Consider the following 57,671-nt stretch of genomic DNA (forward strand, 5'->3'; position numbering starts at 1 on the left):
CGGTCCTGGACGTGCTGCACCGGGTGATCTCGGTGACCGGGCTGGACGTGGAGGTCGCGGCCTCGCCCAAGCTGGTGGCGCAGCGCTCGGCCGAGACGCTGGCGGCGTTCCTGGGCCGGGCCGCGGACTTCCAGGACCTGGAGGGCGATCAGTCAGTAACCGCTTTCCGTGCCTATCTGAAGGCCGCCGAGCGGCACGAGCGGGGCATCGACGCCTCGCTGCCCTCGCAGGGCGACTCGGTGAAGCTGCTGACCATGCACAAGTCCAAGGGTCTGGAGTGGGACGCGGTGTTCGTGCCGCACCTGGCCGGCGCCGCGCAGAAGCCGCGCGAGTCGTGGATCGGGTCCGGCGCGGTGCTGCCCTATCCGCTGCGCGGCGACGCCGAACACCTGCCGGCCCTGGACGACGCCGGCAACACCGCCGCGTTCAAGTCCTTCAAGGAGCAGGCCAAGGAGTACGAGTCCTGGGAGGACCTGCGGCTGGAGTACGTGACGGTCACCCGGCCGCGCTACTACCTGACCGCCTCGGGGCACTGGTGGGGCCCGACCCAGAAGCGCCGGCGCGGGCCGGACACCTGGCTCACCGGCTTGTTCGAGCACTGCCAGGACGGCCACGGCGAGATCGTCGCCTGGGCCGCGGAGCCGGACCCGGACGCCGTGAACCCGAGTCTGGGCGCCGCGGAGGCGCACTGGCCGGTGCTGCCGGACGCCGAGGCCGCGGAGCGGCGGCGCGCCGGGGCCGAGATGGTGGTCGCGGCGCTGTACCGGCGGCAGGCCGCGGCGTTCGGCGAGCCGATCGGCACCGAGCCGGATTCTGAGGAACCTCAAGTCGTTGAACAGCCCGGCAGCGGTGCCGGCGAGGCGGCAGCCGTGCAAGGCGCCACCCTGGAAGCTGTCCCGTTCTTCGACGAGGACGGCGAGCCGATCACCGACCTCCTGCCCGCTCAGCGTGCTTCCGAGGAGTCGGCCGAGCCAGCCGAGTCGTCGGCCGTCGACGCCGAGACCGCCGCCACCGCCGAGGACCGCGCCGCCATAGCCTCCTGGGACCGCGACCTGGAAGCGCTGCTGGAGGAGCTCAAGCGCGGCGACTCCATCCAGCGCTACGCCCCGCTCCCTTCCTCGATGTCGGCCTCCCAGCTGCTGCGATACCGCAGCGACCCCTCGCGCTTCCGCCGCGAGCTGGCCCGACCGATGCCGCAGCCGCCGGCCCCCTCGGCCCGCCTGGGCACCAAGTTCCACGCCTGGATCGAGTCGCTGTTCGGGCAGCAGGCGCTGTTCGAGTACGAGGACCTGCCGGGCGCCGCCGACGAGGAGATCACCGACGAGGTGGATCTCAAGGAGCTGCAGGAGGCGTTCCTGCGCACCCCCTGGGCCGACTCGGTGCCGGCCGCCGTCGAACAGCCGTTCCAGGTGGTGCTGGCCGGCCGGGTGGTGCGCGGACGTATCGATGCCGTATATAAGACTACTGACGGATGGGAAGTCGTCGACTGGAAGACCTCCCGGTCGCAGGACGCGGACGAGACCCAGCTGGCGATCTACCGGCTGGCCTGGGCCGAGATGCAGGGCGTGCCGCTGTCCGCGGTCTCCGCGGCGTTCGTCTACGTGCGCGGCGGCCAGACCTTCCGGCCGACCGGACTGCCGGACCGCGAGGAGCTCGAGGAACTGTTCGGGGACGGCTGAGAAGCCGTTTTCCGCGCGGCCGGGCTGGTGCGCGAATGAACGCCGGGTGATCAGTGCTCGAACGGGGCGGCCCCGCGTTGTAAGCGCTTTCCCGATAGTCGTACCCTGCCTCCATGCCATCGCAGTCCAGGGGAAGACATCAGAGGCGGAACATAGCCGTGACGGCCGCGGCGCTCGTCATCGCCGCGACCGTGCCCGCCTGCTCCAGCAGCACGTCGTCGGGGGCGTCCGGGGGATCCGTCGGGTCCGGGGGCTCGAAGTCCTTCACGTACTGGTCCATGTGGAAGGAGAACGAGCCGCAGGCCGCGGTGATCAAGGAGGCGCTGGCCGCGTACAAGGCCGCCACCGGGGTCACGGTCACCGTCGAGTGGCACGGCCGCGGGGTGCTGGACGACGTCGCCGCCGCGCTCAAGGCCGGCAAGCCGGTGCCGGACCTGTCCGACGGCAGCATCAACACCATTCTCGGCGCCGCAGCGGAGGGCGTGGCCGTCACCGACCTGACCAGCCTGTACCAGCAGCCGGTTCCCGGCGAGAACCAGAACCTGACCGACGTAGTGCCGGACAAGTACACGCCGCTGCTCACCGACGCGAGCGGTGCGGAGGTGATGGTGCCCTACGAGGTCGCCTCCGAAGCCGTCTTCTTCGACAAGTCCCGCTATCCGCAGCTGTCCACGAACCCGCCGCTGAACTGGGACCAGTTCGTGGACCTGCTGGGGCAGATCAAGGCCAAGGGGCAGGCGCCGCTGGCCCTGGACGCCAGCGGGGGCAACGCCGCCTACTGGGTGGAGTGGATGTTCGAGCGCGAGCTCGGCCCCGGCCAGTTCAAGCGCACCGCCGAGCAGCACGACGCCGCCGCGGCCACCGACGACAGCCGCTGGGACGACGCCCGGCTGCTGGACGGCGCGCAGAAGCTGGAGGCGCTGGTGAAGGGCGGCTACTTCGCCCCCGGCTGGAACACCGAGGACACCGGGACCACCAGCACCCACGCCAAGGACCAGCAGAACGCCTGGGCCGCCGGCAAGGCGGCGCTGATCCTGGGCGGCACGTGGGTGCCCAGCGAGACCAAGCGCACGACGAACGTGGACAGCTTCGTGTTCCCGTCGATGCCGGACCAGGGCGGCCTGCCCTCGAACGACTCCGCGGGCGTGAACTTCTTCGGGTTCGCGGTGCCCAAGGCCGGCAAGAACGCGGACGCCGCGGAGAAGTTCGTCCTCTACTTCATGGCCAAGGCCCAGCTGTCGAAGATCTCCACGGAGGCCGGCAACATGACGCCGCGCACCGACATCCCCGCGCCCGCGGTGCTGGCCTCGGTGCAGACCGCGCTGACCAACCGCACGGTCTTCCCGGACCAGGACGCGCTGATGCGCGACGACTCCAAGTGGTACACGACGGTGTTCCAGCCGGAGTCGGTCGCCTTCATGACCGGGAAGCTGACCCCGCAGCAGTTCATCGGCAAGCTCAAGGCGGAGTCGGCGACTTTCTGGGCGCAGGCCGCGCCGGCCAAGTAACCGCCGCCCGAGCCGGGCCGCACCGCCCACATAGCGGTCGAGGGGTTGGGCGCTCGGCCGGACCGGGTTACCCTGATTCGGTGACATATCACACGACACTGGATCGGGCCGCCGAGGCGGCGGCGTCAGCGGCGGGCGTCTACGGCTCCTGGAGCGCCGAACGCCGGCGGGACCTGCTCCACGCGTGCGCGGACGCCCTTGAGGCGGCGCACGCGGAGCTTGTCGAGCTGGCCGGCACGGAGACCGGGCTGACCGCGGCCCGGCTGAACGGCGAGGTCGGCCGCACCACCGGCCAGCTGCGGCTGTACGGCGACCACGTCGCCGCCGGGCGCCACCTGTCCCGGCGCAGCTCGCCGGGCGCCGCGCTCGGCGGGGCGGACGTGTACACGGTCGACGTCCCGCTCGGGCCGGTCGCGGTCTTCGCCGCGTCCAACTTCCCGTTCGCCTTCGGCGTCCCCGGCGGCGACACCGCCTCGGCGCTGGCCGCCGGCTGCCCGGTGGTGGTGAAGGGGCACCCGGCGCAGCCGCGGCTGTCGCGGCGGATCGCGGAGATCCTGAGCGAGGCGGTCGCCGGAGCCGGCGCGCCGGAGGGCACCTTCGGCTTCCTGGACGCCGAGTCGACCGACGGCGACCCCAACAAGCTCTCCATCGAGCTGGTGCAGCACCCTGCGATCAAGGCGGTGGGCTTCACCGGATCCCTGGGCGGCGGCCGGGCCCTGATGGACGCCGCGGCCGCGCGTCCCGAGCCGATCCCGGTCTACGCCGAGATGGGGAGCGTGAACCCGGTGTTCGTGCTGCCCGGGGCGATCGCCGACGAGGCCGGCCGCAAGAAGTGGGCCGAGACCCTGGCCGGGGCGGTGACCGGCTCCGGCGGACAGCTGTGCACCAAGCCGGGCGTGGTGTTCGTGCCGGAGAACGCCGACGGCGAGGCGCTCGGCGCGCTGACCGGCGACCTCATCGCCGACAACGGCCCGATCCCGATGCTCACCGACGGGATGGCCGCGGCCCACCGGCGCTGGCAGGAGCAGATCACCGGCGTGGGTGCGGACGCGGAGCGGGCGGGGAAGCCGTTCGCGGCGCAGATCTCTGCGAAGGACTTCGCCGGCGACTACCGCGAGGAGCACTTCGGCCCGGCGACGGTGATCGTGCGCGCGGACCCGGCGGAGTACGCGGCGCTCGCCGACTCGCTGGAGGGCCAGCTGACGGCGACGATCATCGCCGACGACGACAGCGCCGCGGACCGCGAGGCGGCCCGCACACTGCTGCCCTCGCTGGTGGCCAGGGCGGGCCGTGTGGTCTGGAACAGCGTGCCGACCGGCGTGGCGGTGGTCGAGGCCATGCAGCACGGCGGTCCGTGGCCGGCCACCTCGGCGTCCTGGAGCACGTCGGTGGGGACCGAGGCGATCCGGCGGTTCATCCGTCCTGTGGCGCTGCAGGGCGTGCCGGCCGATCTGGTCGGGTAACGGAAGCGGAAGCGCCGGCGGGCGGTTGCGGGTGTAGGCACCGCGGCCGCCCGCCGGCCCCTACTTCGTGCAGATCGCCGGCATGATCGGGGACACCCGGCAGGAGTAAGGTCTCCGGCATGACTTCTGCTTCGGACAAGGCCGTCCGTCCGTACGTCGCCGAGCATGCCGACGAGTTCTTCGCCGAGCTCAACGAGTGGCTGCGCATCCCGTCCATCTCCTCGGATCCGGCCAGCGCGCCGGAGGTGCGGCGGTCGGCGGAGTGGCTGGCGGCGAAGCTGCGGGAGATCGGGTTCCCCACCGTCGAGATCTGGGAGACCGCCGGCGGCGAGGGGCTGCCGACGGTGTTCGCCGAGTGGCCGTCCGGGGACGAGGGCGCGCCGACCGTGGCCGTCTACGGCCACCACGACGTGCAGCCGGTGACGCCGGTGGAGCTGTGGGACACGCCGCCTTTTGAGCCGACGGTCAAGGGTGACCGGCTGTACGCGCGCGGTGCCGCCGACGACAAGGGCCAGCTGGCGTTCCACCTGCTGGGCCTGCGGGCGCACCTGGCCGTGACCGGGCGGACCGCGCCGGCCGTGAACCTGAAGATCATCGCCGAGGGCGAGGAGGAGTCCGGCTCGCCGAACTTCCGCCCTCTGCTGGAGGACAAGCGGGACCGGGTTAAGGCCGACGTCGTCGTGGTCTCCGACACCGGCATGTGGGACCGGGAGACGCCGTCCACCTGCACCGGTATGCGCGGCATGATCACCGGCCAGATCGACCTGCGCGGCCCGGCCAACGACGTGCACTCCGGCTCCTTCGGCGGCGCGATCCCGAACCCGCTGACCGAGTTGGTGCGGCTCATGGGCCGGGTGCACGACGACGACAAGCGCGTCGTCGTCCCCGGCTTCTACGACGGCATCGTCGAGCTCACCGAGACCGACCGCGAGATGTTCGCCAAGCTGCCCTTCGACGAGCAGGCCTGGCTGGGCAACGCCAAGTCCTCCGCGACCGCCGGCGAGGCCGGCTTCACCACGCTGGAGCGGGTGTGGGCGCGGCCGACGTTCGAGCTGAACGGCTTCTGGGGCGGGCACACCGGCCCCGGCCACAAGACCATCGTCCCGGCCGAGGCGCACGCCAAGATCTCGATGCGCCTGGTGGCCGGCCAGGCCCCGCTGGACGTGGCGAAGAAGTTCGAGGACTGGTTCCGCGCCAACATCCCGGCCGGCCTGACCGGCGCGCTCCACTGGGAGTCCGACGGCGTGAAGCCCTGCATGACCCCGCTGGACCACCCGGCGGTGCAGGCGATCACCCGCTCCATGGGCAAGGCGTTCGGCGAGCCCGACGAGCCGCGCGAGGTGCTGTTCACCCGCGAGGGCGGCTCCGGTCCCGAGGCCGACCTGCAGGAGGTCATCGAGGCGCCGGTGGTGTTCCTCGGTGTGTCGCTGCCCTCGGACGGCTGGCACTCGCCGAACGAGAGCATGACGATCCCGCTGCTGCTCAAGGGTGCCGAGGCGGCCGCGTACCTGTGGTCGGACCTGGCTGAGAAGCGCTGAGAAGCGCTGACAAGCACTCGAGCACACGAGCACTGAAGCCCTCAGGGCAGCCGGAACTATTCGGGGAGGTCCATCGATGACCGAGCAAGCGCGCTACTTCGAGGGCGAACTCGGCCGCATGCTGCTGGCGCGGTCGGTCGTCGACCGCGCCGCCGAGCGGCGCACCGACGAGGACTGGCTGGCGGCGGCGTGGGCCGACCCGGGTACCCGGGTGTTCGCGGTCGACGACAGCCGGGCCGAGGCGGTGCTGGACCCGGGCCCCGGGCTGGTGTTCCACCCCGGCGCGGTGTTCGACGCGCGGTACCCCGCCGCTCAGCGCTACTTCCTCGGCGTGGACGACGAGGACGTGGCGTACTTCGCGGTCAGCGTCGGTACACCCGGCCCGGACGGCAAGCCGACGGCCTCGACCGCCGGCTCCGCCTCCACCCCCGGCGCGGCGCTGACCTCGCCGCAGCCGCCGGCCGCCGAAGACGTGCCGGCGCTCGGCGAACTACGGCACGTGCGCGAGGTCGCCTCGACCCTGCCGGACCGCGACGGCGGCGTGCTGGCGCACGCGATCGGCCTGGACAACTGGCACCGCACGCACGGCTTCTGCGGGGTGTGCGGCCACGCGACCCGCGTGACCTATGCCGGCTCGGTCCGCAAGTGCGACCACTGCGGTACCGAGCACTATCCGCGGACCGACCCGGCCGTGATCATGGCCATCACCGACCCGGACGACCGGCTGCTGCTGGCCCGCAACGCGGCCTGGCCGCCGAACCGGGCGTCGGTGCTGGCCGGCTTCGTCGAGCCCGGCGAGACGCTGGAGGCGGCGGTGGCGCGCGAGTGCGCGGAGGAGGCCGGCCTGCGGATCACCTCCGTGCGCTACCTCGGCAGCCAGCCGTGGCCGCTGCCCCGCTCGCTGATGCTCGGCTTCACAGCGACCGTGGACGACCCGGCCCTGAAGCTGGACGGTGCCGAGCTCGACTGGGCGAAGTGGTACTCGCGGGCCGAGCTGAAGGAGGCCGTCAACTCCGGCGAACTCCTGATGCTGCCCTCGGAGATCTCGATCTCGCGTCGTCTGGTCAACCACTGGTACGGCGGCGACCCGGTGGCGCACTGACGCCCTTCCCTCATCGATCCAGCCGCGACTCAGGCTTCTTTTAGAGAACCATTGGTAGTGTCGTGGGCGTTGAAGGGAGGGGAGGCGACGCCATGCTGATACGCCCACGCCGGGGCCTGAGGATCAAGAGCCGAGCGGTTACGGCGCTCGTCGCGGTGACGGCCGTGGTGTCGCTGGCGGGTGCCTGCTCCAGCTCCGGCGTCATCGGACAGCAGTCCTCGGGCGGCGAGTTCGGCAAGGACTTCGTCGGCGCGGTGCTCAGCCCGAACACCCCCTCCGCGGCCGGCGGTGCCCATCAGGGCAAGGACGGCGGCCTGACGGGGCAGCAGTCGCTGCCCTCCTTCGACAACGCGCCCCTGCCCCAGCCGGTCGACGCGCGCAAGGTGCCGGGCCCGTACACCAACCACACCGGCGCGGTCACCGGCAAGCTGTTCTTCTACCGCCAGGGCGACGCCGACTCCGGCAACTACTACGTGTGCTCCGGCACCGTGATCAAGAGCCAGAACGCCAGCCTGGTGTGGACCGCGGGGCACTGCGTCCACGACGGCAAGGGCGGCACCTGGCACATGGACATGGTCTTCGTCCCCGCCTTCGACAACCCCGACGGCGACCCGAACGTGGACCCGAGCGACCTGTCGGCGTACGCGCCGCTCGGCACGTTCCCGGCGGTCCACGTCTGGACCTCGCCGGAGTGGGTCAAGACCGGCGACGAGCACGGCGGCGACCTGGCGCACGACTACGCGGTGATCGAGGTCGGCCGCAACTCCCGGGGCCAGACCCTGGACTCCGCGGTGCAGTCGACCGGGGCGAAGCCGGTGCCGATGTGGTTCAACGCTCCCACCGAGCAGGCCAAGACGCCGCAGATGTCGATCCGCGGCTACCCCGCCGCGCAGCCGTTCAACGGGATGTCGCAGTACGGCTGCACGGCCGACTCGGTCCAGCTGCTGAACGTCACCGAGCTCGGACCGGACGCGAAGGAGTACCGGGCCGGCTGCGACCTCACCGGCGGAGCCTCGGGCGGCGGATGGTTCGCGCGGGCCCCCGGGCAGTCCGCGGGGGACGTGTCACTGGTGACCAACACCTCGGTGGGCAGCGCGCACAACGCGCACGGCGGGAACTGGCTCGCGGGACCGTATCTGGACGCGAGCGCCAAGCAGCTCTACACCACCGCGAACGCCTCGCCGGCGCCCTGAGAGCGCGAGCTGCCTAGCGGCCCGCAGCCGAGGCCGTATGGCCTGTCGACGCAGTGGTGGAGGTCGCCGGACATACCGGCCCCGTGGCATGAGTTTTCGCGGTATGCCCGCCGGTGGTCACCGTGATGCCCACGACGAGGAGGGCGAGGAAGACGCCTGTTGTCTTGGTCATGGCACCAGGTGTAGTCGCACCGTGATCGTGGCGTAACCCAGAGTGTTCCGATGCCACCCGAACGTGGCCGGGCTTTCCACCCGCGTTCCACCCCGGAGTCAACCCCAGGGTTGAGGCCCGTGCCTGGTGGCAGGCGGTACCTTCGCTGACGAGCCCGAGAACGGGAAGCCGCTCGACCTAGGGGACCCCGATGGTTTTCGTCATACGCCGCCTGATCCGCCTGCTGAAGCAGCGCCGGCGCTAGCTTGCGCGTCGCAGGGCACGAAAAAAGCGGTGCCGCAGAGGGCGAGCCGGTTCCCGAGGAGCCCGCCGAAGCCGAAGAGCCTCCGGCCGGACAGCCGGAGGCCTGACGTCCTGTGTCAGCCGAAGCGCGGGCTCAGATGCCCGCGGCCTGCTTCACCTGCGCCAGCGAGGGGTTGGTCATCGCGACCTTCTCGCCGCCCGGCGCCACCACGACCACCGTCGGGACCGTCTGGTTCCCGCCGTTGACGCTCATCACGTAGTCGGCGGCGTCCGGCACCTGCTCGATGTCGACCTCCGCGAATCCGATGCCCTCGCGCTCGAGCTGGCTCTTCAGCCGGCGGCAGTAGCCGCACCAGGTCGTCGAGTACATCGTGATCTGGTCGTTCATCTTCCACTTCCTCATCGGCTGTCGGGACCATCCGGTCTGTGCAACCCGGGCGGGGCTGTGATTCTTCCGCATGCCCCGCGAAGGGTGTCGGCGGTTGATGCGAACATGGTCGGATGCCGCAGACTCATCCCGGCTCCGGCCCGGTCCCCGCCGCCGCGCTGCTGGACGCGCTCGACCCGGAGCAGCGGGCCGTCGCCGAGGCGCTGCACGGGCCGGTGTGCGTGCTGGCCGGGGCCGGGACCGGCAAGACGCGGGCCATCACCTACCGCATCGCGTACGGGGTGGGGACCGGCGAGTACATCCCGAGCCAGGTGCTGGCCGTCACCTTCACCCAGCGGGCGGCCGGGGAGATGCGGGGCCGGCTGCGGCAGCTCGGGGCCGGCGGGGTGCAGGCGCGGACCTTCCACGCCGCGGCGCTGCGGCAGCTCCAGTACTTCTGGCCCAAGGCCGTCGGCGGGCCGACCCCGCAGCTCATCGACTCCAAGATCCCGCTGGTCGCCGAGGCGGTGCGCCGCCTGCGGCTGAACGCCGAGCGCGCCGAGCTGCGCGACCTGGCCGGGGAGATCGAGTGGGCGAAGTCCACGCAGGTGGTGGCCGACGACTACGCGGGGGCCGCGGCCAAGGCGCTGCGCACGCCGCCGCGCGACGCCGCCGAGGTGGCGAAGGTCTACGCCGAGTACGAGAGCGCCAAGCGCGACCGCAACGCCATCGACTTCGAGGACGTGCTGCTGCTCACCATCGGCATCATGGAGGAGCGCCCGGACATCGCCGCGACGGTGCGCAACCAGTACCGCTTCTTCACCGTCGACGAGTACCAGGACGTCAACCCCCTGCAACAGCGTCTGCTGGACTGCTGGCTCGGCGAGCGGGCCGACGTGTGCGTGGTCGGTGACGCCAGCCAGACCATCTACTCCTTCACCGGCGCCGACCCCCGCTACCTGCTGGACTTCGCCGACCGCTTCGAGGACCCGACGATGGTCAAGCTGGTCCGCGACTACCGCTCCACGCCCCAGGTCGTGGCCCTGGCCAACGCCCTGCTGGACCGCGCCGAGGGCCGCGCGGCCAAGGCCCGGGTGCAGCTGATCGCGCAGCGCGCCGACGGTCCGCGCCCGAAGTTCGCCGAGCACCCGGACGCCGAGACCGAGGCCCGCGAGGTGGCGCGCGAGATCAAGAAGCTGGTGGACGCCGGGGTCCGGCTCTCCGAGGTCGCGGTCCTGTATCGCATCAACGCGCAGTCCGAGGAGTACGAGCAGGCCCTGAGCGACGCCGGCGTGCCCTACATACTGCGCGGCGTCGAGCGCTTCTTCGAGCGTCCCGAGGTCCGCGAGGCGATCCAGGTCTGGCTGCGCGGCGCCGCCAAGGCCCGTTCCGACCACGCCGCCGACACGCTGCCCGGCCTCGGCGCCGGCGGCCCCGGCGAGGACGGGGAGGGCGAGACCCTGGCCTCGGAGGTCCGCGCGATCTTCTCCAGCCACGGTTGGACCCCGCTGGCCCCCAAGGGAGCCGGCCGCCTGCGCGACCGCTGGGAGTCGCTGGCCGCGCTGGTCTCGCTGGCCGAGGAGTACGGCCGCACGCACCCGGACGCGGGCTTGGACCGCTTCAGCGCCGAGCTGCGCGAGCGCGCCGACGCCCAGCACGCCCCGACCGTCGAGGGCGTCACGCTGTCCACCTTCCACGCCGCCAAGGGCCTGGAGTGGGACGCGGTCTTCCTGGTCGGCATGACCGAGGGCATGATGCCGATCACCTACGCCGAGACCCCCGAGCAGATCGAGGAGGAGCGGCGCCTGCTCTACGTCGGGGTGACCCGTGCGCGCGAGCGGCTGTTCCTGTCGTGGTCCCTGGCGCGCTCCCCGGGCGGCCGGGCCTCCCGCTCCCCGTCGCGCTTCCTGGACGGCCTGCGCGGCGGCGTGGGCCGCGACACCCGCGAGGGCGCGGCGGGCGGCGTCATAAGAGGCGGCGGCTCCGGACGGCGCCGCCCCTCCGGCTCGTCGGCGGACAGCGAGGAGCGCCCGCGCCGGACAGTGGAACCGATCACCTGCCGGGTCTGCCACCGGTCCCTGATCGACGCGGCCGAGCGCAAGATCGGCCGCTGCGAGACCTGTCCCAGCACCCTGGACCCCGAGCTGTACGAGGAACTGCGCGAGTGGCGCGCGGGGCAGGCCAAGAAGCAGAAGCTGCCCGCTTACTGCGTCTTCACCGACGCCACCCTGACCGCGATCGGCGAGTCCCTGCCGGCCACGCCCGCCGCCCTGACGAAGATCGCCGGGGTCGGCAAGGCGAAGGCGGACCGCTACGGGGACGAGGTGCTGGGGCTTATCTCCGCGCACACGTCGGACTACAAGGCCGGTCAGATGTCGGGGCAGACCGACGCGAGCTGAGCCAGCAGCGCCGACTGCAGGTCCGCGGTCCCGGGCGTGATCCCGACGAACACCGGCTGGGCCGCCGCGGCCAGCTGGGTCGGGGTGGTCCGGAACCGGGGATCGACCGGTTGCAGCCCGATCGGCGTCGCCGCGTTCAGCGCGGCCGCGGCCACCGAGGCTCCGCCGCGCACCGCCAGGTAGTCGCCGAGCGCGGAGCAGTCGGTGATCCGGTCGGTCACGTTCACGTCCAAGCCCTCGGCGCCGATCTGCTCCGGTGCGGAAAGGTCGGTCTGCGCGCTCACTCCGGGGACGGTCGACGACTTCGGCAGGGGCACCGCCATCCGCGGCGCGTCGGAGTCGGCGTCGATGTGCAGCGAGTAGCTCACCACCGGGTTCTGCGGGCTCGGCGTGCCGGTCACCGCGGTGGCGCTGACCCGGGACGGCACGCTGGCCAGCACGTCGCCGCACAGCCGGTAGAAGCTGCTGGTGACGTAGGACTGGAACTGGAGGGCGTCGAGCGAGCCGAGGAACTCGGGGTTCGCGGCCGCCTCCTCGGCGCCGGACGCCGGCAGCGCCGGATGCCCCGGGTCGAAGGCCAGCGGCACGGTGGCCGGCGAGCCGGCCGCCTTGTCCTTGGCGGCGGGTGTGCGCACCGTCGCCGTCACCCCGGAGGGGTACTCCGGCAGGGCGGCGGCATCGCAGCTCACGCCGATCTTGGTGGTGAGGGCCTCGGTGTCGCCGGGGCCGAGGGTCATGGCCGGCGCCGGATCGAGCACGGCGACCCCGGGCACGGCGATCCGGAGCCCGGTGACCTCCAGGGGCTTCGCGCCGTCGTTGCGGAGGGCGACGGTGAAGTAGGCCGGCAGCGAGTCCTGGCCGGAGGTCCCGCCGAAGACCGAACCGCCGGAGCTTCCGGATCCGGATCCGGATCCGTTGAGGTTGCCGAAGCTCAGCGTGGCGCTGCCCCCGAGCACGTGCAGCAGCATCCGGTCCTGGGCGTGCGCCCGGGCGTGGCCGACGTCGCGGCTGTGCACGGCCACCCCGGTGGCCCCGGCTCCGGCCGCCAGGGCCAGGGCCAGCAGGCCGGCCAGGCTCCGGCGCCGCCGCCGCTCCGGGTCGATCTCGCGGCCGGCGGCCAGCGGGGTGCGGTCGCGGAGCCGGTGCAGGGCCGCCGCCAGGCGGTGCGGCGGTGCGGCGGCAGCCGGGCCGGGCTGCGGGTCGAGCAGTTCGTCCTCGGACTCGATCAGGTCGGTCATGAGCACGCCGCCTTCTCCTGCTCGACCACTTCGCCGGTCATCCGCAGCGAGCCGGTCAGCGCCTGCTCGATGAACACCGGCTGCGGGGTGTCGCCGCTCCCGTCGTCCACCTGCATCATGGTCTCCCCGAGCACCGGGGCGTCGGTCAGGATGCTGGTGCAGTCGTGGATGTTCACGGTCAGCTGTCCCGGCCGGCTCTGGCCCGGATCGAGGTGGATGACCGCGGGGGACCACTCGGTGCGCAGCTGGGGGTCGTCGATGTAGGTCGTGTCGCCGCGCGAGGTCAGGGTCACGCCGTGGTTGGACGTGTTCTTCACGGTGAAGCCCAGGACGAAGCTGCCCTTGGAGGAGGACAGCACGTTGTCGTAGGCGAACATGACGTCGCTGGGGAACCGGGCCGCGCCGGCGCCCGCGCTGAGGCGCTGCACGGTGCGGTCCGTCGTGTACTGGGTGCAGGGTCCGGCGTCGGCGGAGATGATGCCCGGGACGGCCGCGCCACCGGGGCTGCGGAACGCCGACTGCCCCGCCGCCAGTTGGTCGGAGGTGGCGACCCGGGTCGCCAGGACCAGGTCGTGCAGGTCGCCGTCGGAGTCGCGGGCCTGGACGTGCACGGCCGGGAAGGCCAGCGACGTCCCGCCGCCGGTGCCCGGGGCGTCGGCGAACATCCCGGTCTGCTGGCTCAGGATGACCAGCGGGCAGGACAGCCGGACGGTGAGCGCCACCTTGGCGGTGCCGCCGGCCGGGATCCGCGGCGAGCCGCCGGCCGGCTTCCAGGCGCTGCTGGTCATCAGGGTGCCGGCGTCGACCTGCACGGAGGCCAGGGTCACCGCGTCCGGGCTGTTGTTGGCGATCTCGACGACGTACTGGCCGACCGCGGTGGTGTTCGCGGCGTTGTAGGAGGAGGCCGCCGGGTCGCCGTCCACGACCGCGTCGACCGCGAGCGCGACCACGTCGGCGCGGTCGGCCGCTCCGGCGACGGTGTCGAACCAGGCGGTGCACGCGCCGCCGATCGCGCAGGCCAGGACGACCGCCGCGGCCACGGCCGCGATCTCGCGGCGCGAGCCGCGCAGCCGCCGGCCGCCGGAGCGGATGGCGGTCGCGCGCTCCCGGAGGGTGCGGGCCGGAGGTTTGGCCGGACGCTCGCCCGGCTCGTCCGCGCCGTCCTGGTCGTCGATCCACTCGAAGACCTCTTCGCCGTCCTCGACCGGGCCGAAGACGTCGTCGTCCGGTGGGTCGCCGGCGCCCTGGTTGGTGTCCATCCCGCCCCTGTATCCCTCGCGCTGTCCGCTGTGGTGCTCCCCGCGGCCACCCATCCTGGCCCATCCTCCCGCGAAGTTTTCCAGAAAGTTCGTGTGAAAGGGGTGACAGGCCGGTGCGGTTCTGACAGCATGGTCCGCGTCGAGGTTGGGGGCAACTATGTCGACCATGGTGGGGGCCATCGGAGCCGAATTCTCTGGCTCAAGGGCGAAACCGCAGGTCAAAAATAGTTTGCGGCCCATAACGGGGATCACCTAACCTTCCGATGCGGGCGAGGAATCGCCCGAAGCACCACTGTGTGCCTCAACTGAAGAATCCATCTGTAAGACGTGTGGTGCCGACTGCCAGCGGCTCCGTCCACACCAAGGCGAAGTGAAGGAGGCGAATTTCGATGAGGAACATGACCGGCATTGCTGCCGTCCGCGTGCAGGAGACGACCCCTGCGCAGGTTTTCCGTGCGTCCGAGGACTTCGCCGCCGCCTGCCGCCTGGTGTCCGGGCAGGAGTGCTTCGGCTCGGCGGCCGCCGTCTGGCAGGTGGAGTCGGTCTCCGGCGCCGGCCTGGCCGGCGCGGCCGCGACCCTGGGCCTGATCGCCCTCGGCGCGGGTCTGCTGGAGCGGCACGGCTATGTCCGTCAGCTGGGACAAGAGGCTCTGGTCCCCGCAACGGGTCTGGGTCTGGACCGGAACTTGGGTCTGGACCGGAACTCGGGCCTGGGTCTGGGCGACGGGCGACCGCAGAACGACGGCAGTGGCATCTCCGAGCGCGACTACGACAGCAGCAAGGGCGACAACGGCAGCAAGCCGATGACCCTGTGGGACTTCCGCACCTCCAGTCCACCTGGATGAAGAACTTCTTCAACCGGCAGGACTTGAGGCCGCGGAATCCCGATAAGGGATCCGCGGCCTTCGTGTTTCTCGACGCACGACAGTACGGCCCGCGACGGTGACCCCGTGGCGGGAGCGGTACCGCAAGACCCGGTCTGAAGAACTCAAGCCGGGAGAAGACAACTGACGAGGTGACTCACAGTGCAGAACATGTTCGACACGGTCGTCGAGCAGATCGACACCACCCTGCCGTGCCGCGCTTACGACCCGGAGGTGTTCTTCGCCGAGACCCCGGCCGACGTCGAGTTCGCCAAGGCGATCTGCGTCGAGTGCCCGGTGAAGGCCGCCTGCCTGGCCGGCGCCCTCGAGCGCCGCGAGCCGTGGGGTGTCTGGGGCGGTGAGCTCTTCGTCCAGGGGGCGATCGTGGCCCGCAAGCGGCCGCGCGGCCGTCCGCGCAAGGACGCCGCCCTGGTCGAGGCCCAGATCGCCGCCGAGGCCGCCGCCGCGGTCGAGGCCGCCAAGAAGGTTGCGATCCCGGCATGAGCGTCCACGGTCTCCCGCGCCAGCGCATGCTGCAGGGCCCCGGCCACCGCGCCGGCAAATCGCAGCAGGCACAGCAGGACACGCAGTTCAAGCAGTACCCGACACAGATTTCAGCGACCGCCGAGACCGGCGATCCCACAAGGAGTTTCCAGATGCTATTCCAGTACGAAGAAGCCGCACGCTACCGATCACAGGAGCTGCGCGACCAGGCCGAGCGGCAGCGCCTGCTGCGCGAGGCGAGCCGTCTGCGCAAGGAGAGCGGACGGCGTGCGCGCCGGACGTTCGCGGGGTTGTTCCTGAACTAGGAGCGTCCCGCCGCGGGGGGTGCCGGCGGCGATCGGCAGTGATCGACAGCGATCGGCAGTGAATCCAGGGCCGGTTCCGGAGTCTTCCGGGACCGGCCCTCACCGTTCCCCGAGGTGAGGGGCGGCCGCGGGTGAATCAATGCTCTTGAATCAAAACTCTGACTCTTGTAGCGTTCTCGCGAATCGGGGGACATCTGTACGGGGTTACACGGATGGCAGATCAGTTGAACGTGGACGTCGACGCGCTGGAGTTGTTCGCCGGCCAGCTCGACGTGACGCGGTCGCAGTTCGACGCGACGGCCAAGAGCATTTCGGCGCCCGGCGGTGGGCTGGGCGGTCCGCGCTTGGCGGCGGCCCTGGCGGACTTCAGCCAGCGGTGGGGGGTCCATCGCGAGGTCCTGGACTCCTATTTCAGCGCCTTGTCGCGGATGGTGGGCGATTCCGCGAAGACGCTGCGCCAGCAGGACGTGGCGCTCGCGCAGGCCCAGGAATCAGCGGTCCAGCACCGGCAAGCGAGCCTGTCGTAACCGAATCCGACGGTCCGCGACACCATGATCGGAGAACGTGCTGATGCGCGTTTCAGATGACGGCGGATCCTCGGCTCGGCCCACCAACTGGTGGATTCTCGGGCTTTCCGCTGATCCGACACCCGGCGATCCTTTCGCCGCCACGCTGTTGTCCAGCCAGATGTCCGGCGTCGCCGCGGATCGTCCAGCTCGTGCAGGCGTCGGCGAGGGCCTGCTCGTCGATCGGGTGGCCTGATGCCTCGGCATAGGCGGCCTCGGCTTCGGCCAGCAGTTCAGGCGGTTGTCCGGTCGAGCACCAGCAGGTCGGGAAGCCGATGCGGAGGTACGCCAGCTCGACCATGCCGTCGCCGAGGGATGCCTGCTCGAAGTCGATGAAGCGCACTCCGTCCGCCGTGTGCAGGTCGTTGGCCGGACAGGGGTCGCCGTGCAGCAGGTCCGCGCGGGCGGAGCGGGTCGCGAGACGGGTCAGGAGGGCTTCGAGTTCGGCGCCGGTCTGGTCCGTGGCCGGTACGCCGAGCCATGCGGCCAGCCTCAGGAACGCCTCGATGTCCGCGCTCGTCGGCCCGGACCAGCGAGGCAGGTCGACGCCTTCGGTGGGTGCCCTGTGCAGCCGGCCCAAGGCCGCCGCGTAGGGGACGATCCAGTCTGCGGCGGGCGGGCGCTCCTCGACGTACTCGGTGACCAGCGTGCGCTGCGCCGGATCCGCGCCGAGCAGGCGCGGGACGACCGGGGGCCGCACAGCCGACGCGGCTTCCAGCGCCGCGACCTCCCGTGCGAAGCGGTCATCCGCGCCGTCGCCGGCGACCAGGTGCTTGATCACCGCCCGGGTGCCGCCGAAGGTGGCGCGCCAGACGTCCGAGCGGGGGCTGCTGGCCAGGCTCCGCACCCGCTTCGGGGTGCCGAGCCGGGCTTCGAGGCCGTCGCCGAGCGGGGGTCTGGACCGCATGCCTCATCGTGGCATGCGGTCGGGCTGCCAGGCTGCCATGAGATCAGGCTGCCACGCGGTCAGGCTCCCAGGCGATCAAGCGGGTCAATCGGTCAGGCCGTCCCGCAGGACTACTTCCGCACCGGCGAGACGCCCAGCGACATGCCGACCAGGCCGCGGCTTCGCGTGGCGATCTTGTCGGCGATGCCGATCAGCACCTGGGCGGCGGGGGAGTCGGGGTCGGAGGCGGTCAGCGGCTGGCCGTTGTCGCCGCCCTCGCGCAGCCGGACGTCGATCGGGATCTGGCCCAGGACCGGCACCTTGGTGCCGGTGGCGCGGGTCAGGGCCTCGGCCACGGTCTGGCCGCCGCCGCTGCCGAAGACGTCGACCTGCTCGCCGCAGTGCGGGCAGGGCATCCAGGACATGTTCTCGATGACGCCGGTGATGCGCTGGCGGGTCTGCACGGCGATGGTGCCGGCCCGCTCGGCCACCTCGGCGGCGGCCTGCTGCGGGGTGGTGACCACCAGGATCTCGGCGTTCGGGACCAGCTGGGCCACCGAGATCGCGATGTCGCCGGTGCCCGGGGGCAGGTCCAGGAGCAGGATGTCCAGGTCGCCCCAGTAGACGTCGCCCAGGAACTGCTGGATCGCGCGGTGCAGCATCGGGCCGCGCCAGACCACCGGGGAGTTGCCCGGGGTGAACATGCCGATGGAGATGACCTTCACGCCCGAGGGCGCGGTGGGCGCCAGGATCATGTCGTCGATCGGGGTCGGGGGCTCGGTCACGCCGAGCATGCGCGGGATCGAGTGGCCATAGATGTCGGCGTCCACGACGCCCACCTTCAGGCCCTTCGCGGCCAGCGCCGCGGCCAGGTTCACGGTCACCGAGGACTTGCCGACGCCGCCCTTGCCCGAGGCGATCGCGTACACCCGGGTCAGGCTGCCGGCCTGGGCGAACGGGATCTCGCGCTCGACCTGGCCGCCGCGCAGCTTGGTCTTGAGCGCCTCGCGCTGCTCGGAGTTCATCACGTCCAGCTCGACCTCGACCGCGGTGACGCCGGCGATGGTGCCGACCTCGCGCTTGATGTCGTTGGTCAGCCGGTCCTTCATCGGGCAGCCGGCCACGGTGAGGAAGATGGCGACCTGCACGGCGCCGTCGGCGGCGACGTGGACCTCTTTCACCATGTCCAGCTCGGTGATCGACCGGTGGATCTCAGGGTCCTGGACACGGGAGAGCGCCTTGTGGATGGCGTCCTCCGTGATCCCATGCTCGACGGCGATACTCATGCACACGATGCTACGTCTTCCCGGCGCCGCCTCGGAGGCCGCCTTGTATGCGCTGCGTCACGCGAGATGGCGGCCTGTATGCCCGGCCGGGCCGCCCGCACGCTCCGGCGGCGCGCCCGTGGCACTCCAGTTTGTATAGGCGACATGCCGTCTCATTACGCGGCGACGAACGTGAGACGACCCGTCCAAGGTCTACACTGAGGCCCGTACAGCCCACATCACAGCGTCGTGGAATCCGGGCGAATTCACTCCTGACCTGCGTGAAGGAAGAGCTGTCGTGACCAAGCCTGTGGTGTCCGCCAAACCCGTCGTCCTGATCGCCGAGGAGCTCTCGCCGGCGACGGTCGACGCCCTCGGTCCTGACTTCGAGATCCGCAACTGCAACGGCGCCGACCGCGCCGCGCTGCTGGCCGCGCTGCCCGAGGCCGACGCCCTGCTGGTCCGCTCCGCGACCCAGGTGAACGCCGAGGCGCTGGCCGTGGCCGGCAAGCTGAAGGTCGTCGCCCGCGCCGGGGTCGGCCTGGACAACGTCGACGTCGGCGCGGCCACCAAGGCCGGCGTGATGGTCGTCAACGCCCCCACCTCGAACATCACCTCCGCCGCGGAGCTGGCCATCGCGCTGCTGCTGGCCACCGCGCGCCACATCCCCAGGGCCAACGCCTCGCTGAAGTCCGGCAAGTGGGAGCGCAGCAAGTTCACCGGCGTGGAGCTGGACGACAAGGTCGTCGGCATCGTCGGCTTCGGCCGGATCGGGCAGCTGGTCGCGCAGCGGCTGGCGCCCTTCGGCGTGCGGCTGCTGGCCTACGACCCCTACGTGCAGCCGGCCCGGGCCGGGCAGCTCGGCGCGAAGGTCGTGAGCCTGGACGAGCTGCTGGCCGAGTCCGACTTCATCACCGTGCACCTGCCGAAGACCCCGGAGACCATCGGGCTCATCGGCGAGGAGGCGCTGACCAAGGTGAAGCCGGGCGTCCGGATCATCAACGCGGCGCGCGGCGGCATCGTGGACGAGGCCGCGCTGGCCATCGCGATCAAGGAGGGCCGGGTCGGCGGCGCCGGCGTGGACGTGTTCGTCACCGAGCCGTGCACCGAGTCCCCGCTGTTCGACCTGGACCAGGTGGTCGTGACCCCGCACCTGGGCGCCTCCACCGACGAGGCCCAGGAGAAGGCCGGCGTGGCCGTGGCCAAGTCGGTGCGCCTGGCACTGGCCGGCGAGCTGGTCCCGGACGCGGTGAACGTCCAGGGCGGCACCATCGCCGAGGACGTGCGCCCCGGCCTGCCGCTGGCCGAGCGCCTGGGCCGGGTGTTCACCGCCCTGGCCGGCGCCGCGCCCACGCAGCTGGACGTGATCGTCCGCGGCGAGATCACCCAGCACGACGTGAAGGTCCTGGAGCTGGCCGCCCTCAAGGGCGTGTTCGCCGACGTGGTCGAGCACTCGGTGTCCTACGTGAACGCCCCGCTGCTGGCTACCGAGCGCGGCATGGAGGTCCGGCTGACCACCAGCTCGGACAGCCCGGACTACCGCAACATGACCACGGTCCGCGGCGTCCTGGCCGACGGCACGGTGGTCTCGGTCTCCGGCACCGTCACCGGCCCCCGCCTGATCGAGAAGATCGTCGAGGTCGACGGCTTCCAGCTCGACGTCACCATCGCCGAGCACCTGCTCTTCCTGCGCTACACCGACCGCCCCGGCGTCGTCGGCCAGCTCGGCGGCGTCCTGGGCGCCGCGGGCATCAACATCGGCGGCATGCAGGTCGCCCGCGCCGCCAAGGGCGGCGAGGCCCTGGTCGCGCTGACGGTGGACTCCGTCGTGCCGGCCGGCCTGCTGGAGGAGATCAAGGCCGCCATCGGCGCGACCGCGGTGCACAGCATCTCGCTGGAGAACTGAGCGCTGAACGCACCGGCGTGAGCCGGTGAGGCAGAACGTTGGAGAACGTTGCGACGGGCGGTCCCGGGTTCCGGGGCCGCCCGTCGGCGTGCGGGAGCGGAATGCGTTCGCGCCGAGAGCGGCCGAGCGGGCAGTATCAGAGGCATGCGTACACGACTGAGCGGGCGGTTCACCGGCGCCGACCATTAGGCGCCGTCAGACCCTCTGACGGGACAGCCGCTGGAGCCAGCGTGTCCCGCACCGACCATCACGTCCCGTTCAAGTACCGGGACGACCTTCCGCGCGAACTCCGGTTTCTCGTTCGCATCAACGGATCCAGCAGTATGACCATGCTCGCGAACTGTTTGGAGCGTCGCTCGCGAGCCGCGGCGCGGACCCATTGCCTGCTGGTGACCCGCACGCACCGAGCCGGCGGCCCCGGTTGCCTCGACGGCGTCGACGATCTCGTCGAGCCCGACGCCCGTCCCCGTCACGGTGCGCACTGGCTCTTCTTCTGACGGGTGCCGCCTACTCCGGCCGCCTCCCCCAAGCCGTGATGTGTGTCAGCGACAGATCCACCACCGCAGGGTCCTGCAACAGTCGCCGCGCCTCCTTGTACACCGCCTCGTCCAGTTCCATCCGCGGCCACAGCTGGTCCCAGGTGCGCAGCCAGAACTCGTTCGCGGGGCTGCCGGCGCGCAGGGGTGGGGTCGCGGCGTCGACGCCGATGTCCGTCAGGCCCAGGTCGCGGAGGCGGCCGGGGTAGTCGCGGGCGAAGTGGAAGTCGGTGCCGATGGTGGTGTTCAGCATGCGGCGCATCGCGGCGAAGGTCTGGCGCAGGGCCGCGTGCGGGGAGGAGGGGGTGGTGAAGTCCACGTCGTCGCCGACCAGCAGCCAGCCGCCGGGGCGGAGCCAGGTGGCCAGGCGGGCCAGCAGGTCTGTGCGGCGGCGGGTGTGCATCAGCATGATGCGGCAGAGCACGAGGTCGTAGGTGCCGGGCTCGGCTTCCAGGGCGTCGGCTTCGAGGGGGTCGAGGTTGGTGGGGTTCGCGTATGTCTCCAGCATCCGGGTGCTGCGGTCCATCGCGGTCACCGTGCCCTCGGGCGCCACCATGACGGCCAGCCAGCGGGCCAGGTGGCCGGGGCCCGCGCCGACGTCCAGGCACCGCCATCCGGGCGATATGCCCAGGGCCCTCAGGCAGCGCTGGGTGTGGTCGTCGTACATGGCCGCGAGGGCGGACAGGCGGGGGAGTTCCGTCGCGGTGCGCTCGGGGCGGAAGAGGCGGTCGCCGTAGCGTTCGCGGCGGTGTTCGCGCTGGTGCGCGCCGGTGGCGGGGGTGTGCGCGGGGGCCTGGCTCATAGCTCCTGATTCTTCGCCGCCGGGGCCGAAGCGGCACGTGGGCGGCGAACGGGGACGGAAGGGGACGCTTCGCGGCGGTCTCACATCGTAAGAACATCGGCTCGCGACGCAGACAAGATTTAGTCGGATGTCCTAGTGTTTTCATTGCGCCGCAGGCCACCCTTACCGCGGTAGTCCTTTGCCAGCTGTACTCCGGCACCCCTTCGGAGTCGTCCTCCCCTTACGACGACAATCCGCGATCAAGACCTTGTCTGGAGTCCGCCATGACCCGCACCCGCCGTCCCCGCAACACGTCCGCCTCCGCCGCCGAGGCCGCCGCCGCTGCCCGCGAGGCGCTGCAGCAGGCGTTGGACCGGCGCAGCCGCTGAGGCGCGACGTCCACATAGCGAACACTCGCAGCTTGCCCATCGAGACACGGTTTACCGTAGGACCATGACAGCACCCTCCTCCATCCGGCTGGCCGTGATCCCCGGCGACGGCATCGGCGTCGAGGTCACCGCCGAGGCCCTGAAGGTCCTGCAGGCCGCGCTGCCGCAGGACGTGAAGGTGGAGGGCACCGAGTACGACCTCGGGGCCCGCCGCTACCACGCCACCGGCGAGACGCTTCCGGACGAGGTGCTCGAGGAGCTCCGGGGCTACGACGCGATCCTGCTCGGCGCCATCGGCGACCCGAGCGTGCCCTCCGGGGTGCTGGAGCGCGGGCTGCTGCTCAAGCTGCGCTTCGCCTTCGACCACCACGTCAACCTGCGGCCCTCGCGCCTGTTCCCGGGCGTACCCGGTCCGCTCAAGGAGCCCGGCGAGGTCGACTTCGTCGTGGTCCGCGAGGGCACCGAGGGCCCGTACACCGGCAACGGCGGGACCATCCGCAAGGGCACCGTGCACGAGGTGGCCACCGAGGTCAGCCTCAACACCGCCTACGGTGTCGAGCGCGTGGTCCGCGACGCCTTCGCCCGGGCCCAGTCCCGGCCGCGCAAGAAGCTGACGCTGGTCCACAAGACCAACGTGCTGGTCTTCGCCGGCTCCCTGTGGAGCCGGGTGTTCACCGAGGTCGCCGCCGAGTTCCCGGAGGTGGCCACCGACTACCTGCACGTCGACGCCGCGACCATCTTCCTGGCCACCCAGCCGGAGCGGTTTGACGTGATCGTCACCGACAACCTGTTCGGCGACATCATCACCGACCTCGCCGCCGCGGTGACCGGCGGCATCGGGCTGGCGGCGTCCGGGAACCTGGACGTCACCGGCACCTTCCCGTCGATGTTCGAGCCCGTACACGGCTCGGCGCCCGACATCGCCGGGCAGGGCAAGGCGGACCCGACCGCCGCGGTCCTGTCCGCGGCCCTGCTCCTGGACCACCTCGGACGGACCAAGGACTCCTCGGTCCTGACCGAGTCCGCGCGCAAGATCGAGGCGGCTGTCGAAGCCGACCTCGCCGAGCGCGCCACGAACACCACGCCGCGGACGACCTCCGAGATCGGCGACGCGCTGGCGGTCAAGGCCGCCGGGTTGTAACCCGCCGCTGTACAACATCCACACCCGGAACCGGCCTGGCGGCACGAAGACGCCAGGCCGGTTCGCGTCGCGCCGCGATGCGCGCACGAGGCGAGGTATGCCTCGCCCCGCTCCTGGGGTAACGTCTCAGATAATGGGATTTTCCCTGGGAGGGGCGCTGCGAGCTGCGCACCTCGGCTGCACACCGGGCCAGAGCTGGCCGTCTAGGCCGTCAAGGAGGACGCGCGAGATGTCACTGACCATCGATCTCAAGCCGAGCAGCACCCCCAAGTCCGCCGAGGAGCGCGAGGCGCTGAAGGCGGTCGGCGGGTTCGGTCAGATCTTCACCGACCACATGGTCACGATCCGCTACACCGAGGGCCGGGGCTGGCACGACGCCGTCCTGGAGCCCTACGGCCCGGTGAGCCTGGACCCGGCGGCCTCGGTGCTGCACTACGGCCAGGAGATCTTCGAGGGTCTGAAGGCCTTCCGGACCGCCGACGGCCAGATCGTCTCCTTCCGCCCCGACGCCAACGCCGCGCGCTTCAACCGCAGCGCCGCCCGGATGGCGATGCCGGAGCTGCCCGAGGACCTGTTCCTGGCTTCGATCGACGCGCTGGTCAGCGTCGACCGCGAGTGGGTGCCCGAGGGTGAGGGGCGCAGCCTGTACCTGCGGCCCTTCATGTTCGCCACGCAGGTCGGCCTCGGCGTGAACTCGCCGAGCAAGGAGTACCTGTTCATGCTCATCGCCGGTCCCGCCGGCTCGTACTTCGCCGGCGGCGTCAAGCCGGTGACGGTGTGGCTGTCCGAGGACTACGTGCGGGCCGTTCCGGGCGGCACCGGCGAGGCCAAGTGCGGCGGCAACTACGCGGCCAGCTTCCTGGCCCAGGCCCAGGCCGTGGAGCAGGGCTGCGACCAGGTGGTGTGGCTGGACGGCTTCGACCACAAGACGGTCGAGGAGATGGGCAGCAACAACCTGTACTTCGTCTACGGCCAGGGCGCCGACGCCCGGCTGATGACCCCGGCGCTGACCGGCTCGCTGCTGCCCGGCATCACCCGCGACTCGCTGCTCACGGTGGCCGCCGACCTCGGCATCCCGGCCGAGGAGGGGACGATCACGGTCGAGCAGTGGCGCGACGGCGTGGCGTCGGGGGAGATCACCGAGGTGTTCGGCTGCGGCACCGCGGCCGTGGTGACCCCGCTGGGCCGGGTCAAGGGCAAGGACGGCGAGTTCGCCATCGGCGCCGGCGAGCCGGGCCCGGTGACCCTGCGGATCCGCGAGGCGCTGCTGGACATCCAGACCGGCAAGGCCCCCGACCTGCACCACTGGCTGCGCAAGATCGCTTAGTCGGGCCGGGTAATCCGGACCGGCGCCGTCCGGGCGATTTGTTATTAAGTAGTTGAAAGTCGGCGGGGCGCGAGGCAAGGTCGGGGAGTGACAGACATCCTGACCGGCTCCGCGCCCCGCCGCTCGTTGTGGCGGCACCGCGATTTCCTGCTCCTGTGGGGCGGGCAGTCGGTCAGCGAGATCGGCAGCGCGATCACCCTGCTGGCGCTGCCGCTGGCCGCCGTGGTGCTGCTGGACGTGAGCACCTTCCAGGTCGGCCTGCTCACCGCGATGAGCACGCTGCCGTTCCTGCTCGTCGCGCTGCCGGCCGGCGCGATCGTGGACCGGGTGGCCAAGCACCGGCTGATGATGTGGTGCGACCTCGGCCGGCTGCTGCTGATGGCCTCGGTGCCGCTGGCCACGCTGCCCGGCCTGCACCTGACCTACCTTCACCTGCTGATCGTCGCGCTGCTGGCCGGCGTGCTGACCGTGTTCTTCGACGTCGCCTACCAGAGCTACCTCCCGGTGCTGCTGGAGCGGGGCGAGCTGGTCGACGGCAACGGAAAGCTCGGGGTCACGCAGTCCTTCGCGCAGTTCGCCGGGCCCTCGCTCGGCGGCGTGCTGGTCGGCGCGCTCGGCGCGGCGCGGGCGCTGGTCGCCGACGCCGCGAGCTACGGCCTGTCCGCGCTGTCGCTGCTGCTGATCCGGACGCCCGAGCCGCCGCCGCATCCCAGCCACCGGGAACGACGGATCCGGGACGACGTCAGGGAAGGCCTGCACTTCGTCGTCAAGCACCCGATCCTGCGCAAGGTCGTCGCCTGCACCGGCACCAGCAACCTGTTCAACTCCATGCTGCTGGCCGTGGAGATCCCCTTCATGGTCCGCACGCTGCACCTCAAGCCCAGCGGGGTCGGCCTGGTGCTCACGTTGGCCGCGGTCGGCGGGATGGTCGGCGGCCTGGTCGCCAAGCCGCTGGCCGACCGGTTCGGCAGCGCGCGGATCATCTGGCTGGCCCCGCTGGTGCTGGGGATCCCGGCGTTCCTGGCGCCGCTGGCGACCCCCGGCTGGGGTGCGCTGTTCTACCCGGCCGGCCTGGCCTTTTTCGGGATGATGGCGGTGGTCTACAACGTCGCCCAGGTCTCCTACCGGCAGACGATCACCCCGCACGAGCTGCTCGGCCGGATGAACGCCAGCGTCCGCTTCATCGTCTGGGGGACCATGCCGCTGGGGGCGCTGCTCGGCGGCATCGTGGGTACCTGGGTCGGGCTGCGGCCCACGCTGTGGATCGCGGTGGTCGGCAGCTATTCGGCGGTGGCCTGGGTGTTCTTCTCGCCGCTGCGCCACATGCGTGATGTGACCGATCCCGCATGACGAGACGCACTGTCCCAAGGGCTTTCCGGTGTGGCAGTGTTGTAGCCATGCAGCATCAGCCGCAGATTATTACGGCGTGCGCGCCGGCACCGGAGCAGCGATAACCCACTGCCCACCGCCAGCGCGCAGACCTCTCGTGGATTCCCACGAGGGGCCTTTTTGTTTTCGCCCATGTTCGCAGCGTTTTTTTGAAGCCTGCACAGCCGAGGAGTCCCGGGCATGTCCGCAAAAGACGACTACGAGTCTTTTCACGTTTACGACACCACCCTGCGCGACGGCAGCCAGCAGGAGGGCCTGTCCCTCGCCGTCGCCGACAAGCTCGCGATCGCCCGGCACCTGGACGCCCTGGGCGTCGGCTTCATCGAGGGGGGATGGCCCGGCGCCGTCCCGAAGGACACAGAGTTCTTCCGGCGGGCTCAAACAGAGCTCGACCTGAAGCACGCGCAGCTCGCCGCGTTCGGCAAAACCCGCCGGACGGGCGTGAAGGCCGCCGACGACCCGCTGGTGGCCGCGCTGCGGGAGTCCGGAGCGCCGATCGTCACGCTGGTGGCCAAAAGCCATGTCCGGCATGTCGAACTGGCGCTCCGGACCACCTTGGAGGAGAACCTGGCGATGATCCGGGACACCGTCGAGCACCTGCGTGCCGAGGGGAAGCGGGTGTTCCTGGACGCCGAGCACTTCTTCGACGGCTACCTGGCCGACCCCGCCTACGCCCTGGAGTGCCTGCGCACCGCCGCCGAGGCCGGCGCGGACGTGTCCGTGCTCTGCGACACCAACGGCGGCATGCTGCCGGCGCAGCTGGCCGACATCGTGCACGAGGTGCGCCAGGCCTCCGGCACCCGGATCGGCATCCACACCCACGACGACGCCGCCTGCGCGGTGGCCAACGCGCTGGCCGCGGTCGACGCCGGCGCCACCCACGTGCAGGGCACGGCCAACGGCTACGGCGAGCGCTCGGGCAACGCGAACCTGTTCAGCGTGGTCGCCAATCTGCAGCTCAAGCTGGGCCGGGAGGTGATCCCGGCGGCCGGGCTGGCCGAGATGACCCGGATCGCGCACGCGGTGGCCGAGGTGACCAACCTGGCGCCGAACCCGCAGGCCCCCTACGTCGGGGTCTCGGCCTTCGCGCACAAGGCCGGGCTGCACGCCTCGGCGGTCCGCGTCGACCCGGACCTGTACCAGCACATCGACCCGCAGCTGGTCGGCAACGACATGCGGATGCTGGTCTCGGAGATGGCCGGCCGGGCCTCGATCGAGCTCAAGGGCCGCGAGCTGGGCTTCGACCTGTCCGCCGATCCCGACACGCTGAGCCGGGTGACCAACCGGGTCAAGGAGCTGGAGGCGTGCGGCTACTCCTTCGAGGCCGCCGACGCCAGCTTCGAGCTGCTGCTGCGCGGGGAGCTGTCCGGCACGCCGGTGCGCTTCTTCGAGGTGCTGTCCTGGCGGACCTTCGCCGACCGGCTCGCCGACGGCGCCGTGGTCAACCAGGCGACGGTGAAGCTGCGGGTCAAGGACGAGGAGGTGCTGGCCGCCGGCGAGGGCAACGGTCCGGTCAACGCCCTGGACAACGCGCTGCGGGCGGCCCTGGCCACCGCTTACCCGGCGCTGGCCGGCCTGGAGCTGATGGACTACAAGGTGCGGATCCTCACCGGCGACCACGGCACGGCTTCCCGGACCAGGGTGCTGATCACGACGTCCGACGGCGTCGCGGAGTGGTCGACGGTCGGGGTGGACGAGAACGTCATCACCGCCTCCTGGCAGGCACTGGTCGACGCGGTGACCTTCGGTCTGCTCGCCAAGGGTGAGACAGTGCTCTGAAAGAGGTCCTGAAGAGTCCTCTGAAAGGCAGGCTATTGACCCGATCGGTGATGATTCCCGCCCTCGTCTCGGTTATCTCCCGCTAATATGACGGTGCGTAAGGGGTCAGTGCCCTAGAGTCAGCCTTCCGTCGGAAGTCAGCGAGGGTTGGTGACGCACTGCCATGGGACTGGACAGCCGAGGGCCGATGCGGGCCCTTGACACCCGGCGGCTGCCCGGGGCGCGCCTGCCCGGCGTGCCGCCGGGCTATAAGGCCGCCGCCGTGCTGATCGCCGCGCACGCGTCCGTGGCCCTGGCCGGCCCGTCGGGCGCGGTCCCGGCTCTGATGGGCGACGCGGGTCTGGCCGCCGCCGCGGGACTCGCGGCGGCGGCGTGCATCCATCGCACGGTCGTGATGGTCCGCCACTACCGCATGGCCTGCTTCCGCTGCTACTCCTGGCTGCTGGCCGGGATGTCCTGCCTGGCCGCCGCGATCGGGAACGCGGTGTGGGCCTGGTACGAACTGGTCCTGGACGTCACCCCGCCGAGCCCGTCGGCGGCGGACTGGTCCTTCCTGTTCTTCGGCCCGCTGGCCCTGGCCGCCTTCGTCACCGCGCACGGCGAGCAGGTCAGCCTGACGGTGCGGGTCCGGCTGCTGCTGGACACCACGCTGGTGGCCGGCTCGCTGTTCGTGGTGGCCTGGGTGCTGGCGCTGGCGCTGGCCATCGAGCGGGTGGACTCCCCGGTGCGCACCTTCCTGGTCCTCGGCTATCCGGCCTTCGACCTGGTGCTGGTCAGCCTGCTGCTGGCGCTGCGGGCCCGCACGCCGGGGGAGCGCGGCGGGATCGGCACCGGGGTGCGGGTCGGCTATCTGATGATCGTGGTCTGCGACTCGATCTTCACCATGCCCGCGGTCCGGGACGGCTACCGCTCCGGCGGCATCCTGGACACCGGCTGGTTCGCCGGCTATCTGGTGATCGCGGTGGCGGCCTGGTACGGCGACGGCTGGCGGCCCGAGCGCGCCGGCAAGACGGCCGCCGCCGGGCACGCCTCCGCGTGCGGCGCCGGCTGCTCGATCGGGCTGCACGACTGCGACGCCGCCACCGGCCGCGAGGTCGCGCTCACGCTCGCCGCGCCGGACGTGCCGGCCCCCGGGACCCGGTTCATCGACTCGCCCTCCCGCTGGGCCGCGCTGCTGCGGACGGTGCGGGGGATACTGCCGTACCTGGCCGGGGCCTTCAGCCTGGGCGGCGTGCTGGCCGACGGCCTGGACACCGGGCGCCGGATGGACCCGGTGGTGCTGATCGCCGGGGCCGCGGTGCTGGTCGCGCTGGTGGCCCGGCAGGCGCTGACGCTGTTCGAGAACCAGCGCCTGACCGAGGACCTGCGCCGCGCCGCCGCCACGTTGCAGCACCACGCCTACCACGACACGCTCACCGGCCTGGCCAACCGCGCGCTGCTCACCGACCGGCTGGAGCACGCGCTGACCCAGCGGCAGGCGGAGTGGGAGCCGGTCGCGGTGATCTTCCTGGACCTGGACGGCTTCAAGGGCGTCAACGACTCCGTCGGCCACGAGACCGGCGACCGGGTGCTGGTCGAGGCCGCCATCCGGATCTCCGGCTCGCTGCGGGTCGGGGACACCGTGGCCCGGTTCGGCGGGGACGAGTTCGTGATCGTCCTGGAGGTCGGCACGACGGTCGGCGGCGCGCTGGTGGTGGCCGAGCGGATCCGCGGCCGGCTGTGTGAGGAGTACCGCATCGAGGGTCTGGAGCACCATCTCGGCGCCTCGGTCGGCGTCGCGTTCTCCGAGCCGGGGGGCTCGGCGTCGAACCTGCTCAGGAGGGCGGACGCGGCGATGTACCGGGCCAAGACCGGAGGCCGGAACCGGGTCGTCGCCGAACCGCTCGCGGCCACCTGGGCGGTTTCGCATGGCGAGACCGCACCGATCAATGCTTGACACAGCCGCGGGCCGAGGAGGAGGGTTACGACCATGACGACACGACAGTCGATTCTCGTACTTGCCAGGCGCGTGGGCTGAGTTTCACAACCAGCCACGCGCCTCCCCTCGTTGAGCCTTTCGGCTCCGAGGGTTTTTTGTTGGCCAAGTACGGCAATCTCAAGAAGAGAGACAGTCATGACAGACCGCAGCGATCAGCAGGCGATCTCCGGCGCCGCCTCGTTGATCCGGTCGCTTGAGGAGAGCGGGGTCGACACCGTCTTCGGGATCCCCGGCGGCGCGATCCTCCCGGCCTACGACCCGCTGTTGGACTCCACGCGGCTGCGCCACATCCTCGTCCGCCACGAGCAGGGCGCGGGCCACGCGGCCACCGGCTACGCACAGGCCGCCGGCAAGGTCGGGGTCTGCATGGCGACCTCCGGCCCCGGCGCGACCAACCTGGTCACGCCGATCGCCGACGCGCACATGGACTCGGTCCCGATGGTCGCGATCACCGGCCAGGTGGCGAGCACACACATCGGCACCGACGCCTTCCAGGAGGCGGACATCGTCGGCATCACGCTGCCGATCACCAAGCACAGCTTCCTGGTCTCCCGGGCCGACGAGATCGCGCGCACCGTCGCCGAGGCCTTCCACATCGCCTCGACCGGCCGCCCCGGCCCGGTGCTGATCGACGTCACCAAGGACGCGCTGCAGGCGGCGACCGACTTCTCCTGGCCGGTCGAGATGGACCTGCCCGGTTACCGGCCGGTCTCCAAGCCGCACGCCAAGCAGGTGCGCGAGGCCGCCCGGATGCTCACCGAGGCCAAGCGGCCGGTGCTGTACATCGGCGGCGGCGTGCTCAAGGCCCGGGCCACCACCGAGCTGCGGGTGCTGGCCGAGCTGACCGAGGCCCCGGTCGTGACCACCCTGATGGCCCGCGGCGCCTTCCCGGACAGCCACCCGCTGCACCTGGGCATGCCCGGCATGCACGGCACGGTCGCGGCGGTCACCGCGCTGCAGAAGGCCGACCTGATCGTCGCCCTGGGCACGCGCTTCGACGACCGGGTGACCGGCAAGCTGTCCAGCTTCGCGCCGAACGCCAAGATCGTGCACGCCGACATCGACCCGGCGGAGATCTCCAAGAACCGCACCGCCGACGTCCCGATCGTCGGCGACTGCCGCGAGGTGATCGCCGACCTGGTGGTCGCGGTGCAGTCCGAGCACGCGGCCGGCCGGCGCGGCGACTACGCCGGCTGGTGGGAGCAGCTCAACGGCTGGCGCAAGACCTACCCGCTGGGCTACGAGCTGCCCGACGACGGCTCGCTGGCGCCGCAGCAGGTGATCGAGCGGCTGGGCCGGATCGCCGGACCCGACGCGATCTTCGCCGCGGGCGTGGGCCAGCACCAGATGTGGGCCTCGCAGTTCATCTCCTATGAGAACCCCTACACCTGGCTGAACTCCGGCGGCGCCGGGACCATGGGCTACGCGGTCCCGGCCGCGATGGGCGCCAAGGTCGGCATGCCGGACTCCACGGTCTGGGCGATCGACGGCGACGGCTGCTTCCAGATGACCAACCAGGAGCTGGCCACCTGCGCGATCAACGACATCCCGATCAAGGTGGCCGTGATAAACAACGGCAGCCTGGGCATGGTGCGGCAGTGGCAGACGCTGTTCTACGGCAAGCGCTACTCCAACACCGACCTGCACTCCCGCCGGATCCCGGACTTCGTGAAGCTGGCCGAGGCCTACGGCTGCGTGGGCCTGCGCTGCGAGTCGCCGGAGGACCTGGACCGGACGATCGAGAAGGCGATGGAGATCAACGACGCGCCGGTGGTCGTGGACTTCGTGGTGCACCGCGACGCGATGGTGTGGCCGATGGTCCCCTCCGGGGTGTCGAATGATGAAATCCTGGCCGCACAGGACGTCCGGCCCGACTTCGGAGACGGCGAAGAATGAGACATCGAGAAGTTCTCGCTTTTATTCAGCACAGCGGTGACGGAGAGGAATAAGGACAATGTCTCGACACACTCTTTCCGTCCTGGTCGAGAACAAGCCCGGCGTCCTGACCAGGGTCGCCGGCCTGTTCGCCCGCCGTGACTTCAACATCGAGTCGCTGGCGGTCGGGCCGACCGAGCACGAGGACGTCTCCCGCATCACGCTGGTGGTCACCGTCGAGGACCACCCGCTGGAGCAGGTCACCAAGCAGCTCAACAAGCTGGTCAACGTGCTCAAGATCGTCGAGCTGGACCCGGCGGCCAGCGTGCAGCGCGAGCTGCTGCTGGTCAAGGTCCGCTGCGACCAGGAGAGCCGCGCCGAGGTCATGGCCACGGTGCAGCTCTTCCGGGCGAAGATCGTCGACGTCGCCCCGGACGCGGTGACCGTCGAGGCCACCGGCGACAGCGAGAAGATCGAGGCGCTGCTGCGTGTTCTGGAGCCCTTCGGGGTGAAGGAGCTGGTCCAGTCCGGCATGGTGGCCATCGGCCGCGGCTCCCGCTCGATCGCGGACCGGCCGCTGCGCACGGTCACCCCCGAGGACGTCCGGGCACACCACGAGGGCACCCACGCCCACGCCGCCAACGGCTCCCGGGACAACCACAACCGCACCCACAGAAAGCAAATGAGCGACCACCATGGCTGAGATGTACTACGACGACGACGCGGACCTGAGCATCATCCAGGGCCGCAGCGTCGCGGTCCTGGGTTACGGGTCCCAGGGCCACGCGCACGCGCTGTCCCTGCGGGACTCGGGCGTGGACGTGCGCGTGGGCCTGCACGAGGGGTCCAAGTCCCGCCAGGCCGCCGAGGAGGCCGGGCTGCGGGTCGTCACCCCGTTCGAGGCCTGTGAAGAGGCCGACGTGATCATGATCCTGGTGCCGGACCCGGTCCAGCGCAAGGTGTACGCCGAGGCCGTCGAGCCGAACCTGGCCGAGGGCGACGCGATCTTCTTCGGCCACGGCCTGAACATCCGCTACGGCCTGATCAAGCCGCCGGCCGGCATCGACGTCTGCATGGTCGCCCCCAAGGGCCCCGGCCACCTGGTGCGCCGGCAGTTCACCGACGGCCGCGGCGTGCCGTGTCTGATCGCGGTCGAGCAGGACGCCACCGGCAACGCCACGGAGCTGGCGCTGTCCTACGCCAAGGGCATCGGCGGCACCCGCGCCGGCGTCATCAAGACCACCTTCACCGAGGAGACCGAGACCGACCTGTTCGGTGAGCAGGCGGTCCTCTGCGGCGGTGCCGAGGCTCTGATCAAGGCGGGCTTCGAGACCCTGACCGAGGCCGGCTATCAGCCGGAGGTCGCCTACTTCGAGTGCCTGCACGAGCTCAAGCTCATCGTCGACCTGATGTACGAGGGCGGCCTGGAGAAGATGAACTGGTCGGTCTCCGAGACCGCTGAGTGGGGCGGCTACGTCACCGGCCCGCGCATCGTCAACGACCAGACCAAGGCGACGATGAAGCAGGTGCTCGCCGAGATCCAGGACGGCAGCTTCGCGAACAACTGGATCGCCGAGTACGACGCCGGCCTGCCGAACTACAAGAAGTACGTCGAGGCCGAGGCCGCGCACCCGATCACCGAGACCGGCAAGAAGCTCCGCTCGATGATGTCCTGGATCCGCGAGGACTGAGCCGCTGCCGGGGGTATCTGCATCCCCGGTGTGAAATTCGAAGGGCCGGCGCCGCACATCCGTGCGGCGCCGGTCCTTCGCGTTTCTACTTCCGCTTGATCACCACTCGTCACTCTTTTGGCAGTTTCACGCTGAACCTCCTGTTATGTCGGGAATAGAGTGGCGAATGCGCTCCAAGCAGCGCGTTCGCATCGTGTGTCCCGACAGGAGGAGAGAGATGGGCGTCAACAGGAGGACACTCGCGCTGCAGACCGGAGCTATCGCGGCGGCTGTGGTGCTGGCCGCCACCGCCTGTGGCAGCAGTAAGAGCGGCGGTGGAAGCACCAGCTCAGGCAACGGCACCGTCCAGGGTTCCAGCACCGCCGGCCGGAACACGGTGAACTCCGCGACGGTCAAGCAGGGCGGCAAGGTGACCTGGACCATCGAGAAGACCGTCGAGGCCTGGAACCCGCTGACATCCAGTGGCAACACGTTCGACTACGCCCAGACCACCAACGGGATCTACCCGGACGTCTACGTCCCGCAGCCGGACTACTCGCTGGTGCTGAACACCGACCTGATCGCGGGCGACCCGGTGGTCACCAACGCCACCGCGACCACCCCGCAGAAGATCGTCTACCAGATCCAGCCGAACGCGAAGTGGTCGGACGGCACCCCGGTCAGCGCCGACGACTTCATCTATCTGTGGCAGGCACAGAACGGCACCAACCCGAACGTCGACGTGGCCAGCACCACCGGCTACAGCGCGATCGAGTCGGTGGTCGGCAGCAACAACGGCAAGACGGTGACCGTCACCTTCAAGCAGAACCAGCCCTTCTCGGACTGGAAGAGCCTGTTCACCTCGCTCCTGCCCTCGCACATCGCCAAGCAGCACGGCGATGTCGCGGCCTCCTTCACCTGGCTGGACGCCAACCCGCCGACGGTCTCGGCCGGTCCGTTCGTGATCCCCTCCGGCGGCGTGTCGGCGGACAAGAGCCTGATCAAGGAGAACCGCAACACGGCGTACTACGGCAAGCCCTCGCCCCTGGACGAGATCGACTTCCGCGCCATCACGGACTCCGCGCAGGAGCCGACCGCGCTGGCCAACGGCGAGGTGGACGGGATCTACCCGCAGCCGCAGCTGGACCTGGTGAACCGGGTCTCCAGCATCAACGGCGTGAGCTACCACATCAACCAGGGCCTGGTCTGGGAGCACATCGACCTGAACCTGCGCAACAGCGCCTTGGGAGGTCCGCAGAACGTCGACCAGACGCAGCCGGCCAAGGTCGCGCTGCGGCAGGCGATGTTCACCGCCTTCGACCGGCTGGGCCTGCTCAACCGAACGGTCAAGCAGTTCGACAGCCAGGCGGCCGTGCTGAACAACCGCATGGTCGTGCCCGGTCAGCCCGGCTACCAGGACAACGTCTCGGCCATGTACCCCGAATCCGGGGACCTCGCCAAGGCCAAGCAGATCCTCACCTCGGCCGGCTACACCGGCGTGGGCTCCGCGCTGGCGCTCAACGGTAAGGCGGTGCCGGCGTTCAACATGCGCTACACCGTCGGCAACGCCATCCGCCAGGACACCTGCAACCTGTTCGCCCAGACGATGAAGCAGCTCGGGATCACCGTCAACGTCAGCTCCACCGACAACCTGGGCAAGACCCTGACCCAGTCCGACGCCCAGCACACGTACGACATCATCGTCTTCGCCTGGGTGGACACGCCGTTCCCGAACTCGGCCAACCAGCCCATCTACACCACGGCCGTGCAGGGCACCCCGATGAGCAACTACGGGTACTACAGCAACGCGAACGTGGACAAGTGGCTGGCCGACGCGACCGTCAACCCCAACGAGACGGCGCGTGAGAGCGACCTGAACCAGGCCGACGCGCAGGTCACCAAGGACGCGTACACGCTCCCGCTGTACCAGAAGCCGACCATGATCGCGTACAAGAACACCCTGGGCAACGTGCGCGACAACCCGACCCAGATCGGCCCGACGTACAACGTCGGCGAGTGGGGCCTGAAGTCCTAGCGGTCGCTCCGGCCGGACCCGCTCGCCCGCGGATCCGGCCGGTACCAGGTGAGAAGGCCCGGTCCCGTCCGCCCGACACGTAAGCAGGCCCGAAGATGCTCGCCTTCACGATCCGCCGCATCCTGGTGTCGATCCCGATCCTGATCCTGTCCACCTTCCTGGTCTTCCTGCTGGTCGCCTGGGGCGCCGACCCCCTGGCCGACTTCAAGGCCAAGAACCCGCCGCCCTCCGCCCAGGAGGTCGCGGCGCGCGAGGCGGCGCTCGGACTGAACCACGGGCTGCTGGTCCAGTACTGGAACTGGATCCGGAACCTGGTGGTCCACCAGGACTTCGGCCCCTCGGTGCAGGGGGCGGCCTTCAACATCAACTCCGAGCTGGGCCGCCGGACCTGGGTCACCTTCCGGCTGGTGATCTGCGCGATCATCATCGCGCTGGTCCTGGCGGTGATCGTCGGCGTCATCTCGGCGACGAGGCAGTACAGCGTCACCGACTACGTCGCGACCCTGATCGGCTTCTTCTTCCTGTCGCTGCCGGTGTTCTGGTTCGCGATCCTGCTCAAGATCTGGGCCACCGACATCAACAACGCGACCGGCACCAACATCAAGACGCTGGGGCCGCCCGGCGGGGAGTGGGGAGGGATCGGGAACTGGGCCGGCTACCTGGTGCTGCCGACCATCACCCTGGCGCTGGTCTCCTACGCCACCTGGGCCCGGTTCCAGCGGGCCTCGATGCTCGACGTGCTCAACAGCGACTACATGCGGCTGGCCCGGGCCAAGGGGCTGTCCCCGCGCCGGGTCATGGTCCGCCACGGCCTGCGCACCGCGCTGATCCCGATGACCACGCAGGTGACGCTGGACGTCGCGGCGATCATGGGCGGCACGGTGATCACCGAGCAGATCTTCCAGTGGCAGGGGCTGGGCACGATGTTCCTCAACGGCATCCGGACCCAGGACACCAACGCGGTGCTGGCGTGGCTGCTGATCGCGGCGACCCTGGTGATCGTCTTCAACCTGGTCGCGGACATCCTCTACGCGGTCCTCGACCCCCGCATCCGGCTGGCATAGGAGGGAAGGCCATGAACGAGAACCTCCCGCCCCGGGACGCCAACGACGAGCCGGGCGAACCGGATCTGGGACCCACCCCGGGCGGCCGGGGCGCCGAGTTCCTCGGCGAGCAGGGCCAGCAGCCCGGGCTGATGATAGACGCCGTCACCACCGGCGGCGAGGACATCGTCTCGGCGCGCGAGCCGGTCGACTCCGAGTTCGGGGTGCAGCAGCGCAGCCAGTGGCAGCTGGTGCTGCGCCGGTTCCGGCAGCACAAGCTGGCGCTGGCCTCCCTGGTGGTGTTGTTCCTGGTCTTCCTGTTCGCCTTCCTCGGGCCGGTGATCTGGCACTACGGACCGAACGACTTCACCAACGACTTCTCGGTGGCGCCCTCCCTGAAGCACCCGTTCGGCACCGACTCCAACGGCGCCGACCACATGGCGCAGGTGATGGCCGGCACCCAGCTGTCGATGAAGATCGCCTTCGTGGTGGCGGTCGGGGCCTCGGTCGTCGGCTCGATCTACGGCGCGGTCTCCGGCTTCTACCGGGGCGTCACCGACAGTCTGATGATGCGCCTGGTCGACCTGTTCCTGACCATCCCGGCCCTGGCCGTCGGCGCCCTGCTGGGCAAGAAGTTCGGCAACAACTGGGTGCTGCTGGCCCTGGTCCTGGCCGGCCTGCTGTGGACCGGCTCGGCGCGTGTGGTGCGCAGCCAGGTGCTCTCCATCCGCGAGAAGGAGTTCGTCGAGGCGGCGCGGGCGCTGGGCGCCACCGACAAGCGGATCATCTTCCGGCACATCATCCCGAACGTGGCCGGCCCGATCATCGTGCTGTTCACGCTGCTGGTGGCCACCGCGGTGCTGACCGAGACGGCGCTGAGCTACCTGGGCTTCGGCGTCCAGTTCCCCGACATCTCGCTGGGCTCGCTGATCACCGCCGGGGAGACGGCGGCCACCGGCGGGCGGGGCTGGCTGTTCTACTTCCCGGGCCTGTTCATCATCCTGATCGCGCTGACCGTGAACTTCATCGGCGACGGCCTGCGCGACGCCCTCGACCCGACCCAGACGAAGGTCCGCGCATGAGTTCTGAGTTCCCGGCGCCGACCCCGGGCGTCCCCGCCCCCGAGCAGGAGACGGTCCTGGCCATCGAGGACCTGACCGTCACCTTCCCCAGCGACGCCGGTCCCGTGAAGGCGGTCCGCGGCGTGTCCTACGACCTGCACTCCGGCGAGGTGCTGGGCATCGTCGGCGAGTCCGGCTCCGGCAAGTCGGTGTCCTCGATGGCGGTCATGGGCCTGCTGCCCAAAACCGCGAGGATCACCGGTTCGGTGCGCTTCAAGGGCCGGGAGCTGCTGGGCCTGTCCGAGAAGGAGATGACCGCGGTCCGGGGTAAGAAGATCGCGATGATCTTCCAGGACCCGATGACCTCGCTGAACCCGGTCTACAAGATCGGCTGGCAGCTGGCCGAGGCGGTGCTGGCGCACAACGACGTCTCCAAGGAGGTGGCGCGCAAGCGTGCGCTGGAGCTGCTGGAGATCGTCGGCATCCCCTCGCCGGACAAGCGGATCGACCAGTACCCGCACGAGTTCTCCGGCGGCATGCGCCAGCGCGTGGTGATCGCCATCGCGATGGCCAACGACCCGGACGTGATCATCGCCGACGAGCCGACGACCGCGCTGGACGTGACGGTGCAGGCCCAGGTTCTGGAGGCGCTGCGCGCGGCGCAGAAGGAGACCGGCGCCGCCATGGTGCTGATCACCCACGACCTCGGCGTGGTCGCCGGCCAGGCCGACCGGGTCCTGGTGATGTACGCCGGCAAGCCGGTGGAGATCGGCCCCATCGACGGGATCTACCACCACCCGCGCATGCCGTACACCGTGGGCCTGCTGGGCTCCCTGCCGCGCCTGGACCAGCGCACCCAGGAGAAGCTGACCCCGATCCCGGGCACCCCGCCCTCGGTGGTGAACCTGCCGCCGGGCTGCCCCTTCGCCCCGCGCTGCCCGCTGCGGACCGACATCTGCCTGGAGACCGAGCCGGCTCTGCTCCCGGCCCTGGGCGCCGACCACGAGGCCGCGTGCCACCACTCGGATCTGCTGGCGGTCGAGGGTGCGATGGACATCTTCAGCACCGACCCGAACGCGGTGCCGGGGGAGGGCCCCGACGGAGGCGCCAATGGGGGCGCGAACGGGAGCGCGAACGGAGGTCCGGGTGTGAGTCCGGACGCGGGCCGGAGCACCAGCCCGAACACCACGCCGACCACCGGTTCGGACACCACCCCGACCACCGGCTCGGACACCGGCCCGACCACCGGCCCGACCACCGGCCCGAGCACCGGCCCGACCACCGGCCCGGAAGCAGGCCCGGAAGCAGGCCCGACAGGCCCGCAGAACGAGAACGGAGCCGCGCAGTGAGCACGTCCTCCACGTCCCCGGCGGCCGCCAGGGCCTCCGCGACCGCCGCCGCGCCGCTGCTGACGGTGCAGAACCTGGTCAAGGAGTTCCCGATCCGCTCCTCCGGGCTGATCCGCAAGCAGGTCGGCGTGGTGCAGGCGGTCTCGGACATCTCCTTCGAGATCGGCGCCGGGGAGACCCTGGGCCTGGTCGGCGAGTCCGGCTGCGGCAAGTCCACGACCTCCCGCGCGGTCCTGCACCTGCAGCCGGCCACCAGCGGCAAGGTGGTGTTCGACGGCGTGGACCTGACCACCGCCGGCAAGAACGAGCTGCGCCGCCTGCGCCGCGACATGCAGCTGGTCTTCCAGGACCCGTTCGCCTCGCTGGACCCGCGCATCACGGTCAACGAGATCATCGCCGAACCGCTGCGCATCCACGGCCTGTACGGCGACAAGGCCGCGGGCCGCAAGAAGGTCAACGACCTGATGGCGACCGTGGGGCTCAAGCCCGAGCACGGCAACCGCTACCCGCACGAGTTCTCCGGCGGCCAGCGCCAGCGCATCGGCATCGCCCGGGCCCTGGCGCTGCGGCCCAAGCTGCTGGTGCTCGACGAGCCGGTGTCGGCGCTGGACGTCTCCATCCAGGCCGGTGTGATCAACCTGCTGGAGGAGCTGCAGGACGAGCTGCACCTGGCCTACCTGTTCGTGGCCCACGACCTGTCGGTGGTCCGCCACATCGCCGACCGGGTGGCCGTGATGTACCTGGGCAAGATCGTCGAGCTCGGCCCCCGCGACCAGCTCTTCGAGCACCCGCAGCACCCGTACACACAGGCGCTGATCTCGGCGATCCCGATCCCCGACCCGCGCCGCGAGCGGACCCGGCAGCGCATCCTGCTGCAGGGCGACGTCCCGTCACCGGCGAACCCGCCGTCCGGCTGCCGCTTCCGGACCCGGTGCCCGAAGTTCCTGACGCTGACCCCGGAACAGCAGCGCAAGTGCATCGACGAGGAGCCGCTGCTGGTCGGCCGCGGCCCCGGCGGGATGGCGACCAGCGAGGACGCGGTGCACAAGGCGGCCTGCCATTACGCGGAGTCCGTGCAGTTGCTCTGAGCGGCCAGACGCACAAGAGGCCCGGTCCGGCGAGCGCACGCCGGACCGGGCCTCTTGCCTCTTGCCTATCGGGGGACCTGCTGCCTACTGAATGATCTTCGTCGGCCGCACGCCGATCTTGACCCGGTACTGTGCGTCGTCCGGGGTGACCGCGGCCCCGTCGTACCACTCCGACAGGATCTGGAACATCGTGGCCTCGGGGTCGTCCTCGATCGTCTCCACCACGCCGCGGACTTCCAGGTAGCCGTACTTGTCGTCGGGGTCGATCATCGAGATCGCGACCCGCGGCTCGTGCGCGATGTTCTTGAACTTCTGGCGCCGGTTGGTGTGGGTGAACCAGATCAGCTCACCGTCCCACTTGAACCACATCGGGTTCACCTGCGGCGCCCCGTCGGGGCGGACCGTGGCCAGGTTGACCAGGACCGGCTTCTCCAGGAGCGCGAGGGCTTCGGCGGGGATCTCAATCGTCATGCGTTGTCCCAACTAGTCGTACGGGTGTTGCCATTCCCGATCATCGCGCCTGGGCGGCGTACGCGTCGATCTCGGCGGCCAGCGCGCGCTTGCCCCCGGCGTCCAGGAACGAGGACTGGACGGCGTTCTTGGCCAGCTCGGCGACGCCGCGCTCGTCCAGGCCCAGCAGCTTGGCGGCGACCTCGTACTCGCGGTTGAGCTCGGTCCCGAACATCGGCGGGTCGTCGCTGTTGACCGTGACCACCAGGCCGGCGTCGACCATCTGCCGGATCGGGTGCTGGTCCAGGTCCTTCACCACGCCGGTGGCGATGTTGGAGGTCGGGCAGACCTCGATCGGGATCCGGTGCTCGCCGAGGTGGTCGACCAGTTCCGGGTCCTGGACCAGCGAGGTGCCGTGCCCGATCCGCTCGGCCTTCAGGTGCCGCAGCGCGTCCCAGACCGTCTCGGGCCCGGTGGACTCCCCGGCGTGCGGCACGCTGTGCAGGCCCAGCGCCAGCGCCCGCTCGAAGTACGGCGCGAACTGCGGCCGCGGCACCCCGATCTCCGGCCCGCCGAGCCCGAACCCGACCAGCGACTCCGGCTGCCGGGCCTCGATCAGCGCCACTGTGGCCTCGGCGGCCTCGAGCCCGGACTCGCCGGGGATGTCGAAGACCCACTTGAGGGTCAGCCCGAAGTCGCGCTGTGCCAGGACCCGCGCGTCCTCGATCGCCTCCAGGTACGCCATCCCGTCGATCCCGCGGCGTATGTGCGAGCTCGGCGTGCAGGTCAGCTCCGCGTACCGGATGTTCTGGGCGGCCATGTCCCGCGCCACCCCGTAGGTCAGGTCCCTGATGTCCTCGGGGGTCCGGATCAGGTCCACCACGTTCAGGTACAGATCGACGAAGTGCCGGAAGTCGGTGAAGGTGAAGTATTCGGCCAGCCGCTCCGGATCGGCCGGGACGTCGGTCGCGCCCTCGTAGCGGGCCGCGAGGTCGGCGACGACGCGCGGCGAGGCCGATCCGACGTGGTGGACATGGAGCTCGGCCTTGGGCAGGCCCTGGATGAAGTCGCGCATGGCCGCGATTCTGCCCCACGCCGCGGGCGTTGGCCCGCTCCGCAGGTCAGGGGGTCGCGGCCGGTGGCTTCAGTGTTCCGCCCGGTGCTTGCCTCAGCGCTCCGCTCAATGCTCGCTCATCCGCAGGATGGGGTTGTCCCGGCCCGCTCCGGCGACCGAGAGCACCAGGCCGATCGCGGCGTAGGCGACGAACACCCAGATCGCCGTCCCCAGCCCCTGCGAGTGGAAGTAGGCGACCCCGCGCACCGCGTTGGTCCCCTGGAAGTTCGGCAGCCACGGCCCGATCACCCGCCAGAACGCCGGGAGCATGTTCCGGGGCCAGGGCCCGGCGCCGGACGGGTTGCCGAGGATCACGAACAGGCCGATCACGATGCCGGTGCCGACCAGCCCGAGGAAGGTCTGCAGACCGTTGGCGAAGACCGACACGCAGAAGACGACGAGCATGCCGATCAGCGCCTGGGTCCACCACGCGCCGCCGAGGAAGCCCATGATCGTGTGCACGATCAGCGTCCCGCCGATGCCGCCGAGCACGCTGTAGGCGGCCAGCATCCCGATGCGCTCCAGGGCCAGCCGGGGCGTCGCGCTCTGCATCCCGCCCATCAGGCCGACCAGCGTCGAGGCCAGGTAGCCGCCGACGGTCCAGGCGATGACCAGGTAGAACGGGACCAGCCCTTCGTCGTCGCCGCGGTGCGGCGGCAGGACGTCCTTCACCTGGAGCGTGTGCTGCTGCGACTGCGCGGCCCGGGTGAACGCGAGGGTCAGCGCCTGCGGCGCCGCCGGGCCGATGGCCGTGGTCACCAGCAGCTGGTCGGTGGTGCCGACGGCCGCCGGGAGGTAGGCGCCGAGCACGCTGCGGTGGTGGATCGCGTTCGCCGCGGTCTCCGGGCTGGCCTGCGGCTTGAAGGTGAACAGCGGACCGGACTCGTCAGCCGTCTTCTGCAGCTGTTGGACCACCTGCGGCGGCGCCACGACGCCGACGGGCATGCGGTGCGGAGGCTGCGGGGCGTGCAGCGCGCCGGTGTAGGAGACGACGAACGCCAGCTGCATGAGCAGGGCCATGAAGACGAAGAAGCCGATCCGCAGCTTGCGCCCGCGCTCGCGTTGGTCGAGGTCGGCGTTGGCGGCTGCGAGGGCGGCACGGTTCATGCCCGGTCCGGTACCCGGCGGTTCGCGCGCGGATGCCGGGATTCTGCCGAACGGGTGGTCGAGGCCGGTCGGCGGGGGCTACCGCCGGCCGCCCGTCACTTCTTCTTGGTGGCCTTGGCCTTCTCCTGCTTGGCCTTCTCCTGCTCGCGCGGCAGCCCGCCGATCATCTTCGGCATCCGGCCGAGCGTGGTGGCCGGCGTCGGCAGCGGACGCGCCGCCCCCGATCCGCCGTCAGGCGCCACGGCACCGCCCAGCGGCCGCATCCGCAGGATCGCCGACTCCGCGGCCCACCGCTGCTGGTACTGGTCGCCCTCGGAGAGGTTCAGGCGCTCGGCGTGCAGCGCCTCGGCGGCCGCGCCCCACTCGGGCGTGCCCGGCACCACCAGCTCGACCTGGCTCAGGAAGCTGATCAGCCGCCCGCCCTGGTCCTTGCTCCGCATGGCGATCTCCACCACGCGCCCCGGCACCGCCCACAGCGGCAGCGGCTGCTCGGCCCCGCCGGCGACGACGGTGACCGCACCGTCGTGCCACACATGCCAGACCGCCTGCGGCCCGCCCGGCCGCCCGGCGCCGGCCTTCGCGGACAGGCCCGCCGGACTCAGCCACACCAGCCCGGACTTCTTGGCGGCCTCCTCGATCAGGGCGGCGTCGAAGTCGGGCTCGGGCACCCAGGGGGTCTGGTCGGTGGTCTTCTCCGGCATGGCCGTAGCGTCTCACACCTTGCACGGCGCGATGGGGCTCTGGACGCGCTTCGGGAGCGCGCATCGCGCCCGCCCGCCGGCCGTTGCCCGTACCAGTCGCGCGACCGCCGCCGTCCGTCCTCCGTGCCTCGCATGCCCGCATTCTGAGCATCGCCCGGACCCCCTTGCGCCCCCGGATACCCTGATTCCGCCGATAGGAGCACCATCCGCGATAGGGGCTTACACGTGACCGGGATCCGCAGGTGACCGCCGACAGCGCCGCGACCGTGCCGGCGGCGGTGCCGCCCGTCCCGCTGCGTGTCTCGGCCGTCCACCGGCCGCCGAAAGCCGATGTGGCCGTGCTCGGGGTCGCTGTCACCGCGGTGGGGACCTCCGGGCCGCTGATCGCCGCCACCGCGGCTCCCGCCATGGCCATCGCCTTCTGGCGCAACGCGATAGCCACCGCGGTCTTCGCGCCCTATGTGCTGCTGCGCGCGAATCTGCGGGCTGAGCTGCGGGGTCTCGGGCGCCGGACCACCATGCTCGCCATCGTCTCCGGCCTCATTCTCGGGGCGCACTTCGCGACCTGGACGCCGTCGGCGAAGCTGTCTTCGGTGGCGTCGGCGACGGCCTTCGCCGCGACGCAGCCGATCTTCGCCGCGATCGTCGCCCGCATCCTGGGGCACCATGTGCCCAGGCGCGCGTTTGCCGGGATCGGGGTGGCGTTCGCCGGGGTGATCGTGCTGTCGGGGGTGGACTTCCACGCCTCGTTCCGGGCGTTCGAGGGCGATCTGCTGGCGCTGACCGCCGCTGCGTTCGCCGCGGTCTACATGACCATCGGCGGGGAGGTGCGGAAGACCGCCTCGCTGCCGACCTACGCCTTTCTTTGTTACGGCGCGGCGTCGGTTTTCCTGATCGGTGCCGCCGGGGTGACCGGGTCCGGGCTCGTCGGGTTCAGCGGCAACGCGTGGGTGAAGATCCTGGCGCTCACCCTTCTGGCGCAGTTCCTCGGGCACACGCTTTTCAACCGGGTCGTGAAGACCACCAGCGCGACCGTCATCTCGACGTCGATCCTGCTGGAAGTCCCCATGGCGGCGGTGATCGCCGCCATATTCCTGCACCAGATCCCCTCTGTGTGGGCGATCCCCGGGGCGGTGCTGATTCTGGGCGGGCTGCTGCTCGTGGTGACGGCGAACCGGGGGCAGGACACGCACTGACCGCTATAAAGCGGCCCCGGGAAGTGGCGCGCGTCATGATGACGCCCTAGGTGACCCGCCAGTAACGTGACGGCTGTATCAAGCGGTCCGTACCCACCCCGGGAGGGAACCCACCCATGTCCGAGTCCGCTCGCCCGCAGCGCCCGCGCCGTTCGTGTCTGGCCGTCCCCGGCTCCAACCCGCGCTTCCTGGAGAAGGCGCAGGGGCTGCCGGCCGACCAGGTGTTCCTGGACTTGGAGGACGCCTGCGCCCCGCTGGCCAAGCCGGAGGCCCGGCACACGATCGTGAAGTTCCTCAATGAGGGGGACTGGACCGGCAAGGCGCGGGTCGTGCGCGTCAACGACTGGACCACCGAGTGGACCTATCGCGACGTGGTCACCGTGGTCGAGGGCGCCGGCCCGAACCTGGACGCCATCATGCTGCCCAAGGTGCAGAACGCGGCCCAGGTACAGGCGCTGGACCTGCTGCTCACGCAGATCGAGAAGACGATGGGCTTCGAGGTCGGCAAGATCGGCATCGAGGCGCAGATCGAGAACGCCGCCGGCCTGGTGAACGTCGACGAGATCGCGGCGGCCAGCCCGCGCCTGGAGACCATCATCTTCGGCCCGGCCGACTTCATGGCCAGCATCAACATGAAGTCGCTGGTCGTCGGCGCGCTGATCCCCGGCTATCCGGCCGACCCGTACCACTACATCCTCATGCGCATCCTGATGGCCGCGCGCATGCACAACCTGCAGGCGATCGACGGCCCCTTCCTGCAGATCCGCGACGTGGACGCCTTCCGCGAGGTCGCCAACCGCTCGGCCGCGCTCGGCTTCGACGGCAAGTGGGTCCTGCACCCCGGCCAGGTCGAGGCGGCCAACGAGATCTACTCGCCGTCGCAGGAGGACTACGACCACGCCGAGCTGATCCTGGACGCCTACGACTACTGCACGTCCGAGGCCGGCGGGAAGAAGGGCTCGGCGATGCTGGGCGACGAGATGATCGACGAGGCCTCGCGCAAGATGGCCCTGGTCATCGCCGGCAAGGGCCGCGCCGCCGGGATGAGCCGCACCACTTCCTTTGAGATCCCGGAGGCCTGACGATGGGGCGCTTGGCGCAGACCGAGGGCCTGACCGACATCCAGGAGGAGATCCTGGCGACGGTCCGCACCTTCGTGGACAAGGAGATCATCCCGGTCGCCAACGACCTGGAGCACGCCGACGAGTACCCGACGCAGATCGTCGAGGGCATGAAGGAGATGGGCCTGTTCGGGCTCATGATCCCCGAGGAGTACGGCGGCCTCGGCGAGTCGCTGCTGACGTACGCGCTGGTGGTCGAGGAGATCGCGCGCGGCTGGATGTCGGTGTCCGGGATCCTGAACACCCACTTCATCGTGGCCTACATGATCAAGCAGCACGGCACCGACGAGCAGAAGCAGCATTTCCTGCCCCGGATGGCCGAGGGCGAGGTCCGGGCGGCGTTCTCGATGTCGGAGCCCGCGCTGGGTTCGGACGTCGCGGCGATCACCACCAAGGGCGTGCCGGAAGGCGATGACTACGTCATCAACGGCCAGAAGATGTGGCTGACCAACGGCGGCTCCTCCACCCTGGTCGCCCTGCTGGCCCGCACCGACCTCGGCGAGGCGGCGGCGCACAAGAACCTCACCACCTTCCTGGTGGAGAAGCCGGCCGGCTTCGGCGAGGTGGCGCCGGGCCTGACCGTCCCGGGCAAGATCGCCAAGATGGGCTACAAGGGCGTCGACACCACCGAACTGGTCCTGTCCGACTACCGCATCCCGGCGAACCGCATCCTCGGCGGCACCCCGGGCAAGGGCTTCGCGCACATGATGGACGGCGTCGAGGTCGGCCGGGTCAACGTCGCCGCCCGCGCCTGCGGCATCGCGGTCCGCGCCTTCGAGCTCGGCGCCGCCTACGCCCAGCAGCGCACCACCTTCGGCAAGCCCATCGCCCAGCACCAGGCCATCCAGTTCAAGCTGGCCGAGATGGGCGTCAAGGTCGAGGCCGCGCACGCGATGATGGTGCGCGCCGCGAAGGTCAAGGACGCCGGCCGCCGCAACGACCTCGAGGCCGGGATGGCGAAGTACCTCGCCGCCGAGTACTGCAAGGAGGTCGTCGAGGACTCCTTCCGGATCCACGGCGGCTACGGGTACTCCAAGGAGTACGAGATCGAGCGGCTGTACCGCGAGGCGCCGATGCTGCTGATCGGCGAGGGCACCGCCGAGATCCAGAAGATGATCATCGGGCGGCGTCTTCTCGAGGACTACAAGGCCAAGTAAGGCCAACTAGGGATCTGCTTCGGCAGAGCTCTCGTTTTCCCCGGCGCCCGGCTTCCTCCAGGAAGGCCGGGCGCTTCGGTGTTTCGGCCGGTTTGCGTGGGATCATGGCCGGATGGAGGCGCGGTGAGGTTCGTCGATGATCGCGGCACGCTGCTGCACGTCGTCCGGGACGGCGAGAACGGGCCCGTGGTGCTGTTCGTCCAGGGCCTGGCCGGCGCCTGGTTCGAGTGGGACCCGGTGGTGCCGATGCTGGCCGGGGACCACCGGCTGGTGCGCTTCGACCGGCCGGGACTGGGATGGTCGCAGCAGGAGTACGGCGATGACGGCCGGCCGGCGCCGCAGACCCTGGTCGGCGAGGCCGAGCGGCTGGGCCGGGTCCTGGACGCGGTCGGCGTCGGGCCCGGGGAGAAGGTCTTCGTGGTCGCGCACTCCTACGGGGCCTTCCACGCCGAGGCCTTCGCACGCCTGCATCCCGAGCGGATCGCCGGGGTGGTCTTCGTCGACGCCAGCTCCGAGCCGGACGTCACCCCGGCACCCGAAGGTCCCGGGCGGGTCCTCGGCCAGGCCCTCGTACGCGGGACCCGGATGCTCGGGCTGAACCAGGTGCTCGGCCCGGCGGTGCGGCGGCTGGTGTACCAGGCCGCGAGCACGACGCACCGGGATCCGGACCGGGAACTCGGGCGCGCGGTCTACCGGTCCAGCCGGGTCGCGGCGGCGGTCGTGAACGAGCTGTCGTCGTACCGGCCGAGTGCGGTGGAGTTGCTTGAGCTGCGCTGCGAGCGGCCCTTCCCGGAGGTCCTGGTCCAGGTGCTGGTGGGGGCGGCGGGGGCGTCAGGGGACGGACACGCGCAGCGCTGGGTCGAACGCCAGCGCGATTTCGCGGGGTTGTTTCCGGGGGCCGAAGTCGTAGAGTTACCCGATGCCAAACACCTGATCGCCGCGGACCGGCCGGACGCCGTCGCCACCGCCGTGCGCTCGCTGGGTTTTTGAGTGGTCGCTCCCGCTGCGGGGCCGGGTTACGGCAGGATGGTGCCTTGAGGCGGTTGAAGAGCGCGAACGTATAGGGCGGGAAGTAAACAGTGGCGACTTACTACGTCATAGCGAGGATGGACGGGACACGCTTCGTGGGGCCGGACCACCACAAGGTCGACCTCTGCGACGCCCTCGAGCGGGGCGTCACCACGTTCATCCCCTCGACGTGGCAGGACCACGACCCGTTGTCCGTCGACGACGACGAGGCCTCGCCGAAGTCCGAGGTCCCGGTCGGCCTGCTGGTCTACCCCGACCCGGCGCAGGCGGGCCTGGGCATCGCCGACGACATGACGCTCTCGCTGGGCATCGACGGCGGCTTCCGCCTGTTCCAGCTCCAGGCGGTCCCGGCGCCCGAGCACTACACGCCCTCCAGCGCGATCGGCGCCAAGGCCATCGTCACCCGCGAGTTCCTGGTCGTGGCCGAGGTCCCGGGCTGGTGGGCCTACGGCCCGCACGGCCGCCACGTCAACGGCCTGATCACCGCGGTCTCCAACCTGGAGCGCCAGCAGGTGGACCAGATAGGGGTCGGCCTGGAGCGCCCGGACGTGATCTTCGAGGTGGACCGCCGCGAGGTCCTGGACGCCGCAGACCTGGAGCTCCTCCGCCACGACCGCGTCGGCGCCGCCCGCGTGGCCCGCGGCTACGCCCGCGCCGCGACCTACCGCGCCTGGGACCGCGACGCCGGCCTGTCCCGCGCCGCCTCGCTGATCGGCGACCTGGCGCACGCCACGGTGGTCGGCGACGTGCTGAGCGAGGAGCACCTCGCGCTGCTGCTGAAGAAGCTCACGCCGCACATCTCCGAGGTGATGCCGGCCGGGGAGATCGAGGCCTACGGGTCGGTGGCCGACGAGGCCGACGAGGCCGGGTATGTCGACGGCGACGGCGACGTAGAGGACTGAGGCTGGGGGCTGAGGCCGAGGGCTTGGGCCGGTTGCGCGGTCTCGGCGCGGCGGGTTGAGCCAGTCGCCGGGCTTCTGCGCCTCAGCCACATCGGCGGTCTGGGTCTCGGCGGTCTGGTCTCGGCTGCCGGCGGACAGCCGAACGGCGATGGTGAGCACGGGCATCCCATCAGGCCGGGTGGCCGCGTCGAGAACGTGGCGGACCTCACCGCCCGGCGTACTACTGGCGAGTAGCCCTCTGCGCGAAGATGACGGGGACAGCGGCAGCGCCGACCGGCGGGGACCGGCGGCGACCAGGCGGAAGGGATCCCTGCATGCAGTTCGGCCGGTATTTCGAGGAGTTCGAGGTCGGCGCGGTGTACAAGCACTGGCCGGGCAAGACGGTCACCGAGTACGACGACCACCTGTTCTGCCTGATCACCATGAACCACCACCCGCTCCACATGGACGCGAACTACGCCGAGGAGACGACCGACTTCAAGCGCAACGTCGTCGTCGGCAACTACATCTACTCGCTGCTGCTGGGCATGTCCGTGGCCGACGTGTCGGGCAAGGCGATCGCGAACCTGGAAGTGGAGTCGCTGCGGCACATCGCGCCGACCTTCCACGGCGACACCATCTACGGCGAGACCGAGGTCCTGGACAAGACCGAGTCCAAGTCCAAGGACGACCGCGGCATCGTGTACGTCCAGACCAAGGGCTACAAGCAGGACGGCACCGTGGTCTGCGTCTTCCGTCGCAAGGTGATGGTTCCCAAGCGCTCGTACGGCGAGGCCCGGGGCGGCGAGCAGCCCGGCCGCCCGACTCCGGCGGCGTAGCCGGAGCCGCCGACGGGTAGGTGAGGGGCGCGCGCCCGAAACCGCGCCCCATCACCGGCCCGCCCCGCCCGCCATCCGGGTGACGGGGCTTGACGGACCGGCGCCGACGAGAGGACCGTCAGTCTCTATGAAGGCCGAGCCCAGCTGCCCACGCTGTGGGAGCCGGGTGCGCGCCCCCGGGCTGCTGTCCACGGCCTGGCAGTGCGACCTGCACGGCGCGATCCACCCGCTCCAGCCGGTGCAGCCCCCCACCGTGAAGGAACTGGCCGAGACGGCCGCCAACAGCCAGGTCCCGGTGTGGATGCCCTGGCCGCTGCCGACCGGCTGGGAGTTCACCGGCGTCGCCTACGCCGGCGACGAGGCCGGGGCCCGCGCGACCGCGGTGGCCTGCGCCGGTCCCAACCCGTTCGGCGGTATCGGGGAACTGGTGCTGATCGCCGAGGAGATGGGCGTCGGCCTCGGCGCCTGCTTCGCCGGCCTGGACGGCTTCGACCCGGGCCGCACCTTCGAGCAGACGGCCGCGCACGCCAAGCTCTACGCCGCGGGCCGCTCCACCTCCATGTGGTGCGTCCCGGACACCGGCGACCGCGCGGTGTTCCTCGGCGAGGCCGGCGGCCTGTGGCTGTGGGCCGTCCTGTGGCCGCACGACGCGGCCCACCTCATGTACGACGACCTGGTGCTCACCGACCTGCGCGACGCCGGCACCGAGATCGACTGGATACCGGTCGGCGGCCTGTCGGCGCGCCTGATGGAGATGTAGCGGCCCTGATGTGCGCGGGAGCCGCGGCCTGTCCGCGGTTCCTCCCTGAAAGAGCACATCGGTGTGAACCTCGTGTGACCGTCGGCCCGGACCTGCCCGCCGCCGACGAGGGGTAAGCCAGAATGGCCGACGTGACCCACACCGTGCGCGACATCATCCTTCTCGGCTCGACCGGCTCCATCGGCACCCAGACCCTGGATCTGGTCGCCCGCAATCCCGACCGGTTCCGCGTCGTCGGTCTGGCGGCCGGCGGCGGGAACCCGGAGCTGCTCGCCGAGCAGGCGCTGGCCACCGGCGCGCGCACAGTGGCGGTGGCCAAGGCCAGTGCCGCGCAGGACCTGAACCTCGCCTTCTACGCCGCGGCCCAGAAGCGCGGCTACTCCGCCGGCGAGTTCCAGATCCCTGAGATCCTCGCCGGTCCCGACGCCGCGACCGAACTGGCCGCCCGCGAGTGCGACATCGTCCTGAACGCCATCGACGGCGCCGCCGGCCTGAAGGCCACTCTGGCCGCGCTGGAGTCCGGGCGGACTCTCGCGCTGGCGAACAAGGAGTCGCTGATCATCGGCGGCGACCTGGTGGCCCGGCTGGCCAAGCCCGGCCAGATCGTCCCGGTCGACTCCGAGCACTCGGCGCTGGCGCAGGCGCTGCGCGGCGGCCGGCCCGAGGAGGTCGACAAGCTCATCGTCACCGCCTCCGGCGGCCCGTTCCGCGGCCGGACCCGGGCCGAGATGGCCGACGTGTCGCCGGAGGCGGCGATGAAGCACCCGACCTGGAACATGGGCCCGCTGGTCACCTGCAACTCCGCGACCCTGGTGAACAAGGGCCTGGAGGTGATCGAGGCGCACCTGTTGTTCGACATCCCCTTCGAGCGGATCGAGGTCGTGGTGCACCCGCAGTCCATCGTGCACTCGATGGTGCAGTTCGTGGACGGCTCGACCCTGGCCCAGGCCTCCCCGCCGGACATGCGCCTGCCGATCGCCCTGGCGCTGGGCTGGCCGGACCGGATCCCCGACGCCGCCCCGGCCTTGGACTGGACGAAGGCTTCCACCTGGGAGTTCTTCCCTCTGGACAACGAGGCTTTCCCCTCGGTCGGGCTGGCCAAGCAGGTCGGCGCAACCGGCGGGACCGCCCCGGCCGTCTTCAACGGTGCCAATGAGGAGTGTGTGGCGGCATTCCTCGCCGGCCGCCTCCGCTTTCCGGCGATCGTCGATACCATCGAACGGGTGGTCGCCGAACACTCCGGTTCAGGGCGCTCTCAGGGTGGGGACCTTACTCTGGAGGCGGTTCTCGAGGCGGATTCCTGGGCGCGTGCGCGGGCACGCGAACTGACGGCCGGCTGAGGAGACGACACGCGCCGACCGGCACCCGTGCCGACAACGTTAGGTGGATAAGTGGGCCCGCTAGGCATCATCCTGTTCGCCCTCGCGCTCATCGCATCGATCATGCTGCACGAGGCCGGGCACATGGTGTGCGCGCGCAAGGCCGGCGGCAAGGTGACCGAGTTCTTCGTCGGGTTCGGGCCGCGGCTCTGGTCGTTCCGCAAGGGCGAGACCGAGTACGGCGTCAAGGCGATCCCGGCCGGCGGCTACGTCAAGATCATCGGGATGACGGACCTGGAGCCGATCGACCCGCAGGACGAGCCGCGGGCCTTCTACCGCAAGCCGCTGGGCTGGCGGCTGCTGACGCTGTCGGCCGGCTCGCTCGTGCACTTCATGATCGCCCTGGTGCTGCTCCTGATCGTCCCGCTGACCTGGGGCGTGGCCACCCGGGACCTGTCCGGGAACGTCGGGACCGTCACCCGGTGCCTGAAGACGACGGCCGGGGACTGCGCCGCCGGCGACGCCAAGAGCCCGGCCCTGGCCGCCGGTCTGCAGAGCGGCGACAAGATCGTCGCGGTGAACAACGTGCCGACCCACAGCTGGACCGACGTCACCGACCAGCTGCACAAGGGCGAGCCCTCGCTGGGCAGCGACAACAAGCCGACCAGCGCCCCGGTGCCGGTGAACGTCACCTATGTGCGCGACGGCCAGCAGCACACGACCACGATCACCCCGCAGGTCGGCAACGTCTCGGCCGACCCCAAGCAGGTCCAGCTCGGCCTGATGATCGGGATCCAGGCCCCGCCGGAGATCACCAAGCACCCCGGCCCGGTCGACGCTGTGGGCAACGGCTTCAGCGCCTTCGGCTCCTACGCCAAGGGCTCGGTCACCGGCCTGGTCGACATCCCGGCCTCGATCCCCAAGCTGTTCCAGGCGGCCACGAACACCAACCAGCCGCGCTCGGCGGACGCCCCGGTCGGCGTGGTCGGCATGGCCAGCCTGACCGGCAGCGTGATCAAGGACGGCGGCTACGCCAGCTTCCTGCAGTACATCGCGAGCATCAACCTGTTCATCGGCATCTTCAACCTGCTGCCGCTGCTGCCCCTGGACGGCGGGCACATCGCGATCGCGCTGTACGAGGCCGGCCGCCGCAAGGTCGCCAAGCTGGTCGGCCGGCCGGACCCGGGCCGCGTGGACCTGAACAAGCTGATGCCGGCCGCGTTCACCTTCCTGGTGCTGTTCGTCGGCCTGTCGCTGCTGCTGATGGCCGCCGACATCACCAACCCGCTGCGCTTCCCGAGCTGATCCGACCTTCCCGAGCCGCCCGGTGCCAATTCGGCGCCGGGCGGCTCTGCGTTGGTCGTTGGGCGGCCGGCGTTCGGACGAGTCGGTGTCGGTTCGCTCGGTTAGCCTCACCGCATGCCACTCACCGTTGCCGAGATCGACGGGTACGCGGACCGCGATCTGGACGCCGACCTGGCGCGCTGGTTCCCCGACCAGCCGCGGGTCAGCCTTCCCGCGGACATACGCTCGGCCGAGCCGTTCCTGGCCCGGCTCCCGTCCTCCGCCGCCGCCTCGCTGGCCGCCTTCGACCGCCGGGTCCGGTCCGGGACCATGCCGCAGTTCCTCGACGTCTACGACTGGTCGTACGGCTTCGACTTCCAGGCCAACGACTGCCGGATCCTGGACTCGGACTACGAGACCGAGCTGTCCGACGACGACGTGTGGTCGATCGGCGCCGACGGCGGGGGCAACTACCACGTCGTGCTCGCCGACGGCCGGGTCGCGCTGTGGTTCCACGAGGAGGAGGTCGTGGAGGGCGGCACGCGGTACGACAACCTCGACGTCTTCCTGTGGTCGCAGGTCCGCTTCCACGCCGTGCGCCGCGGCGTCCTGGACCTGGCGGCGGTCGAGGCCGACTTCCGCGCCCTGGGGCAGCCCGGGGTGCTGGCACCGGGAATCGGGCTCCTGGCCTCCTTGTCCTGATACAGCCCTTGACCTCCCTCGTCGGCGGCCGGAGATGCCGGGGATCAAGCGCCGGGCATTATGGGGCATCTCCGGCCGAGGCTGTGACGTGCGCCACTGCCCCGCCGGTGAAGGCCAGGTGAAAATCTCGCGGGCGTGTACGGGGCCCTTCGAACGTGCCGTAGCGTTGAGGCGAGTAGAAACCATTCACGGAACGGTGAGAACTTGACCGCCATCGCGCTGGGCATGCCCGCACTACCGACCAAGCCGCTTGCCATCCGCCGCAAGTCCCGCCAGATCATGGTGGGTTCCGTCCCCGTCGGCGGGGACGCCCCGGTCTCCGTGCAGTCGATGACCACCACTCTCACCGCGGACGTGAACGCCACGCTCCAGCAGATCGCGCAGCTGACGGCCGCCGGCTGCCAGATCGTGCGGGTCGCGGTGCCCTCCCAGGACGACGCCGACGCGCTGCCGATGATCGCGAAGAAGTCGCAGATCCCGGTCATCGCCGACATCCACTTCCAGCCGAAGTACGTCTTCGCCGCCATCGACGCCGGCTGTGCCGCGGTGCGGGTGAACCCGGGCAACATCAAGACCTTCGACGACAAGGTCGGCGAGATCGCCAAGGCGGCCAAGGCCGCCGGCGTCCCGATCCGCATCGGCGTGAACGCCGGCTCCCTGGACAAGCGCCTGTACGAGAAGTACGGCAAGGCCACCGCCGAGGCGCTGGTGGAGTCCGCGCTGTGGGAGTGCTCGCTGTTCGAGGAGCACGACTTCCGCGACATCAAGATCTCGGTCAAGCACAACGACCCGGTCGTGATGATCAACGCCTACCGGCAGCTGGCCGAGGCCTGCGACTACCCGCTGCACCTGGGCGTCACCGAGGCCGGCCCGGCGTTCCAGGGCACCATCAAGTCCTCCGTCGCCTTCGGCGCGCTGCTGGCCGAGGGCATCGGTGACACCATCCGGGTCTCCCTGTCCGCGCCTCCGGTCGAGGAGGTGAAGGTCGGGCAGCAGATCCTGGAGTCGCTGGGCCTGCGCAAGCGGGGCCTGGAGATCGTCTCCTGCCCCTCCTGCGGCCGGGCCCAGGTCGACGTCTACAAGCTCGCCGACCAGGTCAGCGCCGCCCTCGACGGGCTGAAGGTGCCGCTGCGGGTCGCGGTCATGGGCTGCGTGGTGAACGGTCCGGGCGAGGCGCGCGAAGCCGACCTCGGCGTGGCCTCGGGCAACGGCAAGGGCCAGATCTTCGTGCGCGGCGAGGTCATCAAGACCGTGCCGGAGGCGCAGATCGTGGAGACGCTGATCGAGGAGGCGTTCAAGATCGCCGCGGAGATGGGGCTGGAGATCGACGCCGAGACTGGCGAAATCGTGGAGTCTGTGAACGCCGCGCTTTAAGGCCCGGCTTCCAGTACCGTCCTATATGGGGCCCTGGGGAGCGTCTCCAGAGAGTTCTCCGAGCCCCTGTAGAGCGTTTTCCGGTCACGGCTGCGCACCGAATAGCCGCATGGTCGGTGCGCAGCCGTTTCCGCGACGTACAGTGAACTGGTGATCGGGCGATGAGCGTGTTGTCGAGGGTCCGCGGGACCAGCACCAGGCTGTTGGGCGTGGCCGATCTGGCCGACGTCCGCGCCCTGCTGGCCCGCGATCCGGTCGCGAACGTCTTCGTGGCCTCCCGGGTCGAGGCCTCCGGGCTGGACGCCTGGCGCTTGGGCGGCGAGGTCTGGGGCCACGTGGTGAACGGCAAGCTCGACGCGCTGTGCTACTCCGGGGCGAACCTGGTCCCCGTCGAGGCCGGCTCGGAGGCCGTGCGCGCCTTCGCCGAGCGCGCCCGCCGCCAGGGCCGCCGCTGCTCCTCGATCGTCGGTCCGGCCGAGGCCGCGATGGCGCTGTGGGAACAGGTCCGGCCGACCTGGGGCCCGGCCCGCGAGGTGCGTTCCAGCCAGCCGCTCATGGAGATCCGCGGCTCCTCCCCGACGGTCGAGCCGGACTTCCGGGTGAAGCCGGTGACGCCGAACCAGATAGACACGCTGCTGCCGGCCTGCATAGCGATGTTCACCGAAGAGGTCGGGGTCTCGCCGGTGGGCGACGACAACGGCAACTCCTACCGCGCGCGCGTCTCCGAACTCGTCCACGCCGGCCGGGCCTTCGCCTGGATCGAGGACGGGCACGTGGTGTTCAAGGCGGAGATCGGCGCGGTGACCGACCAGGCGTGCCAGATCCAGGGGGTGTGGACGCATCCGGCGCTGCGCGGCAAGGGCATCGCGGCGGCTGGGATGGCGGCGGTCGTGGAGTACGCGCTCCGCGATTTCGCGTCAGTCGTGAGCTTGTACGTGAACGACTACAACGCTCCGGCCCGCGCCGTCTATCGCAAAGTCGGCTTCGAGGAGGTCGGCGCTTTCGCGTCGATCCTGTTCTGACATTGTTCTGACTTGTTCCACTCGCTACCGGTTTGGGAATGCTCTGATGGGCGATTCCCGACACCGAAGGGGGTGGTCATGCCCGAGGAGATCCGCCAAGAGTTCCCGAGCCCGGAGAACGGCTTCGCTCCGGCGCGACGCGACGAGGACCGGGAGGGGGAGCGCGACCGGGACCGGGAGCGCGACCCCGCCGACGCCCCGCAGGGGCAGCCGGGCTGGGTGCGGCGGCTGCGGCAGCGGCGGATGAGCGCGGTGGTGGCCTGGTCGTCGTCGGTGACGCTGGCGACGGTGGCGATCGCGCTCACCATGGCGTGGGTGCATCCGGACAAGGGACAGTGGAAGGAATTCTTCCGCGGGGTCACCGGCGACGTGGCCGGAGCGCTGCTTGTGGCGTTCTTCCTGTCTCCGGTGTTCCTGGCGATCCGCGCTTTCGCGAACGAGAAGTTCGGCAGCATCGCGGAATACGCGCCGATGACCGGCTACGAGCGCTTCCCCTATCTGAAGTTCATCGAGCGGCTGGAACGCTGCGACGACCTGGTGCGGATCATGGACACGTCCAGCAACGTCCTGGACGACACCACCGCGGAGGGCGACGAGGCGGACGAGCGGCTCCGCTGCGTCGCCGCCCTGCGGCACGTGCTGGCCGCGGACAACGAGGTGCGGGTCGAGATCCTGCTGCTGGACCCGACCGCCGACGCGGCCCGGCAGCGCAGCGCGGACCTGAGGGGCATCGACGTCTCCGCCGGGGTCGCACGGAACCTGGCATTGCTGAACCGGATCCGGAACGACCTGCCGGAAGGGGCGCGAAACAAGCTGTTGGTGAAGCTCTATAACGCGACCCCTGCCTGTGCCTACTACAGGGTGGATGACAGGGCGGCCATAGCGTTCTATTCGCTAAGGACGGCCTCGGAACAGAGCGCACACGTGGACGTGGCTCTGAAGGAGAAGCTGGGGAAGATTGTGAACGATCACTTCCGGGACATCCGGGAGGACGCGGACACGGTCGAGATGGTCGATTACCTCTACGGGACGCTCTCCGTGGGCCGACGGACAGAACACGTCGCGTGGGTCGAGTACGGCGGTGCGTTGTTCCTCGGCCTGGCTTCGCCTCGGGAGAATCCAGTCGCGTGGACCGTCGCGCCGAGGGTCGGCGGCGGGGAGCCATTGCAGCTGGCGGCCTATAAGCACGAACCCGCGGAGTTTCGCGCTATGCGTTTGCTCCCGTGGGCGGAGTGCGGACCGATCGGACACAGCATCGAGGAGAAGTACGGGATCGGTTTCCAAGTGCTGTTCGAGGTGGCACCGGTCGGTGAGATGCCACCCGGCTTCCTCCCGAACCAGGCCACGCAGATGAGCGACCGACCGGCTGCCGAGCTCTGAGCTCTGAGCTCTCTTTGAACCCGGAGCTCTCTCCGAACCCTGAGCTCAGACCCCCGCGTGCTGCTTCTCGTGCGCCAGCAGCGTGGCCTTGCACTCCAGGCCGTACAGGAAGTTCTTGCTGGAGCCGTCGCTGCGGACGATCCGGTGGCAGGGCACGAACAGCGCGATCGCGTTGGACGCGCACGCCGACCCGGCCGCCCGGACCGCCGCGGGGTTCCCCGCCGTGGCCGCGAGTTCGGTGTAGCTGATGGTGTCGCCGGCCTTGACCGCGCGCATCGCGTCCCAGGCCGCGGTCCGGAACGGCCCGGTGGGCCGGTAGGCGACGGCCACGTCGTCGA

The 57,671-nt window shown here is 70.6% G+C and carries 48 protein-coding genes and 3 pseudogenes (2 of these 51 only partly in view); 39 read left to right on the forward strand and 12 right to left on the reverse strand.

The annotated features are described in order from the left end of the window. A protein-coding gene (locus ABIA35_RS09695) for a UvrD-helicase domain-containing protein (protein WP_370357599.1) crosses the window boundary here: on the forward strand, positions 1–1,679 show its end. It extends 1,705 nt beyond the left edge of the window; 1,679 of the gene's 3,384 nt are visible here — the last part of the coding sequence; its start codon lies off the left edge, out of view; it ends in the stop codon at positions 1,677–1,679. Positions 1,680–1,818: 139 nt separating this feature from the next. Here the strand turns inward: ABIA35_RS09695 and ABIA35_RS09700 are convergent, their stop codons facing one another. Then, a complete protein-coding gene (locus ABIA35_RS09700) occupies positions 1,819–1,959 on the reverse strand; it encodes a hypothetical protein (protein WP_370338115.1) in 141 nt (46 codons plus the stop codon). On the opposite strand from ABIA35_RS09700, the gene ABIA35_RS09705 reads away from it, so the two are divergent. The 5 genes from ABIA35_RS09705 to ABIA35_RS09725 all read left to right on the forward strand — a co-directional run bounded on the left by ABIA35_RS09705 (position 1,958) and on the right by ABIA35_RS09725 (position 8,483). After that, the gene (locus ABIA35_RS09705) at positions 1,958–3,187 is read left to right on the forward strand and encodes an ABC transporter substrate-binding protein (RefSeq protein WP_370357600.1); all 1,230 of its coding nucleotides are present in this window, start codon (positions 1,958–1,960) and stop codon (positions 3,185–3,187) included. The genes ABIA35_RS09700 and ABIA35_RS09705 overlap by 2 nt on opposite strands. A gap of 80 nt (positions 3,188–3,267) precedes the next feature. Continuing rightward, a complete protein-coding gene (locus ABIA35_RS09710; protein ID WP_370357601.1) occupies positions 3,268–4,650 on the forward strand; it encodes an aldehyde dehydrogenase family protein in 1,383 nt (460 codons plus the stop codon). A gap of 119 nt (positions 4,651–4,769) precedes the next feature. Continuing rightward, positions 4,770–6,188: a dipeptidase gene (locus tag ABIA35_RS09715; protein ID WP_370357602.1), complete on the forward strand. Its 1,419-nt coding sequence runs from the start codon at positions 4,770–4,772 to the stop codon at positions 6,186–6,188. 76 nt (positions 6,189–6,264) lie between these two features. Continuing rightward, positions 6,265–7,290 (forward strand): NAD(+) diphosphatase, encoded by a 1,026-nt coding sequence (gene nudC / locus ABIA35_RS09720; RefSeq protein WP_370357603.1) that lies wholly within the window; start codon positions 6,265–6,267, stop codon positions 7,288–7,290. Positions 7,291–7,382: 92 nt separating this feature from the next. Further along, positions 7,383–8,483, forward strand: a complete 1,101-nt coding sequence (locus ABIA35_RS09725) for a serine protease (protein ID WP_370338125.1) — start codon at positions 7,383–7,385, stop codon at positions 8,481–8,483. A gap of 548 nt (positions 8,484–9,031) precedes the next feature. On the opposite strand, the gene ABIA35_RS09730 is transcribed toward ABIA35_RS09725, so the two are convergent. Next, on the reverse strand, positions 9,032–9,286 hold the full coding sequence (locus tag ABIA35_RS09730) for a mycoredoxin (protein ID WP_370338127.1): 255 nt from the start codon (positions 9,284–9,286) through the stop codon (positions 9,032–9,034). Positions 9,287–9,399: 113 nt separating this feature from the next. Here ABIA35_RS09730 and ABIA35_RS09735 point away from each other — a divergent pair, with 113 nt between their 5' ends. After that, positions 9,400–11,664, forward strand: coding sequence for an ATP-dependent DNA helicase UvrD2 (locus ABIA35_RS09735; RefSeq protein WP_370338129.1), 2,265 nt, complete (start codon positions 9,400–9,402; stop codon positions 11,662–11,664). On the opposite strand, the gene ABIA35_RS09740 is transcribed toward ABIA35_RS09735, so the two are convergent. Both ABIA35_RS09740 and ABIA35_RS09745 read right to left on the reverse strand, forming a co-directional pair. Next, positions 11,634–12,902, reverse strand: a complete 1,269-nt coding sequence (locus ABIA35_RS09740; RefSeq protein WP_370357604.1) for a hypothetical protein — start codon at positions 12,900–12,902, stop codon at positions 11,634–11,636. The two genes, ABIA35_RS09735 and ABIA35_RS09740, sit on opposite strands and share 31 nt — an antisense overlap. Continuing rightward, on the reverse strand, positions 12,899–14,161 hold the full coding sequence (locus tag ABIA35_RS09745) for a hypothetical protein (protein ID WP_370357605.1): 1,263 nt from the start codon (positions 14,159–14,161) through the stop codon (positions 12,899–12,901). Before ABIA35_RS09745 ends, ABIA35_RS09740 begins: the two co-directional genes overlap by 4 nt. A gap of 389 nt (positions 14,162–14,550) precedes the next feature. Here ABIA35_RS09745 and ABIA35_RS09750 point away from each other — a divergent pair, with 389 nt between their 5' ends. From ABIA35_RS09750 to ABIA35_RS09765, 4 genes and pseudogenes are all read left to right on the forward strand, one after another. Then, entirely contained in the window at positions 14,551–15,006 is a 456-nt protein-coding gene (locus ABIA35_RS09750; protein WP_370338135.1) for a hypothetical protein, read from the forward strand. 189 nt (positions 15,007–15,195) lie between these two features. Next, positions 15,196–15,447: pseudogene (locus ABIA35_RS09755) on the forward strand (WhiB family transcriptional regulator); the annotation flags it as partial. A gap of 77 nt (positions 15,448–15,524) precedes the next feature. Next, the gene (locus tag ABIA35_RS09760) at positions 15,525–15,833 is read left to right on the forward strand and encodes a hypothetical protein (protein WP_370338137.1); all 309 of its coding nucleotides are present in this window, start codon (positions 15,525–15,527) and stop codon (positions 15,831–15,833) included. A gap of 212 nt (positions 15,834–16,045) precedes the next feature. Continuing rightward, positions 16,046–16,360 (forward strand): hypothetical protein, encoded by a 315-nt coding sequence (locus ABIA35_RS09765; protein WP_370338139.1) that lies wholly within the window; start codon positions 16,046–16,048, stop codon positions 16,358–16,360. A 52-nt stretch (positions 16,361–16,412) separates the two neighbouring features. Here the strand turns inward: ABIA35_RS09765 and ABIA35_RS09770 are convergent, their stop codons facing one another. Together ABIA35_RS09770 and ABIA35_RS09775 are read right to left on the reverse strand one after the other, a co-directional pair. Beyond that, positions 16,413–17,306 carry an aminoglycoside phosphotransferase family protein gene (locus ABIA35_RS09770; protein WP_370357606.1) on the reverse strand — a complete coding sequence of 298 codons (894 nt, stop codon included), beginning with the start codon at positions 17,304–17,306 and terminating at the stop codon, positions 16,413–16,415. A 110-nt stretch (positions 17,307–17,416) separates the two neighbouring features. After that, positions 17,417–18,571 (reverse strand): Mrp/NBP35 family ATP-binding protein, encoded by a 1,155-nt coding sequence (locus ABIA35_RS09775; RefSeq protein ID WP_370338143.1) that lies wholly within the window; start codon positions 18,569–18,571, stop codon positions 17,417–17,419. A 292-nt stretch (positions 18,572–18,863) separates the two neighbouring features. Here ABIA35_RS09775 and serA point away from each other — a divergent pair, with 292 nt between their 5' ends. Further along, entirely contained in the window at positions 18,864–20,456 is a 1,593-nt protein-coding gene (serA, locus tag ABIA35_RS09780; protein WP_370338474.1) for a phosphoglycerate dehydrogenase, read from the forward strand. 230 nt (positions 20,457–20,686) lie between these two features. Beyond that, complete coding sequence (locus ABIA35_RS09785) at positions 20,687–20,953, forward strand: hypothetical protein (protein WP_370357607.1); 267 nt, start codon at positions 20,687–20,689, stop codon at positions 20,951–20,953. Between the two features lie 10 nt (positions 20,954–20,963). Here the strand turns inward: ABIA35_RS09785 and ABIA35_RS09790 are convergent, their stop codons facing one another. Then, positions 20,964–21,794: a class I SAM-dependent methyltransferase gene (locus ABIA35_RS09790; protein WP_370357608.1), complete on the reverse strand. Its 831-nt coding sequence runs from the start codon at positions 21,792–21,794 to the stop codon at positions 20,964–20,966. 432 nt (positions 21,795–22,226) lie between these two features. Here ABIA35_RS09790 and ABIA35_RS09795 point away from each other — a divergent pair, with 432 nt between their 5' ends. The 13 genes and pseudogenes from ABIA35_RS09795 (at position 22,227) to ABIA35_RS09855 (ending at position 39,897) form a co-directional block, all read left to right on the forward strand. Beyond that, entirely contained in the window at positions 22,227–23,303 is a 1,077-nt protein-coding gene (locus tag ABIA35_RS09795) for a 3-isopropylmalate dehydrogenase (protein WP_370338147.1), read from the forward strand. 229 nt (positions 23,304–23,532) lie between these two features. Beyond that, positions 23,533–24,630, forward strand: a complete 1,098-nt coding sequence (locus tag ABIA35_RS09800; protein ID WP_370338148.1) for a branched-chain amino acid aminotransferase — start codon at positions 23,533–23,535, stop codon at positions 24,628–24,630. 87 nt (positions 24,631–24,717) lie between these two features. After that, positions 24,718–25,980: an MFS transporter gene (locus ABIA35_RS09805; RefSeq protein WP_370338150.1), complete on the forward strand. Its 1,263-nt coding sequence runs from the start codon at positions 24,718–24,720 to the stop codon at positions 25,978–25,980. A 219-nt stretch (positions 25,981–26,199) separates the two neighbouring features. Further along, positions 26,200–27,798: a citramalate synthase gene (gene cimA, locus ABIA35_RS09810; RefSeq protein ID WP_370338152.1), complete on the forward strand. Its 1,599-nt coding sequence runs from the start codon at positions 26,200–26,202 to the stop codon at positions 27,796–27,798. Between the two features lie 187 nt (positions 27,799–27,985). Next, positions 27,986–29,734, forward strand: a complete 1,749-nt coding sequence (locus ABIA35_RS09815) for a diguanylate cyclase (RefSeq protein WP_370338154.1) — start codon at positions 27,986–27,988, stop codon at positions 29,732–29,734. A 177-nt stretch (positions 29,735–29,911) separates the two neighbouring features. Beyond that, positions 29,912–31,672, forward strand: coding sequence for an acetolactate synthase large subunit (locus ABIA35_RS09820; protein WP_370357609.1), 1,761 nt, complete (start codon positions 29,912–29,914; stop codon positions 31,670–31,672). Between the two features lie 58 nt (positions 31,673–31,730). Then, a pseudogene (ilvN, locus tag ABIA35_RS09825) lies at positions 31,731–32,240 on the forward strand (acetolactate synthase small subunit); the annotation flags it as partial. Between the two features lie 106 nt (positions 32,241–32,346). Next, on the forward strand, positions 32,347–33,342 hold the full coding sequence (gene ilvC / locus ABIA35_RS09830; protein ID WP_370357610.1) for a ketol-acid reductoisomerase: 996 nt from the start codon (positions 32,347–32,349) through the stop codon (positions 33,340–33,342). A gap of 217 nt (positions 33,343–33,559) precedes the next feature. Further along, positions 33,560–35,356 (forward strand): ABC transporter family substrate-binding protein, encoded by a 1,797-nt coding sequence (locus ABIA35_RS09835; protein WP_370338160.1) that lies wholly within the window; start codon positions 33,560–33,562, stop codon positions 35,354–35,356. 95 nt (positions 35,357–35,451) lie between these two features. Then, a complete protein-coding gene (locus ABIA35_RS09840) occupies positions 35,452–36,420 on the forward strand; it encodes an ABC transporter permease (RefSeq protein ID WP_370338162.1) in 969 nt (322 codons plus the stop codon). A 131-nt stretch (positions 36,421–36,551) separates the two neighbouring features. After that, positions 36,552–37,481, forward strand: a complete 930-nt coding sequence (locus tag ABIA35_RS09845) for an ABC transporter permease (RefSeq protein WP_370338476.1) — start codon at positions 36,552–36,554, stop codon at positions 37,479–37,481. Continuing rightward, positions 37,478–38,524 (forward strand): annotated as a pseudogene (locus ABIA35_RS09850) (ABC transporter ATP-binding protein); the annotation flags it as partial. The gene ABIA35_RS09845 and the pseudogene ABIA35_RS09850, both read left to right, overlap by 4 nt. 281 nt (positions 38,525–38,805) lie before the next feature. Further along, positions 38,806–39,897, forward strand: coding sequence for an ABC transporter ATP-binding protein (locus ABIA35_RS09855; RefSeq protein ID WP_370338164.1), 1,092 nt, complete (start codon positions 38,806–38,808; stop codon positions 39,895–39,897). An 84-nt stretch (positions 39,898–39,981) separates the two neighbouring features. Here the strand turns inward: ABIA35_RS09855 and ABIA35_RS09860 are convergent, their stop codons facing one another. The 4 genes from ABIA35_RS09860 to ABIA35_RS09875 form a co-directional block, all read right to left on the reverse strand. Continuing rightward, a complete protein-coding gene (locus tag ABIA35_RS09860; RefSeq protein ID WP_370357611.1) occupies positions 39,982–40,368 on the reverse strand; it encodes a PPOX class F420-dependent oxidoreductase in 387 nt (128 codons plus the stop codon). Positions 40,369–40,408: 40 nt separating this feature from the next. Continuing rightward, positions 40,409–41,422 carry an adenosine deaminase gene (locus tag ABIA35_RS09865; protein ID WP_370357612.1) on the reverse strand — a complete coding sequence of 338 codons (1,014 nt, stop codon included), beginning with the start codon at positions 41,420–41,422 and terminating at the stop codon, positions 40,409–40,411. 105 nt (positions 41,423–41,527) lie between these two features. Continuing rightward, positions 41,528–42,568, reverse strand: a complete 1,041-nt coding sequence (locus ABIA35_RS09870; protein WP_370357613.1) for a DUF3533 domain-containing protein — start codon at positions 42,566–42,568, stop codon at positions 41,528–41,530. 95 nt (positions 42,569–42,663) lie between these two features. Next, positions 42,664–43,269: a hypothetical protein gene (locus ABIA35_RS09875; protein ID WP_370338172.1), complete on the reverse strand. Its 606-nt coding sequence runs from the start codon at positions 43,267–43,269 to the stop codon at positions 42,664–42,666. A gap of 242 nt (positions 43,270–43,511) precedes the next feature. Between ABIA35_RS09875 and ABIA35_RS09880 the strand changes: the two genes are divergently transcribed. The 13 genes from ABIA35_RS09880 (at position 43,512) to ABIA35_RS09940 (ending at position 57,333) form a co-directional block, all read left to right on the forward strand. Next, positions 43,512–44,465, forward strand: a complete 954-nt coding sequence (locus ABIA35_RS09880) for a DMT family transporter (protein ID WP_370357614.1) — start codon at positions 43,512–43,514, stop codon at positions 44,463–44,465. Positions 44,466–44,581: 116 nt separating this feature from the next. Next, positions 44,582–45,547, forward strand: a complete 966-nt coding sequence (locus ABIA35_RS09885; RefSeq protein ID WP_370338176.1) for a CoA ester lyase — start codon at positions 44,582–44,584, stop codon at positions 45,545–45,547. 2 nt (positions 45,548–45,549) lie between these two features. Further along, positions 45,550–46,743, forward strand: a complete 1,194-nt coding sequence (locus ABIA35_RS09890) for an acyl-CoA dehydrogenase family protein (protein ID WP_370338177.1) — start codon at positions 45,550–45,552, stop codon at positions 46,741–46,743. Positions 46,744–46,866: 123 nt separating this feature from the next. Further along, a complete protein-coding gene (locus tag ABIA35_RS09895) occupies positions 46,867–47,733 on the forward strand; it encodes an alpha/beta fold hydrolase (RefSeq protein ID WP_370338179.1) in 867 nt (288 codons plus the stop codon). Between the two features lie 116 nt (positions 47,734–47,849). Further along, positions 47,850–48,674, forward strand: coding sequence for a hypothetical protein (locus ABIA35_RS09900; protein WP_370338181.1), 825 nt, complete (start codon positions 47,850–47,852; stop codon positions 48,672–48,674). 314 nt (positions 48,675–48,988) lie between these two features. Continuing rightward, positions 48,989–49,492, forward strand: coding sequence for a MaoC family dehydratase (locus ABIA35_RS09905; RefSeq protein ID WP_370338183.1), 504 nt, complete (start codon positions 48,989–48,991; stop codon positions 49,490–49,492). A 127-nt stretch (positions 49,493–49,619) separates the two neighbouring features. Next, on the forward strand, positions 49,620–50,252 hold the full coding sequence (locus ABIA35_RS09910) for a DUF6758 family protein (RefSeq protein WP_370357615.1): 633 nt from the start codon (positions 49,620–49,622) through the stop codon (positions 50,250–50,252). A gap of 122 nt (positions 50,253–50,374) precedes the next feature. Next, entirely contained in the window at positions 50,375–51,592 is a 1,218-nt protein-coding gene (gene dxr, locus ABIA35_RS09915; protein ID WP_370338187.1) for a 1-deoxy-D-xylulose-5-phosphate reductoisomerase, read from the forward strand. A 51-nt stretch (positions 51,593–51,643) separates the two neighbouring features. After that, entirely contained in the window at positions 51,644–52,876 is a 1,233-nt protein-coding gene (locus ABIA35_RS09920; RefSeq protein WP_370357616.1) for an RIP metalloprotease, read from the forward strand. Positions 52,877–52,990: 114 nt separating this feature from the next. Further along, on the forward strand, positions 52,991–53,557 hold the full coding sequence (locus tag ABIA35_RS09925; protein ID WP_370357617.1) for a hypothetical protein: 567 nt from the start codon (positions 52,991–52,993) through the stop codon (positions 53,555–53,557). A 204-nt stretch (positions 53,558–53,761) separates the two neighbouring features. Further along, a complete protein-coding gene (gene ispG / locus ABIA35_RS09930; protein ID WP_370357618.1) occupies positions 53,762–54,931 on the forward strand; it encodes a flavodoxin-dependent (E)-4-hydroxy-3-methylbut-2-enyl-diphosphate synthase in 1,170 nt (389 codons plus the stop codon). Between the two features lie 161 nt (positions 54,932–55,092). Then, entirely contained in the window at positions 55,093–55,953 is an 861-nt protein-coding gene (locus tag ABIA35_RS09935; protein WP_370338195.1) for a GNAT family N-acetyltransferase, read from the forward strand. Between the two features lie 78 nt (positions 55,954–56,031). Continuing rightward, on the forward strand, positions 56,032–57,333 hold the full coding sequence (locus ABIA35_RS09940; protein ID WP_370357619.1) for a hypothetical protein: 1,302 nt from the start codon (positions 56,032–56,034) through the stop codon (positions 57,331–57,333). 45 nt (positions 57,334–57,378) lie between these two features. Here the strand turns inward: ABIA35_RS09940 and ABIA35_RS09945 are convergent, their stop codons facing one another. Continuing rightward, positions 57,379–57,671: the 3' portion of a methylated-DNA--[protein]-cysteine S-methyltransferase gene (locus ABIA35_RS09945; RefSeq protein ID WP_370338199.1), read on the reverse strand. The gene runs 208 nt beyond the window's last position; 293 of the gene's 501 nt are visible here — the last part of the coding sequence; its start codon lies off the right edge, out of view — the gene reads right to left on this strand; it ends in the stop codon at positions 57,379–57,381.

The organism is Catenulispora sp. MAP12-49 (assembly GCF_041262705.1).
Taxonomy (GTDB): Bacteria; Actinomycetota; Actinomycetes; order Streptomycetales; family Catenulisporaceae; genus Catenulispora.

Coding starts and splice junctions, on each gene's coding strand:
- ABIA35_RS09840 (WP_370338162.1), top strand. CDS start 35,452: ATGCTCGCCTTCACGATCCGCCGCATCCTGGTGTCGATCCCGATCCTG.
- ABIA35_RS09815 (WP_370338154.1), top strand. CDS start 27,986: ATGCGGGCCCTTGACACCCGGCGGCTGCCCGGGGCGCGCCTGCCCGGC.
- ABIA35_RS09890 (WP_370338177.1), top strand. CDS start 45,550: ATGGGGCGCTTGGCGCAGACCGAGGGCCTGACCGACATCCAGGAGGAG.
- ABIA35_RS09795 (WP_370338147.1), top strand. CDS start 22,227: ATGACAGCACCCTCCTCCATCCGGCTGGCCGTGATCCCCGGCGACGGC.
- ilvC (WP_370357610.1), top strand. CDS start 32,347: ATGGCTGAGATGTACTACGACGACGACGCGGACCTGAGCATCATCCAG.
- ABIA35_RS09770 (WP_370357606.1), bottom strand. CDS start 17,306: ATGCGGTCCAGACCCCCGCTCGGCGACGGCCTCGAAGCCCGGCTCGGC.
- ABIA35_RS09885 (WP_370338176.1), top strand. CDS start 44,582: ATGTCCGAGTCCGCTCGCCCGCAGCGCCCGCGCCGTTCGTGTCTGGCC.
- ABIA35_RS09750 (WP_370338135.1), top strand. CDS start 14,551: ATGAGGAACATGACCGGCATTGCTGCCGTCCGCGTGCAGGAGACGACC.
- ABIA35_RS09860 (WP_370357611.1), bottom strand. CDS start 40,368: ATGACGATTGAGATCCCCGCCGAAGCCCTCGCGCTCCTGGAGAAGCCG.
- ABIA35_RS09905 (WP_370338183.1), top strand. CDS start 48,989: ATGCAGTTCGGCCGGTATTTCGAGGAGTTCGAGGTCGGCGCGGTGTAC.
- ABIA35_RS09820 (WP_370357609.1), top strand. CDS start 29,912: ATGACAGACCGCAGCGATCAGCAGGCGATCTCCGGCGCCGCCTCGTTG.
- ABIA35_RS09775 (WP_370338143.1), bottom strand. CDS start 18,571: ATGAGTATCGCCGTCGAGCATGGGATCACGGAGGACGCCATCCACAAG.
- ABIA35_RS09700 (WP_370338115.1), bottom strand. CDS start 1,959: ATGGACCAGTACGTGAAGGACTTCGAGCCCCCGGACCCGACGGATCCC.
- dxr (WP_370338187.1), top strand. CDS start 50,375: ATGGCCGACGTGACCCACACCGTGCGCGACATCATCCTTCTCGGCTCG.
- ABIA35_RS09725 (WP_370338125.1), top strand. CDS start 7,383: ATGCTGATACGCCCACGCCGGGGCCTGAGGATCAAGAGCCGAGCGGTT.
- ABIA35_RS09870 (WP_370357613.1), bottom strand. CDS start 42,568: ATGAACCGTGCCGCCCTCGCAGCCGCCAACGCCGACCTCGACCAACGC.
- nudC (WP_370357603.1), top strand. CDS start 6,265: ATGACCGAGCAAGCGCGCTACTTCGAGGGCGAACTCGGCCGCATGCTG.
- ABIA35_RS09900 (WP_370338181.1), top strand. CDS start 47,850: ATGGACGGGACACGCTTCGTGGGGCCGGACCACCACAAGGTCGACCTC.
- ABIA35_RS09735 (WP_370338129.1), top strand. CDS start 9,400: ATGCCGCAGACTCATCCCGGCTCCGGCCCGGTCCCCGCCGCCGCGCTG.
- ABIA35_RS09765 (WP_370338139.1), top strand. CDS start 16,046: ATGGCAGATCAGTTGAACGTGGACGTCGACGCGCTGGAGTTGTTCGCC.
- ABIA35_RS09800 (WP_370338148.1), top strand. CDS start 23,533: ATGTCACTGACCATCGATCTCAAGCCGAGCAGCACCCCCAAGTCCGCC.
- ABIA35_RS09865 (WP_370357612.1), bottom strand. CDS start 41,422: ATGCGCGACTTCATCCAGGGCCTGCCCAAGGCCGAGCTCCATGTCCAC.
- ABIA35_RS09705 (WP_370357600.1), top strand. CDS start 1,958: ATGTGGAAGGAGAACGAGCCGCAGGCCGCGGTGATCAAGGAGGCGCTG.
- ABIA35_RS09835 (WP_370338160.1), top strand. CDS start 33,560: ATGGGCGTCAACAGGAGGACACTCGCGCTGCAGACCGGAGCTATCGCG.
- ABIA35_RS09730 (WP_370338127.1), bottom strand. CDS start 9,286: ATGAACGACCAGATCACGATGTACTCGACGACCTGGTGCGGCTACTGC.
- ABIA35_RS09745 (WP_370357605.1), bottom strand. CDS start 14,161: ATGGACACCAACCAGGGCGCCGGCGACCCACCGGACGACGACGTCTTC.
- ABIA35_RS09875 (WP_370338172.1), bottom strand. CDS start 43,269: ATGCCGGAGAAGACCACCGACCAGACCCCCTGGGTGCCCGAGCCCGAC.
- ABIA35_RS09940 (WP_370357619.1), top strand. CDS start 56,032: ATGCCCGAGGAGATCCGCCAAGAGTTCCCGAGCCCGGAGAACGGCTTC.
- ABIA35_RS09760 (WP_370338137.1), top strand. CDS start 15,525: ATGAGCGTCCACGGTCTCCCGCGCCAGCGCATGCTGCAGGGCCCCGGC.
- ABIA35_RS09845 (WP_370338476.1), top strand. CDS start 36,552: ATGATAGACGCCGTCACCACCGGCGGCGAGGACATCGTCTCGGCGCGC.
- ABIA35_RS09910 (WP_370357615.1), top strand. CDS start 49,620: ATGAAGGCCGAGCCCAGCTGCCCACGCTGTGGGAGCCGGGTGCGCGCC.
- ABIA35_RS09925 (WP_370357617.1), top strand. CDS start 52,991: ATGCCACTCACCGTTGCCGAGATCGACGGGTACGCGGACCGCGATCTG.
- cimA (WP_370338152.1), top strand. CDS start 26,200: ATGTCCGCAAAAGACGACTACGAGTCTTTTCACGTTTACGACACCACC.
- ABIA35_RS09740 (WP_370357604.1), bottom strand. CDS start 12,902: ATGACCGACCTGATCGAGTCCGAGGACGAACTGCTCGACCCGCAGCCC.
- ABIA35_RS09715 (WP_370357602.1), top strand. CDS start 4,770: ATGACTTCTGCTTCGGACAAGGCCGTCCGTCCGTACGTCGCCGAGCAT.
- ABIA35_RS09935 (WP_370338195.1), top strand. CDS start 55,093: ATGAGCGTGTTGTCGAGGGTCCGCGGGACCAGCACCAGGCTGTTGGGC.
- ABIA35_RS09790 (WP_370357608.1), bottom strand. CDS start 21,794: ATGAGCCAGGCCCCCGCGCACACCCCCGCCACCGGCGCGCACCAGCGC.